Source organism: Mesorhizobium sp. M7A.F.Ca.ET.027.02.1.1 (assembly GCF_004022985.1).
Lineage (GTDB): Bacteria > Pseudomonadota > Alphaproteobacteria > Rhizobiales > Rhizobiaceae > Mesorhizobium.
Window position 1 is genome coordinate 1 of the sequence record NZ_RZOL01000005.1, and the last position, 54,069, is coordinate 54,069.

At 60.9% G+C, this 54,069-nt stretch carries 53 protein-coding genes and 1 pseudogene; 14 read left to right on the forward strand and 40 right to left on the reverse strand.

Features of this window, described 5'->3' with window-relative positions; translation table 11 throughout:
- Positions 1-158 precede the first annotated feature (158 nt).
- The 4 genes from EN749_RS01405 to EN749_RS01430 all read right to left on the reverse strand — a co-directional run bounded on the left by EN749_RS01405 (position 159) and on the right by EN749_RS01430 (position 2,622).
- Positions 159-392 (reverse strand): hypothetical protein, encoded by a 234-nt coding sequence (locus EN749_RS01405; RefSeq protein WP_127395630.1) that lies wholly within the window; start codon positions 390-392, stop codon positions 159-161.
- 484 nt (positions 393-876) lie between these two features.
- On the reverse strand, positions 877-1,077 hold the full coding sequence (locus EN749_RS01415; protein ID WP_127395631.1) for a hypothetical protein: 201 nt from the start codon (positions 1,075-1,077) through the stop codon (positions 877-879).
- 724 nt (positions 1,078-1,801) lie between these two features.
- Positions 1,802-2,293, reverse strand: a complete 492-nt coding sequence (locus tag EN749_RS38540; protein ID WP_245463550.1) for a hypothetical protein — start codon at positions 2,291-2,293, stop codon at positions 1,802-1,804.
- A gap of 83 nt (positions 2,294-2,376) precedes the next feature.
- Positions 2,377-2,622, reverse strand: a complete 246-nt coding sequence (locus EN749_RS01430) for a hypothetical protein (RefSeq protein WP_128362428.1) — start codon at positions 2,620-2,622, stop codon at positions 2,377-2,379.
- Between the two features lie 723 nt (positions 2,623-3,345).
- Between EN749_RS01430 and EN749_RS01440 the strand changes: the two genes are divergently transcribed.
- Positions 3,346-3,855, forward strand: a complete 510-nt coding sequence (locus EN749_RS01440) for a DUF892 family protein (protein WP_127395633.1) — start codon at positions 3,346-3,348, stop codon at positions 3,853-3,855.
- Between the two features lie 245 nt (positions 3,856-4,100).
- Here the strand turns inward: EN749_RS01440 and EN749_RS01445 are convergent, their stop codons facing one another.
- Both EN749_RS01445 and EN749_RS01450 read right to left on the reverse strand, forming a co-directional pair.
- On the reverse strand, positions 4,101-4,946 hold the full coding sequence (locus EN749_RS01445) for an SIR2 family protein (RefSeq protein WP_127266463.1): 846 nt from the start codon (positions 4,944-4,946) through the stop codon (positions 4,101-4,103).
- Between the two features lie 41 nt (positions 4,947-4,987).
- The gene (locus EN749_RS01450; RefSeq protein WP_127266462.1) at positions 4,988-5,296 is read right to left on the reverse strand and encodes a hypothetical protein; all 309 of its coding nucleotides are present in this window, start codon (positions 5,294-5,296) and stop codon (positions 4,988-4,990) included.
- A gap of 592 nt (positions 5,297-5,888) precedes the next feature.
- Between EN749_RS01450 and EN749_RS01455 the strand changes: the two genes are divergently transcribed.
- Both EN749_RS01455 and EN749_RS01460 read left to right on the forward strand, forming a co-directional pair.
- Positions 5,889-6,062 (forward strand): hypothetical protein, encoded by a 174-nt coding sequence (locus EN749_RS01455; RefSeq protein WP_127395634.1) that lies wholly within the window; start codon positions 5,889-5,891, stop codon positions 6,060-6,062.
- A 39-nt stretch (positions 6,063-6,101) separates the two neighbouring features.
- Positions 6,102-6,599, forward strand: coding sequence for a metallophosphoesterase family protein (locus EN749_RS01460; RefSeq protein ID WP_127266460.1), 498 nt, complete (start codon positions 6,102-6,104; stop codon positions 6,597-6,599).
- Between the two features lie 259 nt (positions 6,600-6,858).
- On the opposite strand, the gene EN749_RS01465 is transcribed toward EN749_RS01460, so the two are convergent.
- Complete coding sequence (locus tag EN749_RS01465) at positions 6,859-7,290, reverse strand: hypothetical protein (RefSeq protein WP_127807737.1); 432 nt, start codon at positions 7,288-7,290, stop codon at positions 6,859-6,861.
- A 285-nt stretch (positions 7,291-7,575) separates the two neighbouring features.
- Here EN749_RS01465 and EN749_RS01470 point away from each other — a divergent pair, with 285 nt between their 5' ends.
- The 3 genes from EN749_RS01470 to EN749_RS01480 all read left to right on the forward strand — a co-directional run bounded on the left by EN749_RS01470 (position 7,576) and on the right by EN749_RS01480 (position 9,722).
- On the forward strand, positions 7,576-8,613 hold the full coding sequence (locus EN749_RS01470) for a glycosyltransferase family 2 protein (protein ID WP_164873906.1): 1,038 nt from the start codon (positions 7,576-7,578) through the stop codon (positions 8,611-8,613).
- Between the two features lie 67 nt (positions 8,614-8,680).
- Positions 8,681-9,280: a class I SAM-dependent methyltransferase gene (locus tag EN749_RS01475; protein WP_348629334.1), complete on the forward strand. Its 600-nt coding sequence runs from the start codon at positions 8,681-8,683 to the stop codon at positions 9,278-9,280.
- Entirely contained in the window at positions 9,258-9,722 is a 465-nt protein-coding gene (locus EN749_RS01480) for a GtrA family protein (RefSeq protein ID WP_127396518.1), read from the forward strand. Before EN749_RS01475 ends, EN749_RS01480 begins: the two co-directional genes overlap by 23 nt.
- Before the next feature lie 4 nt (positions 9,723-9,726).
- On the opposite strand, the gene EN749_RS01485 is transcribed toward EN749_RS01480, so the two are convergent.
- The 4 genes from EN749_RS01485 to EN749_RS38545 all read right to left on the reverse strand — a co-directional run bounded on the left by EN749_RS01485 (position 9,727) and on the right by EN749_RS38545 (position 12,652).
- Positions 9,727-10,272: a hypothetical protein gene (locus tag EN749_RS01485; protein WP_245481777.1), complete on the reverse strand. Its 546-nt coding sequence runs from the start codon at positions 10,270-10,272 to the stop codon at positions 9,727-9,729.
- 64 nt (positions 10,273-10,336) lie between these two features.
- Positions 10,337-11,584 carry a hypothetical protein gene (locus tag EN749_RS01490; protein ID WP_127396516.1) on the reverse strand — a complete coding sequence of 416 codons (1,248 nt, stop codon included), beginning with the start codon at positions 11,582-11,584 and terminating at the stop codon, positions 10,337-10,339.
- Complete coding sequence (locus EN749_RS01495) at positions 11,581-11,868, reverse strand: hypothetical protein (protein WP_127396515.1); 288 nt, start codon at positions 11,866-11,868, stop codon at positions 11,581-11,583. The genes EN749_RS01490 and EN749_RS01495 overlap by 4 nt, the downstream gene beginning before the upstream one ends.
- 223 nt (positions 11,869-12,091) lie before the next feature.
- Positions 12,092-12,652: a hypothetical protein gene (locus tag EN749_RS38545; RefSeq protein ID WP_245491222.1), complete on the reverse strand. Its 561-nt coding sequence runs from the start codon at positions 12,650-12,652 to the stop codon at positions 12,092-12,094.
- Positions 12,653-13,225: 573 nt separating this feature from the next.
- Here EN749_RS38545 and EN749_RS01505 point away from each other — a divergent pair.
- Complete coding sequence (locus tag EN749_RS01505; RefSeq protein ID WP_189367292.1) at positions 13,226-14,377, forward strand: NAD-dependent epimerase/dehydratase family protein; 1,152 nt, start codon at positions 13,226-13,228, stop codon at positions 14,375-14,377.
- On the opposite strand, the gene EN749_RS01510 is transcribed toward EN749_RS01505, so the two are convergent.
- The 8 genes and pseudogenes from EN749_RS01510 to EN749_RS01545 all read right to left on the reverse strand — a co-directional run bounded on the left by EN749_RS01510 (position 14,275) and on the right by EN749_RS01545 (position 22,544).
- On the reverse strand, positions 14,275-14,787 hold the full coding sequence (locus EN749_RS01510) for an OmpA family protein (protein ID WP_127332134.1): 513 nt from the start codon (positions 14,785-14,787) through the stop codon (positions 14,275-14,277). The two genes, EN749_RS01505 and EN749_RS01510, sit on opposite strands and share 103 nt — an antisense overlap.
- Before the next feature lie 10 nt (positions 14,788-14,797).
- Complete coding sequence (locus EN749_RS01515) at positions 14,798-15,457, reverse strand: L,D-transpeptidase (protein WP_128362430.1); 660 nt, start codon at positions 15,455-15,457, stop codon at positions 14,798-14,800.
- A gap of 172 nt (positions 15,458-15,629) precedes the next feature.
- On the reverse strand, positions 15,630-16,133 hold the full coding sequence (locus EN749_RS01520) for a hypothetical protein (RefSeq protein WP_128362431.1): 504 nt from the start codon (positions 16,131-16,133) through the stop codon (positions 15,630-15,632).
- A gap of 275 nt (positions 16,134-16,408) precedes the next feature.
- Positions 16,409-16,507: pseudogene (locus tag EN749_RS38550) on the reverse strand (integrase); the annotation flags it as partial.
- A 241-nt stretch (positions 16,508-16,748) separates the two neighbouring features.
- Positions 16,749-18,710, reverse strand: a complete 1,962-nt coding sequence (locus tag EN749_RS01530; RefSeq protein WP_164895751.1) for an adenylate/guanylate cyclase domain-containing protein — start codon at positions 18,708-18,710, stop codon at positions 16,749-16,751.
- A gap of 87 nt (positions 18,711-18,797) precedes the next feature.
- Positions 18,798-19,523: a FecR domain-containing protein gene (locus tag EN749_RS01535; protein WP_164895750.1), complete on the reverse strand. Its 726-nt coding sequence runs from the start codon at positions 19,521-19,523 to the stop codon at positions 18,798-18,800.
- Positions 19,524-19,612: 89 nt separating this feature from the next.
- Positions 19,613-20,887, reverse strand: coding sequence for a tetratricopeptide repeat protein (locus tag EN749_RS01540; protein ID WP_127382816.1), 1,275 nt, complete (start codon positions 20,885-20,887; stop codon positions 19,613-19,615).
- 469 nt (positions 20,888-21,356) lie between these two features.
- Positions 21,357-22,544, reverse strand: a complete 1,188-nt coding sequence (locus EN749_RS01545; protein WP_128289575.1) for a magnesium transporter — start codon at positions 22,542-22,544, stop codon at positions 21,357-21,359.
- A gap of 797 nt (positions 22,545-23,341) precedes the next feature.
- Here EN749_RS01545 and EN749_RS01550 point away from each other — a divergent pair.
- Complete coding sequence (locus tag EN749_RS01550; protein WP_128362433.1) at positions 23,342-24,403, forward strand: aromatic ring-hydroxylating dioxygenase subunit alpha; 1,062 nt, start codon at positions 23,342-23,344, stop codon at positions 24,401-24,403.
- A 438-nt stretch (positions 24,404-24,841) separates the two neighbouring features.
- On the opposite strand, the gene EN749_RS01555 is transcribed toward EN749_RS01550, so the two are convergent.
- The 4 genes from EN749_RS01555 to EN749_RS01570 all read right to left on the reverse strand — a co-directional run bounded on the left by EN749_RS01555 (position 24,842) and on the right by EN749_RS01570 (position 27,317).
- Positions 24,842-25,750, reverse strand: coding sequence for a LysR family transcriptional regulator (locus EN749_RS01555; RefSeq protein ID WP_127396219.1), 909 nt, complete (start codon positions 25,748-25,750; stop codon positions 24,842-24,844).
- 15 nt (positions 25,751-25,765) lie between these two features.
- Complete coding sequence (locus EN749_RS01560; protein WP_127322615.1) at positions 25,766-25,948, reverse strand: hypothetical protein; 183 nt, start codon at positions 25,946-25,948, stop codon at positions 25,766-25,768.
- Positions 25,949-26,424: 476 nt separating this feature from the next.
- Positions 26,425-26,853 carry a hypothetical protein gene (locus EN749_RS01565; RefSeq protein ID WP_245466439.1) on the reverse strand — a complete coding sequence of 143 codons (429 nt, stop codon included), beginning with the start codon at positions 26,851-26,853 and terminating at the stop codon, positions 26,425-26,427.
- Between the two features lie 275 nt (positions 26,854-27,128).
- Entirely contained in the window at positions 27,129-27,317 is a 189-nt protein-coding gene (locus EN749_RS01570; RefSeq protein ID WP_127322616.1) for a hypothetical protein, read from the reverse strand.
- A gap of 437 nt (positions 27,318-27,754) precedes the next feature.
- On the opposite strand from EN749_RS01570, the gene EN749_RS01575 reads away from it, so the two are divergent.
- Positions 27,755-29,479 (forward strand): hypothetical protein, encoded by a 1,725-nt coding sequence (locus EN749_RS01575; RefSeq protein ID WP_128362434.1) that lies wholly within the window; start codon positions 27,755-27,757, stop codon positions 29,477-29,479.
- Positions 29,480-29,706: 227 nt separating this feature from the next.
- Here EN749_RS01575 and atzF read toward each other — a convergent pair whose 3' ends face one another.
- Genes atzF through EN749_RS01615 form a run of 8 tightly spaced genes read right to left on the reverse strand, consistent with a single transcriptional unit; the run spans position 29,707 to position 38,040 of the window.
- A complete protein-coding gene (atzF, locus tag EN749_RS01580) occupies positions 29,707-31,569 on the reverse strand; it encodes an allophanate hydrolase (protein ID WP_128362435.1) in 1,863 nt (620 codons plus the stop codon).
- The gene (locus tag EN749_RS01585) at positions 31,566-31,916 is read right to left on the reverse strand and encodes a cupin domain-containing protein (protein WP_127330529.1); all 351 of its coding nucleotides are present in this window, start codon (positions 31,914-31,916) and stop codon (positions 31,566-31,568) included. The genes atzF and EN749_RS01585 overlap by 4 nt, the downstream gene beginning before the upstream one ends.
- Positions 31,909-32,577, reverse strand: a complete 669-nt coding sequence (locus EN749_RS01590; protein WP_127330531.1) for an isochorismatase family cysteine hydrolase — start codon at positions 32,575-32,577, stop codon at positions 31,909-31,911. The genes EN749_RS01585 and EN749_RS01590 overlap by 8 nt, the downstream gene beginning before the upstream one ends.
- Entirely contained in the window at positions 32,577-34,100 is a 1,524-nt protein-coding gene (locus EN749_RS01595) for an ABC transporter ATP-binding protein (RefSeq protein WP_127321990.1), read from the reverse strand. Before EN749_RS01595 ends, EN749_RS01590 begins: the two co-directional genes overlap by 1 nt.
- A gap of 10 nt (positions 34,101-34,110) precedes the next feature.
- Entirely contained in the window at positions 34,111-34,812 is a 702-nt protein-coding gene (locus tag EN749_RS01600) for an isochorismatase family cysteine hydrolase (protein ID WP_127321989.1), read from the reverse strand.
- Positions 34,813-34,826: 14 nt separating this feature from the next.
- Positions 34,827-35,753 (reverse strand): ABC transporter permease, encoded by a 927-nt coding sequence (locus EN749_RS01605; protein WP_127321988.1) that lies wholly within the window; start codon positions 35,751-35,753, stop codon positions 34,827-34,829.
- The gene (locus tag EN749_RS01610) at positions 35,753-36,883 is read right to left on the reverse strand and encodes an ABC transporter permease (RefSeq protein WP_128362441.1); all 1,131 of its coding nucleotides are present in this window, start codon (positions 36,881-36,883) and stop codon (positions 35,753-35,755) included. Before EN749_RS01610 ends, EN749_RS01605 begins: the two co-directional genes overlap by 1 nt.
- 29 nt (positions 36,884-36,912) lie before the next feature.
- Positions 36,913-38,040: a BMP family ABC transporter substrate-binding protein gene (locus EN749_RS01615; protein WP_127395360.1), complete on the reverse strand. Its 1,128-nt coding sequence runs from the start codon at positions 38,038-38,040 to the stop codon at positions 36,913-36,915.
- Between the two features lie 288 nt (positions 38,041-38,328).
- Here EN749_RS01615 and EN749_RS01620 point away from each other — a divergent pair, with 288 nt between their 5' ends.
- Positions 38,329-39,003 carry a GntR family transcriptional regulator gene (locus EN749_RS01620; RefSeq protein WP_127323185.1) on the forward strand — a complete coding sequence of 225 codons (675 nt, stop codon included), beginning with the start codon at positions 38,329-38,331 and terminating at the stop codon, positions 39,001-39,003.
- A gap of 239 nt (positions 39,004-39,242) precedes the next feature.
- Complete coding sequence (locus EN749_RS01625; RefSeq protein WP_128362436.1) at positions 39,243-40,235, forward strand: IS481 family transposase; 993 nt, start codon at positions 39,243-39,245, stop codon at positions 40,233-40,235.
- Between the two features lie 172 nt (positions 40,236-40,407).
- On the opposite strand, the gene guaA is transcribed toward EN749_RS01625, so the two are convergent.
- From guaA to EN749_RS01650, 4 genes are all read right to left on the reverse strand, one after another.
- Entirely contained in the window at positions 40,408-41,970 is a 1,563-nt protein-coding gene (guaA, locus tag EN749_RS01630; protein WP_023809008.1) for a glutamine-hydrolyzing GMP synthase, read from the reverse strand.
- Positions 41,971-42,025: 55 nt separating this feature from the next.
- Positions 42,026-42,694: a 5'-methylthioadenosine/S-adenosylhomocysteine nucleosidase gene (locus EN749_RS01635; protein ID WP_128289552.1), complete on the reverse strand. Its 669-nt coding sequence runs from the start codon at positions 42,692-42,694 to the stop codon at positions 42,026-42,028.
- Positions 42,695-42,835: 141 nt separating this feature from the next.
- Positions 42,836-43,294 (reverse strand): PaaI family thioesterase, encoded by a 459-nt coding sequence (locus EN749_RS01640; protein WP_013530371.1) that lies wholly within the window; start codon positions 43,292-43,294, stop codon positions 42,836-42,838.
- Between the two features lie 126 nt (positions 43,295-43,420).
- Positions 43,421-44,710, reverse strand: a complete 1,290-nt coding sequence (locus EN749_RS01650; protein ID WP_128362437.1) for an RsmB/NOP family class I SAM-dependent RNA methyltransferase — start codon at positions 44,708-44,710, stop codon at positions 43,421-43,423.
- A 182-nt stretch (positions 44,711-44,892) separates the two neighbouring features.
- On the opposite strand from EN749_RS01650, the gene EN749_RS01655 reads away from it, so the two are divergent.
- A complete protein-coding gene (locus EN749_RS01655) occupies positions 44,893-45,570 on the forward strand; it encodes an MIP family channel protein (RefSeq protein ID WP_013530368.1) in 678 nt (225 codons plus the stop codon).
- Between the two features lie 336 nt (positions 45,571-45,906).
- Here the strand turns inward: EN749_RS01655 and EN749_RS01660 are convergent, their stop codons facing one another.
- Entirely contained in the window at positions 45,907-46,911 is a 1,005-nt protein-coding gene (locus EN749_RS01660) for an acyltransferase (RefSeq protein ID WP_128362438.1), read from the reverse strand.
- Between the two features lie 229 nt (positions 46,912-47,140).
- Between EN749_RS01660 and EN749_RS01665 the strand changes: the two genes are divergently transcribed.
- Complete coding sequence (locus tag EN749_RS01665; RefSeq protein ID WP_128362442.1) at positions 47,141-48,781, forward strand: sulfatase-like hydrolase/transferase; 1,641 nt, start codon at positions 47,141-47,143, stop codon at positions 48,779-48,781.
- A gap of 316 nt (positions 48,782-49,097) precedes the next feature.
- The gene (locus EN749_RS01670) at positions 49,098-49,466 is read left to right on the forward strand and encodes a LysR family transcriptional regulator (protein WP_128362439.1); all 369 of its coding nucleotides are present in this window, start codon (positions 49,098-49,100) and stop codon (positions 49,464-49,466) included.
- A gap of 22 nt (positions 49,467-49,488) precedes the next feature.
- Here the strand turns inward: EN749_RS01670 and EN749_RS01675 are convergent, their stop codons facing one another.
- The 4 genes from EN749_RS01675 to EN749_RS01690 all read right to left on the reverse strand — a co-directional run.
- Entirely contained in the window at positions 49,489-50,592 is a 1,104-nt protein-coding gene (locus EN749_RS01675; protein ID WP_128362440.1) for a calcium:proton antiporter, read from the reverse strand.
- A gap of 69 nt (positions 50,593-50,661) precedes the next feature.
- Positions 50,662-52,434, reverse strand: coding sequence for an AMP-binding protein (locus tag EN749_RS01680; RefSeq protein ID WP_127807758.1), 1,773 nt, complete (start codon positions 52,432-52,434; stop codon positions 50,662-50,664).
- A gap of 331 nt (positions 52,435-52,765) precedes the next feature.
- Positions 52,766-53,464, reverse strand: a complete 699-nt coding sequence (hisG, locus tag EN749_RS01685; protein WP_127272183.1) for an ATP phosphoribosyltransferase — start codon at positions 53,462-53,464, stop codon at positions 52,766-52,768.
- The coding region (locus tag EN749_RS01690) for an ATP phosphoribosyltransferase regulatory subunit (protein ID WP_189367297.1) at positions 53,461-54,069 on the reverse strand (609 nt) is incomplete at its 5' end. The genes hisG and EN749_RS01690, both read right to left, overlap by 4 nt.

The window sequence follows — 54,069 nt, forward strand, 5'->3', positions numbered from 1 at the left end:
GTGCTACTTTGCCAGCACGCTACGCTCGCAGCTCTGACGATGGCGAGGTGGCGGAGATGCAGAAGTCTCCGCGAGATCGTGCGGCATCGTACGCTGAAGACGCTCGCAAGTCGCCGTTGAACGCCGCGCCGTGGATCGTGGACTGACGGTAAGAAGGACTAGCCGACCGCCAAGACCGGCCTCTTTCGCAGCCGCGCCCGCATGATGACAAGCAGAACCGTTTCGTCTTTCATGCCACTCTGGAATAATTTTATAAGCTCGGCCGCAATCTGCTCGGCGTTGTAAGAGATCAGTTGAATCTCCGCTTCCTTGCAAAGCTTCTTGAGGACCGATTCCAGCAATCTCAACCCTTCAGGATAGATAGGTTGATCACCGGCGGTGTCGTAGGTCATGTACGCCCCTTTGACTCGACTTAATTCAAGGCCGCAGATGCTGGGCGGCAAGCCCATGCATGACTCGTTTCAGGCAAGAGGTCATTAACCTATGCAAGTTCGAACAGGGCGCCGGATTCACCAACTGCAGGGGGATGTACAACAAAGGGAGCATGTGCACGGATCGAGCTGGGCAAGTCGTGAAAGCCCCTGCCGCCAGGCCTGTTAAGTCCCGACGGTGTTCCTGCATGGTGCTGTAGGCGAGCGAGAGAGCCTAAAAGAATTCACTCACCTTACGGCTTCTCTTTTTGAGAGCCGGGATGGGTTCGCGATGCATTTGCGGCTGCGCCGGCGGTGACTTCACCGGATGCTGTGCAAGCCTTGCTTGTCTCAGCCGCGCCGTCTTCTCAGCGCGTTCGGCTCGTTCAGCGTCCAGCATCTCTTGGCTGATACGTTTGGCGCGGTCGTATCTTTCCTAGTCGTGATTGCGAGTCACGGACACCTCCTAGCCAGCAACAAAAATCCTGCGAACCTTTTTGGTGACACGCGGCTTGCGTTGGCTGGGACCGGGCGTGATGGCTTGTGCGAGGCGAGCCTCCTTCAACCGCGCCGTCTTGGCGGCGCGCTCAGCACGTTCCTTGTCGATAATGATTGCTGCAGCTGATGTGGTATTCTCGTTGCGACCGTCATCATTGATCCGCGGCATCTCAGTGCCTCGCCCCGATTCTTGTCGCCCATAGTGCCATTTTGCACCTGCGTCCCGCCCTGAACTGGTCTATTGCCGCTTTGAGTGAGAATTCGGTTGCATGTTCCGGTTTCTCGCCCGGCTGGTGGTTGTCGTTGGCAGCTTGTGTGATGGCCATCTTTGTTCTCCTACGAGGCCGAACTTCGATATGACACAAGTGTTCCAAGGCAACTCGCAAGCTGCAGGGCTATTTTCGATGTAGGGGCACGCGCGGATGCTCAGGCGCGTGATCGGAGCATTGTGTTGGAGGGCCGTAGCTGGAACTATGAGAGCGCAGATAGCGTGGTCGCCTGAACATGAACGGCGGCCTTCCCCCCCTCTCGCAAAAAGCTGTCAGCGCGATATTGTTACCAGGAGCAAAGGAGCCTGGTGTCGACGAGAACTTTTCTCGCGACGAGATCGTTCAGACTTTGCTGCAGCACAGGGCCCCCGCAAGCGCATCAGCTCGGTATTGTAGGGAATTCGGGCGTTAGGGCCGTTGAACCGCTACGGGTGTGTCAGTAGCAAACTTACAGACAGCCGCAGGTCCAAACGAGCAGCACCGTTCCAAGCGCATACGGGACCAGAAGCAAACCTATCGTCACCCAGAAAGCTGGCTCTGCCAAGGCGGCCATGTCCTTGCGAAACTGCTCCATAGGGCTACCCCGGCAACTTCGACAAACGAATAGAGCTAATCTGGTAAGGCCTACGGCCCGCTTTTGGCATCTTCGACCTCCAGCGCATCCATGAGGGCTGCCACGTCGGTGGGTTCGCCATCGGCGTCACCATGCACGCCAGTCCGGGCGTTCTTTAGCGCTTGCTCGATCGCATCTTCAATGTTTCCGAGCTCGTCCTCACGCACCTCGCGACCATAACCGGCCGCTTCGGCATCCTGCTCGAATTGCTGGACCAGCACGGCGAAGCTCACTTCCTCTTTGCCAGCAAGAGTGCCGACATTCTCCTGCAGCCAGGTTTCAAAAAACTCTTTGGTCGCGTTCATCGGATCACTCCTTCGCCGGATTAAGCGCGGCGGCGATCCGAAGTTCCGCAATGCCGTCACTTTCCCAATCAGCAAGGGGATATGCTCATGGTGGGCTTGGCTGATAATCCCGAAAATTCGTCTGCGCGGTGCTGGCTCCGTACCGGGAGCAAGGCCGCCGGATGAGTTCACGCCCACCGAGCGCTCGTCGATCCGCATGCTCTTCGATCGGTCTGCATGGAACTATTGCCCGCTCGGTTGCGCAAGGCTGCCCGGCGGTGGTTGTTCGCCTTCCCGCTATTCTATCCCGACATTCCGGATTGAATCACCTCATCGGCTGACAACCGGTCGGACATCGCTGCACTGTTGGTCTGGTCCATCCCGAACTGAGCGACCTGAATCATCATAGCCTTGGCCTTTGCAATGAGTTGGTCGTCGGGAAGAGTATGCCCGGCCTGCAGGGTGACTGTAATACACTCGCCTCCCTCTCCGCGGAAGTCCACGATCGGAGCCTGGTCTCGGCTGACGACAATTCCCATCATCTGCATAAGAACCTCCTTCGACTGCAGCGGGCAGCCGAAACTCAACCCAGCTCGGCCGTCTAATCCTTGACATAAGCCCCAGGCTGACGACCGCCTCTGGGCGCCTTGGCGTCTTTCGAATGCTCGGCCATCGCAGGGCCTGCTCCGGAGACTTTCTCTGCGGCCGGTGACGGTGTCGCCGGCTTAGACGAGGTCCTGCCGCCCGATTTTTCGGGGCGTGGTGATATGCCAGTTGAAGAATTGTCTGAAGAAGTCATGGCTCGTTTCCTTAGCTGCGAAACTTCCTTACCAACCTCCGAAATGCCCTGACGTTCCATTGCGATCCCTTCGTGAGATAAGATCTCCGCAGGTGAACATGCCTCGTCCCTGGACGCGCATCAGGTAGGGGTTGATTTCGCAAGCGAACGGTAAAATGCGAAGCCGCTCCGGCGAGATACAGCTTAGCCCTACATGGCAGCGCGGGCATCGGAATACGAGCCGAGGCGAAACAGAGGTCCATCCGTCGCCGAACCCGCGACAGGCAGCAGGTTCGGTCATTTCTGCAGAAATGCGTTTGCCAGCTTGGACACAGCGGCAGTGCCCGTACCGCGCTATTCTCTCCTGGTGCCGAGAGCCTGATTGCAGCGCCGACTGGGAAAAGCCTGCGACACAGGCTGACTCCGCAGGTCAAACTATGAGGAACAATATCTCCCTTTGAAAGTTCTGGCCGACCCATGAAGGAGATATGAAATGTCAGAATCGCGCGAATGGCTTGTCCAATGGCTCAGGGATGCTCACGCCATGGAAGAGCAGGCCGAGACCATGTTGAATGGGCAGTTGAACCGAATTGAGAACTATCCTGAGCTCAGCGAACGGATTCGCCAGCACGTCCAGGAGACCAGGCAGCAGGCTGCTCGGCTGAAAACCTGTCTCGACCGCATCGGACAAGGATCTTCCACACTGAAGGATGCCGGCGGCAAGCTGACGGCAATGGCGCAGTCGCTCAGCGGTGTCTTCGCCGGTGACGAAGTGATGAAAGGATCGCTTGCAAGCTACACGTTCGAGCACATGGAAATCGCCTCCTACACAATCCTTATCGCCGCTGCCAAATCGCTGGGTGAAGCAGAGGTCGCCCAGGTCTGCGAAGAGAACCTGCGTGAGGAAGTCGCAATGGCGGACTGGTTGAAAAGCCATATTCCAACGACAACCGAGCAGTTCCTGGCGCGGGCCGACTCGGAGAGTGAAAACGCCAAGCGTTGATCAGCCGGTAGCGTATCGCTAAACAAGCTCGCCCCTTGCGCCGAAGCTCGGCGCAAGGCGCATCGAGGTTGAGCCGTTACCGCTGAAAGGCACTTCAAAGTAGGCAGTGCGTGAGTAAGTTTCCGATTAGCTCTCCGTGCCGCGATAGTATCCTTGACGCCAATTGAACTTGAAATTCCGGACGGAATTCTCTGCCATGTGCCGCTCCTTGAGAGCCCGCCGAACTGCCCATCATACGGATGTTGCTATCGCCCACTTTTTGGCGACAGTTCCCCATCCCCAACCATCTCCGCCAGCCGGCTGAGGAAGTCCACCAAAGCAGCTTGCGGCTCGTCGATTTCGCCGACCACGACCGAAATGCCCCAACGTCCAAGCACGGCCTCCTCCACAGGGTTTCGGCTGGTCATGAAGATGAACGAGGGCGGGCGATCTTTCTCATAGCCGGACCGATGCCACGTCTGCCAGAGACGGTGCAGCAACAACCGAATGTTTGGGTCGGAAAGGCTATAGCCAATGAAGAGGATCGTGCTGCCGAGCGCATCCGAGCGAAAACGCACGTCCAGCGGAGAATTGAAGGAGAGACGATCGAGGTAGTCCGTTTCGGTGAGGACGAGGGACGAATCCTCGTCGAAATCACCATGGAACTTGACGATGTGGGTAATGCCTTGGCGGGCCTGCGCCACATCGCGTGCATTGGCCACTTTCACGTAGTCCCGACCGTATATCTCATAAGCCAGTTCCAGATTCCGATCATAGTTAGTTGTGTAGATGACAGGGAAGTCGAGCCTCACGATGAGACGATGCAACTCGGATTTCTCGATCCGGTCCTTGGGGACGGACCAGTTTCTGTCCATCCAACTGCGAAGTGGCCCGATGCTGCCATGCTTGATGCGATAGTACTCGGCCAGGGTTTGAAAACGATCGCGTCTCGTGGAAAATTCGTCGTCGACGCCGAGCTCCTTTGCCATTCGCTCTATCAGCTTCTCCCAGGAGGGTAATCCAACGCTGATCGAAACCCCTGCCCCAACAAACAGAATTGCGCTGCGATGCCGAATTGCGTTGGCGAGCGAATCTACAGGGTCATCGTTCATCACGTCTTTCGAGGCCACCCGCGCAGGTCGACCTTCCTCCCTCACATCTGGTCGTTATTAGGCTCCTTGGTGATCCCCACCTGCCTGGCCAGCTCGGAAAACGGTGGCACACTCGCTTCGAACTGCTCGGTGTTAGCCAGCCGCAAAAGCCGCAAAGGGAAACACACTGCGTCGCGGTTAGCCGGCGACATATCCTCGAAGAGGCGCTCATCAACCGTGAAGGAGGCTTCCGCGTTTTTCAACGCCGTGTCGATATCATCGACCGAGAGAAGGCCTCTGCGGACCAAGGCGTTATTGACGGCCGCGACCGCCATAAGCAAACCTTCCAATTGCAGGTTGGCGACGTTCATGGGCCATTGTCCTTCATACCATTGGGAGCCCGTCGATAGATAATCCTGCTCCGGAGGCCTTGTGCCGTGCCGGTGATGGAGTTGCCGGCTTGCTAGAGCGTTTCGGCTGCGCGGCGACGCCGGGATTGGCATCTGGTGGCGCCATGGCTTGAATCTCCGCTGGGCTGCTGGACAACTCTCCACATGCCTCGAGGTTCCGGATCGCCATGGCAACCTTGCAAAGGCATAGGCAAGGCTTCTCGCTGTCCTACCGTCGGGCGCACCAGGTGATCGCGGTTGGGTCTTCAGACTGCGATTCAAAAAGCGCGTTGCATGGTTCCTCCGCGAGCGCGAGCCGCCTTCGGCAGTAGATGCCTGCCGCGCCCGCTCGTAGCCAAAAGCAACCGCCGCAAAGCGTTCGGCAACTTTAGAGCTCCGACAGTGCCTCCCAGACGCGCCACATAGAAACGACCAAGCTGATGCCTGCTACAGGTCTCGGGATCTCGTTTATCGGCGACATCAGGCAGCGGCGCTCCGCAGGTCAGCAGATCCGATGGATGGGAACAACCCGGCACCGTGATGGTTCGGTGGCATCAAAAGGTGATAGAGAACGATGGGTGAAAAGCTTAAACAGCACACAGAAGCCACAGATCGTGAAAAGGCGATCGAAGCTCTCTACTTTGCGCGCAAGTGCGGCCTCACCAAGGAAGAGGCACTCAAGATGCTCAGGGAAGCCCAAATCAGGATCGATGATGGACCCAAAAGCCGCTCCGGCAACCGAACTTAAAAGCGTCCGTTGAGCGCTCATCTCAGCCAGCGGCGGCGCATGATCTTCTTCACCTCCGACACGCATTTCAACGATCCCCGCATTCTGCGGCTCGACCCCCGCCCCTTCAGTTCATTGGTGGCGCACGACCAGGCACTGACTGAACTTTGGAACGAGACTGTTGCTCCAAATGACGAGGTTTGGCACCTCGGCGACTTCGCCAAGGGATCGGCCGAGACAGTGTCTTCGCTGCTGTCCTGCCTCCACGGCACCAAACACCTGATCATCGGCAACAACGACGGCATGGTAACGCTCCGCGCTTCGGCTTGGGCTAGCGTGCAACACTACAAGGAGCTAACTGTCGAGGGCAGTTTCTTGGTTCTTTGCCACTACCCGTTCCGCACCTGGAACAAGATCGGCAAGAAATCGATAAACCTGCACGGCCATTCTCATGGCCGGCTGAAGCCAATGACGCGCCAGCACGACGTCGGCGTCGACGCCTGGGATTTTCGCCCAGTCACCTTTGCTGCCATACAGGCCAGGCGCCGCCGAGATTGAGGTTAGCGCAGCAGATGGCGAACGATCGATGTCTTCACGTGGTGATGCTAGCCGCAAACAGGATTCCAGAATCCTGCCCCTGGAGTATTGCAGCCATGCTGGAACGCACCGCGAGTAAAATGGGACCGAGGAGCGCCCCACCCATCTGCACAGCCGTGGGACAGGCGCCGACCCCCGTCGTCAACACGGCGCTCCACTGGCGCCCCAATCGTTCATCCACCTCGCTTGAAACGAGCTTCAATCGCCGTCCTTGGCGACCTCAGTGCCACACACTCTCTCTAAGCCACTTAAGAAACCTGTTCCCTCCGATTGCCCGGCGGACTCTAGCGGCAGCCCACTGCCCTCTGAACGTGGTTCCGACATGGCAACTGCAGACGATGTCATGCAACTCCCCGTCAGACAGTTCGAAGAAGCGCTTTGCTGCCCCATAGGTGTCATCCTTCAGGCCTAACGCACGCAGTAGCGGGTCCTCGAAGGCCACAGTAATTGGCGAGCCCTCACCGCGCGCTGCGTCGCGAGCTTCCCGCTTCAGATACTCAGTGCCGGTAAGCGCTGTCAGGCGTCGCTCGGGATGTTGTTCCAGCAACTCTGCCCAGCGCTCAATGCGCTGTTGCCGGGTCATGATCGGGTATGTCGACAGGGGTTCTACTTCTGCAATTGTCTGCAGTTGGCTTAAAGTTTGGTGTTCCATCGTCGGCTCCTTTGGTCGAAGTCCCTTCCCCTCAAAAATTATCGCGCGCCGACGCGCTGACAAGAGCTGGCAAGGCGGCCACTTGCCCGACAATGATTGCGAAACAGCGCATTGCTCCGCCGGCGCGCGAAACGATATCTCATCCCAAATCAGACCGAAGCCGTTCAGAACGAACAGCTCGCCACCCGCCTGCAACAACAAATTAAATTAGTAATGCCTTATGGAACTTTGAGGCTGGCGTTTCATTTGATCGGCATGGAGGCCTCTGTAATCCAAAGTGCCGGGATGAGAGCGAACGTGTCGCTGCGCTACTCGCTGGTTCTGCCGATATACAACGAGGAACAAGTGCTGCCTCGTCTGATCGAGCGGATCAGGTTGCTAATCCACCAGCTGGACGGTGAGACAGAGGCTATTTTCGTCGATGACGGAAGCAGCGATGGCAGCGTCACTTACCTTCGGCGTGTGGTCGCCGCCGAGCCTCGTTTTCGGCTAATCGAGCTTTCCCGCAATTTTGGGCACCAGATAGCAATCACAGCCGGTATGGACGCCGCCCAGGGGGATGCCGTCATCGTCATGGATGCCGATCTCCAAGACCCACCCGAGGTGGTTCTCGATCTGGTGGCGAAGTGGAAAGAAGGTTTCGAAATTGTCTATGCCCGGCGCGTCAAACGCGAGGGCGAATCCTGGTTCAAGCGCTTCACGGCAAGTCTCTTCTATCGCTTGCTGGAAAGGATGACGACCGTTGACATTCCGCGCGATGTTGGAGATTTCCGGTTGGTCGGTCCCAAAGCGCTGAGAACTTTTAGGCAGATGCCCGAACACGATCGCTTCGTCAGGGGCATGTTTGGCTGGATGGGATTCAAGCAGGCGTCGGTGCCTTTCGAGCGCCCGGCACGAACCCATGGCCAGACCAAATACCCATTCTGGAAGATGGTGCATCTTGCTGCGCACGCCATCGTCAGCTTCTCGGAGCAGCCGCTGCGCCTGGCGCTCTGGGGTGGCTTGGCCATTTCTGCGCTGGCCGTAGCCTTCGGTGCCTACGCCATCTACGCCTGGGCCTTTGAAACAGGCATTGTTGCCGGCTGGACATCCACCGTGATGATCGTGTCGCTCCTGTGCGGCATCAACCTCTTCATGACCGGCGTTGTCGGATTGTATGTCGGCAGCATCCACGCCGAAGTAAAACGGCGCCCGCTTTACGTGATCGATCGCCTCACCGGCTTCGACCGGCCGATGCCAGCCGTCCCGGGCAAGAGCCGCCGCTCGCCTCGAAAATCCCGGCTTGGAGTCCCGGCCAATGTCCGAACCCTTCGACAGCTATAGATTCAATTATGGTGAGACGGTCCAGGGATCGATCCGCTTTTCAGGGCTTAAGCACGACTTCTTTCTCATGGCGAAGGCCGAGTTGCTGCGACGCGTTGTGGTCGAGCGGGGGCTTCGTCATGCCGGCCCGGATTTGCGGGTGCTTGATGTCGGCTGCGGCGTAGGTGTGCTCCATCCCTATCTCAAAGGCGCCTTCGAGTGCCTGGAGGGCTGTGACATCTCGCAGGAATCCATCTTGCGTGCCAGCCAGGAGAATCCGAGCGTCACCTACACGGTCTGCACCACGCCGAACCTGCCATACGACAATGGCGTCTTCGATCTGGCCTTCGCCAGCTGCGTCGTCCATCATGTTCCGCCCGCTTCCTGGCTCGGGTTCGTTCGCGAGATGCGGCGCGTCGTACGCCCAGGCGGTGCCGCCTGCATCATCGAGCACAATCCCTATAATCCGCTGACGCGTCTGGCTGTGTTCCGGTGTCCCTTCGACCATGACGCGGTGCTGCTCAGCGCAGCCAAAACAGCGTCCCTCCTTCAAGAAGCAGGCTTCAGCAACATCCGATCCGAGCACTTCCTGCTGCTGCCGTCGGGCGGGCCCTTGGCCCGAAAAGTCGAGCGCGCGCTCGCCCCCCTGCCGCTGGGGGCACAGTATGCGTGTAGTGCGCATGCATGAGCATCGGCCTGCCGGCGACGACGCCCTGAAGCTACTGGCACGCTTCGGCCTGGTCGGCATCGCTGCCACACTTCTGTATGCCGCTTTGGTTGCTGTTTTTTCCAAATCGGAATGGCTCGGTTTAACGCCCATCCATGCCTCGCTTGGGGCATATGCCGCAGCCACCCTGTTTTCGTATCTGGCTCACAAATCCCTGACGTTCGTGTCGGGCCGATCGCATCGAACTGAAGCTCCGCGTTTTCTCCTGCTGGCGGCAACAGGCTTGGCCATTGCCTATGGGGCGCCGGCGTTGCTGACGGTAAAGCTGGGCTTGCCGCTCATCATTCCCGTGCTGATTACGTGCTTGCTTGTCCCCGGCATCAATTTCTTCGTGCTTGACCGGTGGGTTTTTGCCGGACGCATTCCCGGTCGGCACGGCAATCGCTCCCGCCAGAGGCAATAATGCTCTAAATGGCGTCCAGTCGAAACGACACCAATTTGATGGAGCGCTTATAAATGTCGCTGGCGGCCTGGCTGGGCGGGATCCCGTCAAGATAGTCAAAGGTCATTTCGAACGTGCTGGCGTCCGAAAAAGCTGCGTGCGGAATGACGAACGAGACGGTTATCGGTTGCTTGCCCGACAGTGTGACCTTATGCACGGACACGCCATGCACCGAGATTATCACCCTCTGCGTCATCTGTGGCGGACGAATGACAGCGGCCATTTGTAGCGTTGCCTTAAGGCCGTCGCGAAGTGGCGGTATCTGCAGGCGAAGCCGCGAGGTCTCGCCCAGCGAATGCGTGCCGTCGGCTACCGGCCCCGACCAGCCACAAACTTTCATGCCGGCTACCCGTTTGGCGCCATCGGACCGGAAGGACACTGTCTGGCCGAGTGAGTAGCTGCCAATGGCATCGCGGTTGAGGCATGTCGTCGTGCGGTCGATGTAATAGGCACGATAGTCGGCGTGGACATTCGGATGGAGGGCCAGCGCAAGGATGGCGAGTTCGGACACGGCCAGAACCGCGGCGAGCGCGTAAGCGCCAAGCGAGATAGCGCGTCCATGGGGGTTGAGGGTGTCAGACCAAAGCAAGGTAGCCCCCAATCCATGCCACCGTCATGAAATAGCAGGCGACCAGGAAGAGAACCAAAGCGGCCAGCCAGGTCAGTTTCGACGCCGACAACAGGACGGCCATCAACATTATCAGAGGCGCCAGCCCAATGACGTATCTGACCATGGAGGCCAGATTCGTTATCAATGGCACGAGAATGCAGATCGCGCAGAAGACCCCAGCGCCATATTGCTTGCGAGCCACCAGCACGACTGATAGCGCCAGCCCGATGATCGCTGCGAGCGCACTCCATTGCGGCGCCGTGGGCAGCCACCCGGTCTTGGGAAATGCTGAGAGTCCGTCCCATAGAAACAGGAGCGGGTTCCCAGCCACTCGTCCAAAGGCGCGTTGGACGTGCAGAAATGCAAAGCCGTCGCCGACAGTGACATACAAAAACAGGATGTAGGCAAACAAGCCGGCAGGCGAGATAAAGATAGCGACGAGCAGATCCGGTCGACCGAGCACCCAACGCGGAAAGGAGAGTGGTGAGCCGCCCCGTTCGCGATGCTGCTGGAACATTTGAATGACGGTCGCAAAGACGACGAGGACCCCAACGAGCCTCGTTGCCGAGAGGAGCGCTGACGAGATGCCAGCGACGGGATAGCTGGAACGTTTGAGTGCCAGGAAGACAATCGAGGTCAGGAGCACGAAAAGAGATTCGGAAAGGAAAGTTGTGAAGTGGAAGGATAACGGGCCGCTAAGCAGAAAAGCGCAGTACAGTACATAGGCCCGCATGTTCTTCTCCAGCAGCGGCCATGCCACCAGACACGCGGTGTAGCTGCATGCAATCGAAGTGATCGTCGCGACCAGTATCGTGGCGAAGGGGAAAATCGCCCGGATCACCGCTACCAGCATCGGATAGAATGGAAAGAAGCCCCATCGTCCGACGTTGCTTTGGTTTGGGATGGGAAAGCGCTCGTAGCCGCGTTCGGAAATATCCAGATACCAGTGGCAATCCCATCGGCAGAGCGCACGAGCATAAGACTCGAAGCCTGGTTCCGCCAACGTTGAAGCAACAGCGGCATAACGAATAGCAAGGCCAGTGAAACCGAACAGGAGCGGGACTGTCACGACCGCTGCCGCTACCATGTGGCGCTTGTTGATCGTCGGGCCGTAGTCGGGGAAAATCTCGAACTGCTCTGCGCCCTTCATCGACGGCGCATCGCCGGGGCTCTTGATGGCCGGGACGAGATTGTCAGTCCCGGATTTTCTCATCGCGGAGCACCGGCGCGGCGAGTTTCCACCCCCTGATGGGAGCCCGCTTCGACTGTGACCAAACCGCCGACCGTGGCCTTGCCAGCTTCATAATCGACCGCCGTGGCGTGGCCGATGAGGTTCAACTTGTCCGGCGCCTTTGCCTTCTTCGGCGTGTCGATCGAGAAGAGGAAGTTGTAGGTCGCAACGCTGACGCTGGCCCGACGGTCGTCGAGCAGTTCCAGATGGGTGACGCCTATCGTCACCTCGTGGCCAAAGCCGATGCCAGTCTGTTCCCGCACCATGTGAGGGATTCTGGAGCGCGGCTGGCGATCGTCAAGAGGTTGCTAATATTCGAGCGGCGAAGGGCAACAAATCTTTGGCCCTGCTTCTAAGCGAGCGTTTGGAGAATACCCGCGGTGCGTGGAAGGCGCCTTTGAAGCGCGTCGAGAACACGATAATCATGCATGCCTCGGCGGCCGGACGAGCTATTGCGCAGCCTTGACACCGGGATGGTCGCCCGACAAATCAAAGGTCCGCACCGAATGCTCCTTCTGTGCGACGTCGAATGCCCACGGGCGGAGGCGCAAAGACCGAGATCGCCTTTGCGTGGACCTTGAAATGAGCTGGTGTCGAGGTGACGATCTCACCATCGGTGTTGACCGGCATCGGCTTCTCCGTCTCGATGTCGAACTCGACGCACCTAGCCGTCCGAACCTCTCGCCAGGCGCCATGCGTTCCAGAACGGAAGGAGCGGAGCATCAGCGCCAGTTTCCAGAGGTTCGTCATTTCCAAGCTATAGAGATCGAGATGTCCGTCATCGATCTCGGCCGTCTCTTCCACCACGTTGCCGCCCCCGTAGTGACGACCGTTTCCCACCAAAAATTCCATAGCGTTGTTCGCCTGCGCCGCTGCATCTCCATCAACCCTGTGGGGGAAGTCTGCCAGCGCGATGACATAAAGAGCGGCTGCGAGAACGAGGACGCAGCCAACGGCAATCATCTTGGCGAGTGGGCGAGAAGTGCTGCAAGATGGCAAACGGAACGGTTCGCGCACAGCGAACACAATCACGATGGCGAGAATATGCATCGCCAACCGCTATTGCGGGAGCACCCGCCGGGTTCAAGTGAACGGAAACTTGCCCGATGACCAGGCATGCTAACGCTCCAACTACCCCGCTGGCACTAAGATTCATCGCCTGACGGGCGGCCGTGTTGTGTCGAGCAAAGCGCCTGCGCTTGCCATCCGCGGGCCCCCCAACGCCATCGTCACCCTCTCAAAAAGTCCGACTGCCCAGTTTGTCACCCCTTCGCCGGATACGCAAGAAGGCCGTTCGCCGCGCGATGACGCCACCATTCTCGAGGCGCAAAGCCTATCATGGCTCGAACCGAACTGTCGTTACGCGAAGGTCCGGAAAAAGCGATTGAGTGCGGGCATTTGAAGCGGTCCAAGCATTCCAGCCGCTTTGCGCCCGCGCGCGGTGCGATGATTCGGCGCGCCTGCATTTGATCAGCTTGAGGAAGTAGCGCCGGTCGGTTTGCTCTCAGATGGGGAGGAGGTGGACGTGGTTTGACCCACTCTGCATAGTCGTCGGGCAGCATGTCTTCCAGCTATATGAGACTGTACTTTTCCGGGGAGAGGACCAAGGTATCGGGAAAGGGCGTGGTCGGCTATCGAATCAGTGCTCAAACTGCGATGGAGATCCCGCAACTTCAGATGCCGATGATCAGACCTCTCAAACGTTCTACGCAATCCCAACAAGTGCTGGTTACGGGAGGTTCCGGCTTCCTCGGTATGTACTGTATTTTGCAGCTGCTCGATCTTGGATACCGGGTTAGATGCACTGTACGCTCGCTGACACGCGAACCAGAAGTTTGTCGTACACTCGAGCAGATGGGCGCATCATCAATTGGCGCTTCTCTTTCCTTCATCGAGGCAGATTTGAGTGCCGATCCCGGTTGGGATGATGCCGCCGCCGGTAGCTCCTACGTGCTACATGTCGCCTCTCCATTTTCCGTTGGACAAAAGGATGGCAATATTGACACCATCGGCATCGCCAGATCTGGCACACTACGAGGGTTGCGAGCAGCACATCAAGCGAAGGTTAAACGGCTGGTGATCACATCGTCATTCGTTACCATGAGTTACGCTCGCGAAATGGACACCGCTGAATTCACTGAGGCCGATTGGAGTGACTTGAGCATTCCCACTCTTACCGCCTACGTCAGATCGAAGACGTTAGCCGAAAAAGATGCCTGGGATTTTGTGAGGCGAAAAGGTGGGCCAGAGCTTACAGCAGTAAACCCGACGGTGATATTGGGGCCGGTCATGTGCCCCGACTATTCTCCGTCAATTTCACTCATCCAACGTATGCTGGACGGAAATCTGCCGTTAGCTCCGAAGCTTTCCTACGGGATCGTGGACGTCCGCGACGTCGCCGATCTACACATTCGCGCTATGACCGATCCTGCAGCAAATGGCGAGCGGTTCGTTGCAATAGCGGGTGAAACAATGAGCATATACGAGATAGCCCGGGTGCTCAGGTCGCGGCTGGGTGCTCATGGAGCAAAAGCGCCGCGATTTGAGATGCCAAACTGGGCGATGCGACTTCTCGCTTTGGTCAGTCCTGCGGCAAGTGCTATCGCCGGCATGTCTGCTTTACGGGGACAAAGCTGCCTACGGCCTCCGATGACAAGCAAAACTGCTGCCACCTACGACTCGTCCCTCTCATCGCGCAAATTAGACACAACGCGGCGGTTCTGCGACCTGCAGGCGGCGTCGGGGCAGTCGCGGACGAGCCTGTCCTTGCCGTAGCCCTTGGCCCACATGCGATTGCGGTCTATGCCGCCGGCGGCGAGGTAGTCCATCACCGCATCGGCGCGCTGCTGCGACAGCGCCGTTTCACTTGCGCCGGGATCGTCGGCGAAACCCTGCAGCTTGAGCAGCCAGCGCGGATGCTTTGCTAACCAGGCGATCTGGGTGTCGAGGGTGGCCTTGGCGACAGAATCGAGCGCAACCGAACCTTGCGTGAAATAGGTGCGGCGGCCGACATTGAGGATAAAATCCTCCTCGCTGCCCGGCTGCACGTTCTGGAAGCCGGCAATCTCGGCGTTGGTGACGTCTGGCGTGGAAGGGGCCAGCGTGTTGCTGGTCGAGCAGGATGCGACAAACACCAGCAGGCTGGCAGCGAGCAGCCGGCGCGTGTTTTCAATCATGCGGTTCATGAGGCGCCAATCATTCGACAGTTGTGGAAGCGGGCGCCTGGTCGGCGATGTGCGGCAGCACCTCCACCGCGGTGCCGATCGGGCACCGCTGGTAGAGGTCGATGATGTCTTCCGGGAACATGCGAATGCAGCCGCTGGAAGCGTCGGTGCCGATGCTCCATGGCTCCAGGGTGCCATGCAGGCGGTAGCCGATGTCGGCGCCGTCGCGGTACAGATAGAGCGCGCGCGGCCCGAGCGGATTGTTGGACGCGCCGCCTGCGACCATCGGCGGTAGGTCCGGCTTGCGCTTACGCATTTCGGGGGGCGGGACCCATTGCGGCCACAGCGCGCGGCGGTCGATCGTCGCGCGGCCGTACCATTTGAAGCCGTCCTTGCCTACGCCGACGCCGTAGCGGATGGCGGTCTTGTTTTCCATGATGAGGTAGAGGAAGTGGTGGCGGGTATCGACCACGACGGTGCCGACCGGCTCGCTGCTGAAATACTTCACGATCTGGCGATGCCATCTCTTGTCGATCTTGGCGAAGTTGGTCTTGCGATAGACAAAATTGTTGTCGCTGGCGTCACCGGCGAAAAAGGATTTTGCCGTCGCGGCTAGAACAATATTGCCGGTTGCACCGACCGCGACCAGCGCCAGGCCGCCGATGACGACTCCCCTGCGTGATAAAACCATCGGCAATCCCCCATGCCTTAAGTCTGGCAGACCATAGTCGAGAATGATTTCGCCTCAAAGTGGAAAATGCTGCAGCGGGCCGGATGCGACCCGAAGCCGGACCTTCGATACGCCTCGGATTCACGGGCCGAAGCCAATCCTTGCGACCTCGAGCCTCGAACCTGCCACGCATTCAGAAGCCGTATAAAGCGATGGCGATTCCGAAGACGATGACGACCAAAATGCCGATGAAGGTCGGTGCTGTTACGATGAAAGCTGCCGGGACCAGGTATAGGTTGCGCCAAGCTAGCGTTGCCGTAACGATCGCGATGATGGGGGAGACCACGAAATAGACCGGGGTACCCCAGTCGTCACCGCCAAAGTCGAGCCCTTGCTCAGCGACCGAAGGCAGCATCGAAAACCAGCCCAGCATGATGCTGCCGGCTAACGCCAGGTTAGTGCCGCGAAGATCGCCTCGAATAGCCAGCACAAAGGCCGCCATGGCCGCAATCGTCTGGAGCCCGCCTGTCATGGCCGCTGTCCATCCGGCCATCCCGGAGCCCGGGTTTGACACGCCCATGAACACATAGGCTACCAACGACAGACCCAGATACGCCTGCAGCGCCGCCGTTAGAAAGAGAAGCGGCCATACTGCCTTTTCCGCCGCTGATTTGTCTTGCTGCTCCCCGCTTGCCATGTTCTGGTCTCCAAATTCTGGGGCTGCCTCGCCTATCCTGCGGCCTGGTCGGAGCCTGTCTGAAGAAGCGGCTCTCTGCGGGGAGTTCTCACCCGGAGGAGGCGTTTTGCAACCTCACTCCCACGCGAGTCTGGTTCAAAGCGTCTTCAGCAACTATGTCCACATATGGGATCGCAGGAGTTCGCCTCAACGACCGAAACAAGGCGCTTAGCATACGCGGCTCCACTCGGAAATGGAGCCGCATCTGTAGGTTTCCGTAGCCTCAGCAGTTCCAGGCCGCGTCGCTCCAGCCATGCGAGAAGGCTGGAGCGTGGGTCGCTCATCAACTCGAACTGAACAGGTCGGCCGGTGTTCTGTTGGACGACCGCTGCGCGCCGGCAGACGGTTGATGAGCGTGGGGCCGCAAATAGAATGGCAGCTTTCAGGAATAGATGGACTACTTTCAGCTCCGGTATTTTGCGGCCGCCCAAATTGGCCTAATCCTGCAGGCGTGCGAGACGCCCGCCGTCAAAAACAACGGCTGCGCAGGCCGGATGCCGCCTGATGGCACCTAGGCCTCCCCAGCGGTCTTAGTTCACGATGCAGGACGGCACCACTGCGATCGGCTGAATCCGGTCAGCGTGTGCTTCGGGTTGGGGGCGCAACATCAGGCGGTGTCATTTGCTCGGATGGCGCCGAACCAACCACCGCGCCAGGGGCGCCAGATTGTTGGATCTCTACTTCGCGGCTCACACCTTGGTGAGCAGCTTGCATCTCCGGAACAGTGAAAACCGGCACCTCGCCCTTGAAACCCTGGAGCTCAAAGGCGCCCGCCTGGACGACCGGCATCGATGCTCCTGCCGCAAAGCCGGGTCCGAGCACCAGCTCGATGCCCAGCTTCTTGGTCGTGGACTCGAGACGTGCCACGCGGTTCACCGGGGAGCCGATTGCGGTGTAATCGAAGCGTCGTTCGGAGCCGAAATTGCCTACTGAGCAGATGCCGGTCTCGATGGCGACGCCGATTTCGATCGAGCGATGGCCATCCGCAGTGAAGGCGGCATCTTCGCGCTTCACCCGCTCGATCAGGGCAAGACCCGCGTCGAGCGCACGCTCGCGATGATCGGGTTGATCAAGCGGCGCGTTCCAGAAGGCCAGCACCGCATCGCCCATGAACTTGTCGATGGTGCCGTCGCGCTTGAGTATCTCATCGGTCGCAATACCAAGGAAATGGTTTACTACCTTGGCGATCTCATGGGTATCGAGCTGTTCGCTCATCGTCGTGAAGCCGCGTATGTCGCTGATCAGGATTGTGATCTCGCGCTTCTCGCCAGACAGGATTGCCTCGGTGTCCGAGCTTGCGAGGCGCTGCACCACGGAGGGCGACAGATATTGGGAGAACTGTCGCGCCAAGGTGGACCGGCGCTGCTCGCTGCGCCTGTAGAGGACATAGCCTTCGAAGCCCGCAACCATGATCGTTGCAAGCGCCGGCTGCAGCGGGTCATAGAGTGCACCCTGCATGCTGTACTCGAGAGCGCCGAACACAAACGGCGTGACGGCCAGCAGCGCCAGTGCGAGGGCGCCAAGCACGACACGCCCGGCGAGCACTCCGGACAGCCCGATGAAAACGACGGCACTGAGGAGAAACCAGAGCCGCTCGAGCATACGTGCGTGCGTTGGCTCGGCCAGGTGGCTCCCGGCAAGCATCTGGCCAACCGCATCGGCGTGGATGTCCACTCCTGATCGTGCTGGACTCCTTGGCGTGGGCAGGTACTGCGTCAGTCCCACAGCCGACAGGTCGACAATGGCGATGGCGTCGCGCAGCCGCGGATCGCCATGGCGCGAAAGGATAGTGCTGGCAGACAGGCGGGGCGCATCGGTGGCGGTTTGCCAGAGGCGGATGCTCCCCTCCGGCTCGAGCGGCACAATGGCCCCGGCCATCCTGAGTGCGTCGAACCCGGCTGCATTCATCCGGGCTATGTACCCGTCCTGTCCAGCGTAGAGGCGCAGGAGCTCGAGGGCGAAGGACGGCCACAGCTGCACGCCTTGAGCGGTGTTGCGAAGCCAGAGCAGCGGCACATGGCGCAGTACGCCGTCGGGATCGGGCAAGGTGCGAATTACGCCAAGGCCCGCGGCAGTGTTCGAGAATTCGGCAAGCGAGCCGGTCAAGCCGGTGAAGCCGGGAAGTGTATCGGGTACTTGCCCGACGATCGACCAGCCGGCTTTGGGTTCTGCTTCTGAAACTGTCGCCTCATTGCCTAGGCTGACGGCAAGCGCCGTTCGATTTTTGGCCAGCGCCGCTGCTAAGTGCTTGTCTCCGGCGATGCCTTCAGGCGAGTTGTCGGCCTCGGGGAGTACCAGCGCAAGCCCGACCACTGCCGCGCCGGATTCGGTGATGCCATCGACCAGATCGGCCAAGAGGCCACGATTCCAAGGCCATCGCCCATGTGCCTTGAGGCTGGCGTCATCTATCGAGACGACCACGACAGGATTGCTCGTCGTCTGGCGTGGGGCGAGAAACTGATAGAAGTCGTACGTCCGCTCACGCAGACGCGACAACGGTGCGTCAAAAGCCAAATGGCAAGCGAGCAGCAGGAGCACGACCACAAGGCCGGATATTTTGCGCCTGCCAGCTTGCCGCCAATCAGCCCAGGGACTACCGACCAAGCGGCTCATCGTGGGGCCAGTCTAATCGCAGTAGTAACAGCAACGCTCACCCTCACACTCGCCCCTCCGCCCCCCGCTGCCCGCAGGTGGCATTGGGCTGTCAGGGAATTCCAAGACCACTCCTGGCAATGCGCCGTCCGTGGACCCGCAGACTTCGAGCGAGCCGCCGAGTGCCGATGCACAAATTGCGCTTACGTCCAACCCAGGACCCGGCGCCCCTGGCAGGCCGGTGCCCGCTATCCGGTCAATACTGTCCAATATCGGGAAGGTGTCGATGCCACCGTAGCCGGTCAGCAGCTTGCCATCTTCCGACGTGCAGGCGTAGCCCGGGTTTGTGATGACCAGCCGTTTGCCATTGATCGTGCAGGTCATGCGGCCGGCGCGCAATATGCCGACAGTCTGGCCGGCTGCCACCAGCACTTCGATGATGCCGCCTCTCGCCCCGAGCACCATGTGCGGCGTCGCAACCTGCATGACGCCCCCTTTAGAAACTTGGCCGCCATAAAAACGTGCCAGGCCGCTGTTCATCCCGATATCGATCTTTCCGGAACCGGAGCCCGGATTGTAGACGAATTCATCGATTGTCAGGCTGGTGTTCGGACCAATCTTGGCGCTCGATTCATCCCGGAACACCAGCATTCCAAGACCGGTGGGGTCACTGCGCAACTGGTCGCCGAGTTCGACGCCAGCACCAACGTTCATTGTCCCACCGTTGTTGCGGACGATGTTGGTCTGATAGGCTGTCATCGACCCGACTGTCTCAGCGGCGGATGGTACCGTGAAAGCAAGGCAGGCGATAAAAAGAGCGATCTGACGGTACCTCATCGAGGCCTCTTTCAATTGAGCGTCAACGTATAGCTCATGAGCATTTCGAACGATTTTCGGTCGCGGTTGGCGATGGCGAAAGTGGTTTCTCGATAGGCGAGATCAACGCTGATCTTCTGGGCTTCCGTCAGCTGAAAATCGCTTTCCGAGGCAATGCGCCAGAAGTCGCTCTTAATATTTGTGCCGATGCCGACCGAGAGATCGGGAATGTCGCTGTGGCCGGCCGAGAAGGCGATCTGGTGTGACCATGCGAAAAGATCCGGTACGTTCATCAACAGGCCGCCATAGCGGACCTCGCCTGAGTAGCTGCGGCCGATTTCTCCAGATCCGGAAGCGAAGTCGTTCGAGCCGACAAAGCGCAGTCCGAGCGCCTGGCCATTGCGGAAGCGGTAGCTGCCGCCTGCCTCATAGAAGACCCTGCTGTCGGCGAAAATGCCTTGCGAGGCGCTTAGATCGATGTAGCCGCCACCGGCGAAGAGCGTCGTTTCGACCGTCGGTCGAACGAGGAAACGTCCACCAAGGCCAATGCCGGTTTCCTGAATATCGCTGTCGAAACGGTCTGTAACGGTAAACGCGGAGAGCAGCAGGCGAAGCGAATCGATCCCACTATTGGGCAGCCCCTTGTCCCAGGTAATCGCTGCGTTGCCGTGGACAAAAGTCTTATCGCTACCCGGAACCGACAGGTCTTCCGTGAAAAAACGCTCTGTCGCCGTCAACGACCCTGAAAGCACCAGCGCGTCGGCACTTGGCGTGCCGAGGTCCCACCGGACAAAGCCTTCCGCCCGCCCGTAGGGCGAGACGAAGCTTTCCTCGTCCTGCGCCCCGCCCGGCGCAAAATTGGTGAATGCGCTGAATACGCCGCCGGTCAGGGCGAGTTCCCAGGTGACGCCACGCAACGCACGATCGATCCGGCCGAGGAGGCGAACAGCTTCCTGCTGCTCACCCGCGGTCAGACCGCCGACTTCGATGCCGTACTGCACCTGCCGCCGGGCCAATTCATAGGAGCCGACATGATAGTACAACCGGCTGGCGGCAAGCCGGGCGCGCGCATCGCGGGGGTATTGGATCAGATACTGCTCGATTGAGGAGATCGCCTGATCGTATTGGCCCGCGTTGACCGCAACCGTGACGAATTGGGCGAGCGTTCCATTGTCGGCCGGACTGGCGATGCGGGCCGAAAACGCATCGTCATAGGCCGTAAAAAGACCTTGTGCGCCGGCCGGCAATACCCCGCTAAAAAGCAGCGCTGCGGCGAAGCCGAAAATCGTGCGAGACGAAGATTGCATGCAGAGAACCCACCCCGACCGGACTAGTGCGAAGGAATCGCATGACTACAAGAAAAAAGGCGACTGAACTGCCACCAGATCATGCGAGCCTCAGCAGCTGTTGCAGCTGCGCAACAAGCTAACAGGCTTATTCCTATTTTTGGCTGCGCTGGTCGCAAAAACGTCTGCTTGGAGTTGCTGGACGTAATTGAAGGATTCGGCACCAGTGGCAAACAACCAGATCCTGAGTGGCGGATCGCAAACCGACGAGGTTAATATTGCTTGCGCGATTCTGCGCGTGTTCTGGTCACTGAATAGGCTTCAAGGTCATCCACGGCCTATCCAAAGGTCTTCCGGCGCGTTGCGCAAGGGGTCAGAGAGCTGCCGGAGGGTGCTTCTCACGATGCGTGCGCGATGCGGCCTGGCTCTCGCAATTCGCTGAACGCGACGAGATCAGCTTGTTGCCCCAATTTCCCAGGAACGTACCTCGCTACAGCACGAGTATGGTGGCCAGCCCCAGCATCAGGCCCATGCCTACAATATCGGTCAAGGTGGTGAGGAAGATCGCCGAAGCGACCGCCGGGTCGGCGCCGACCCGGCGCAGGCCCAACGGGATCAGCACGCCGGAGATTCCAGACATGAGGCACGATCCGGACATAGCAAGCAGGATCACAAGTGCTAACATGGGCGCTTGGGCGGCCGACTCCGGTTGCCTCGAGGCGTAGAACCACATCGCCGCAGCCGCAAGAAGGCCGACAAGCAAGCCGTTGGCGATCCCGAGCGCGCCCTCTCTCACCACCAAGTGCAGCTTCGGTCGTTTGTCCACATCCCCCAGCGCAAGGCCACGCAGCGTCATAGCCAGTGCTTGGCAGCCCGTGTTTCCGCTCTGCCCGGCCAAGACCGGGAGGAATGCCGCCAGGGTGACGATCTTCTCGATGGTTCCTGTGAACGAACTGACCACGAATGCGGCCATGAAGGCCGTCAGGAGGTTCAACTGCAGCCACGGATGACGCTTTAAGAAGGCTGAAAACAGCGGCGTGAAAGAGCGCTCCTCCTTCTGGACACCTACCATCTGGCCAGACTGAGCGGAAATCTCAATGACTTGCTGCTCGAACAAGCGCCAGCCGCGAACCTGCCCGAGCAGCCGGTTCTCCGCGTCCACCACCGGATAGACAGGGTAGTGACGCCGTACCGCTGCCTTGCAGGCGTTGCTCAAAGAGAGACCGACATGAAGAGCGAACGGCTTGGGCAGCATGATCTGGTCGACAATGGCGTCCGGTTCGCTCAGCATCAGATCGCGCAGGACCACCAGGCCAACCAGTTTATTGCCCTCATCCGTGACGTAGAGATAAGTGAGTTCGGTCGGCACCTGGGCGCGTCTGACAGCTTCCACCGAGGCAGCAACCGTCGTCCCGACAGGAACGCTGGCGGAAATCGGGTCCATTACCTCGACAAGCGACTCGGGGATCGCGAAATCCTCGCCATCGTCAGGGGGCCTGATGGGCCGCATATGCGATGGCAAATGCTCGGCCACCTTGCGGGCGTGCCCCTCTGGCAACAGCTCTAGTGTGTCGCGGATGAACTCGGGAGACTCTCTGGCCAGCAATTCAGCTGCGTCGTCGGGTGCTCGGGCACGCAGTGTGCGCACCAACTTCTGAACGCCGGTCTCATCTTTCATTCGCTATAACCCCCAGTTGAAGGTCACATAATATGTTAAGTACCGGATCGCACCAATGTGGAAATACTCAGCTTCTTCCTGCCCCAGCAGTCCGCCTTGGCTCTCGAAGTTACTGCGGCCTAAAACGAGTTGACATACGCCGCCTGACGCATGCGTCGACCCGGCAGACGCCATCTCACCTGGGTGATCCGGACCGGTCCGGAATTCCTGCCTGAGCGATCAATGGCCGTCTTGGGAAATGCATGTGGGCAATGGCGGGTTGGAGAGTCTGATATCGTTGCGCATCGAGAGCCATGGCGCGGTCACTGTGATGTCTGCTTCTTGGAAGCGGCTGCTAATATCTCAATGACCGAGACGAAGCGCAAAGACGCCATTCGCAAAAGTCTGGTCAGACTGAATGTCTGAGATACGCTTAAGCCAACATCAGGATTCGGCGTGCCGAACGCTCCGCGGTAAGCTGCCGTTCTAGCTTGGCGTCCTCGGGCAAAGTTTCTCTCGTCAGCTCACGACTCCATCCCCCGTCGTTCGCGAGCGAACGGCACTATTCTGATACCCGCCGTCCACCAGGCGGACGACGAACTGGGCTCGAAGTCGACCTGGGACCTGTGCTGCGGTTAAGCATCCGACGTGATGATCGCGGTCGACAACTAGGTCGGCGAATTGGAAACGACCGCCACTCCAGCAAATCTGCTTTAGAGCAAAATTGCACGCCGGCTTACAGGCTGTGCGCAGCAGAGCCAATTCTCTTGCGATGCCGCCCCGCTTACGACAGGATTGCCGCAACTGGAGGTTAGCCTATGACGCCAGACCCCTTGCGGCCCGACCAGCTGCCACTCGACACTCCGCCTGTGCAATACCTGAACCTGGACCCGTCGCTTTATGTACGCGATGATATCTGGCAGCAGGAACGGTGCAGCATCTTCGCGCACACTTGGCAGTTCATGGGGCCTGTCGCCTCGGTCGCGACGTCCGGTCAATACCTTGCCATCGACATCGCCGGCACGCCGATCTTCGCCATCCGGGGCCGGGACGGGACCTTGCGCGGATTTAAGAACGTCTGCCGCCACCGGGGGGCGAAACTTCTGGCCGATGGCGCGGGCAAATGTGGGCTGATCGTTTGCCCCTATCACAAATGGTCCTTTGCCGACACCGGACGGCTGGTGCAGGCCCCATGGTATGGCAAGGATCCCGCGATCATCGCCGAAGACTGGCCGCTGGAGACGGTGCACTTGTCGGAATGGCGCGGGCTGCTCTTCGCGGCACTCGACCCGAAGGAAAGTCTTCTGGATCAACTTGGCTCTCTGCCCGACGAACTGGCGGACGAGCCGTTGGAGACCTATGTCGCCACCGATCAGGCCACCGTCAGCTTTACGGCGAACTGGAAGATCTACACCGACAATTTCGTCGAAGGCTACCACATCCCTGGCACACATCCCTCGTTCTACGCTGCCATCGACTTCGAAGCCTTCCAGACCACCGCCCATCCCGGTTATGTCCGGATGACCGCACCGCCGAAAGACGGTCTGTTCTATCGCGGCAAATGGCTTTGGATGTGGCCGAACTGGACGCTGTCGCTTTTCGATGGCGGCATGAACGTTAGCCGGATCAATCCGACCTCACCGCATCACACAGACCAGCATTACCATTTCTTCTTTGCCGATATCGCTGCAGAAACATCCGAGAGCATGGCGAAATCTGTGCAAGGCACTCTGGCCGTGGTACGCGAGGACTACGCCATCTGCGCCGATACGCATCGCAACTATGCCGCAGGGGCCTATAGCTCCGGCCCGCTCTCGGGGCGGCATGAGCGGGGAGTGCAGTATTTCCAGGAACGGGTCGCTGCGGCACTGGGGCTGTGAGCGCCCCTGGCGTCCTTGTCCGCCGGATAGCTCGGCGCCGGCACGAGAGCCCTCCGACCGGTCGAATAGGGCGGGCACGGTAAGACGAGTTACGAGCGTCGTGGCAATCGGAGCTCGCTCAATGCGGAGAGCAGATCGGCGCACGCGGCTTTGACGACCAAGTTTAGCGGGCTGGAGCTGATTGCCCCGATCGGCACCGATTCCGTGAGGCGCGGCTGCTGCTGCAACGCCTGCGTTAACCAGTCGCACGGCCGGCCGAGCACAGCTATCCGGTCATCTTCTGGCCCGGGCGATCAAGGTTTCGTGGTAAGCGACCAAGGACTTGGCATGAAGTCGCGTGCGATAGCGTGCCGGGAATAGGTCGTCCTTCGATTGCATTCATTTGATAGGATGCAAGATGCCCGGCACTGCTCTTGTTCTGACCCCTAATAGGCGCCATCACGAGACCTCATACTGCTGCGCCAGCGAAGCGGAAAGCTGGTCGGCGAAACGTGCAGCGGCCACCGGTAGGGTGCGGCCCTTGAGTTGGCCGACATAGAGCATGCCAGCGGGCACGTCGCGCAAGTCGAGCGGCCGGGAGATCATGTCACCGGTCATCGTCTGGTGGGATAGGCCAATCGGGAAATGGAAGGTGATGATATCCTCTGAGATAGCGTGGTTGCGCAGGAATTCGAAGCTGTCTGACTGAATCACCGGCTCCAGCTGCAGCGATGACGATTGCGCCCCGATGTCGAGCAGGTAGCGCACACCGTAACTTGATGTGGGAAGCGCGATTGGATAGTCGAGGCAAGCGCGCAAGCGCACCGTCTCGTGAGAAGCCAGCGGATGATGGGGCCGCATAACCGCATGCACCGGCTGGTGCACCCGTATTAGTGTCATGAAGGCAGCCAGCCGGGTTGGCTCGTAGACGATGGCAATGTCGGCCGTGTGATCGACCAAGGCACGCTCGGCCTCCTCCCGGTCGCGCAGGTGCACTCCGAAGGTCACATTCGGATGTTCCTTGCGGTAGAGTGAGATCTGCATCGGCAGATGGTAGGGCAATAGCGCCTGGCTGCAGGCGATCGCCACATGGCCGCGCCGGGCGCCAGCAAGGTCTGCAATCTGCGATTTCACGTGCTCCATATCGGATAACTGGTTGCGCATTTGCTGCACTAGAAGTTCGCCGGCGCTGGACAATCGCACGCCGTGAGGCAGTCGCTCGAAAATGGCAACGCCGAGTTCGGCCTCCATCGCCAATATACGCCGATTGAGCGCCGTCGAGGTTATGGCGAGCAATTCCGCGGCGGCGCGGATCGAACCGGTCTTGGCCACCACATCGATATAGTGAGCGGAGTTCAGGTAACGCATCGGCAGCCCCCGGCATCACCGCTGCAATTCTTGCAGCAGGCTGAACAAAACATAGCACAAGACAGCAGCGCCGTCATCGAGGATAATTAATCCTGTCGAAGAAGCATCTTCAAGCGACATTGATTTTTTAAAGACAATGAAAGATGGAATAATGTTTGTTCCACTTTCTTCAACTAATTCATCGATCGAATGGAGCAATCATGCGCCACATATCAATTGTAATATTAGCTTCTCTCGGTCTTGTCGCCCTTGCAAATGTATCGGCGATCGCCGTCGAACAATGTGGCGACGCGACCGCGTCATCTGGCCTGCCAGGTTATAATCATCAATGTGGTGTGACCTCTAAGGGCAGCATCGATGAAAGCGCTCTAGCGGACGTAGGCGAGCATAAAAGCTGCGGTTCGGATTGTGCGCAAGTCTACAGTCTTTGTAATACCAGCAGGGGTAGAGACTGTCGCCAAGAGTACAAAATCTGTTCTTGGAACTGCGTCTTTGGTGCGGCAATGACGATTCGCTAGTAAAGAAAACCCGACATTTGAAATTGCGCCGGAGTAGGGTACCAACCCGCATACGTGCGCTGGAGATATCGTAGGGCCACACCCTTACGCTGAGGCCCCGGCGCCTGGCCCCCATTGAGGTGGCTCCTTGTGTCAAACGCGCCAACACGTTTCGTTTCAAAGAAGGTTAGCAAGCAGGCGCGCGGCTGCACCATGGTAACTAACGCAGACCTGTTTAGCCATCGGTAGCGAACACCAAGCAGTAAGTTCGGCAACGAGAATGTCGTCGTTCCCATTCACCGGCGTGGTGCTAAGTTGTCCCTGCTTGTTCATCATGATCGCTACGGTTCCGTTTGCGCCATAACCGATAGCTGCCATCCTTTGAATGCGAGTGTCGTCCTCGACGCGAATATCGAACAGAACAGAGCCACCAGTCTTTTCCGCGACGTCAGCCACTCGATCGGCAAACGGCCGATTGATATTGGCGAAAGACTGCTCGAACAAAACCAGTTCAACATACTCCGCCTTCATTGCGTGAGAGTGCGCGGCATGACGCGCAGAACCAATAGGCCATGCACGTCTTATCCACACAAAAACGACCGCCACTGAGGGTGGCCTCTTCCACAGAAAACAACATAATCACCACCCAAACACCTTCGCGCGACAACGCGTTTAGGCCAGAGATGAGACGTCCTCTTCATTAGGCCTGGAACCACTGGTTTCAGCGCCAGGGTTTCTGTATTGCGGAAATTGTACCCTGAATCGGCTGCGACATCAGAGCTATCTGGTCCAGCCTCGTTCCCGAGGCCAGTTGGGGCGCAATCAGTCGCAGACAACCGTGGGCGAGATTTGGTTCGGTCAGCGCTGGAATGACGCTGCTGTCACTGTTCCCGCTTTAGAGGAAATGTGGCGTCGCCATCCTTCTCGCCTGATAAAACGCGCGGATTGGCGCTTGAGACACCGTCGTTCTTTCCGCCTTTGTGGTGCTCTTCTGATTGGCCTCGCGCGTCTGCTTCAAGCTCCTTGCCGGGGCGCTTGCCAACTTTCTTGTCGACCGATTTTTCCACCATCAGCCTCTCCTTTGTGAAGCAATGGCAACTCTTCGATCGGCCTGAGGTTCCGGGACAATCGGCCATCGGACCGCTGCCGCCCAAAGGCGATTTCGGTCTTCGCGTCCTCCGACCCTGGGCATTTCAGGTCGTGGCAAAGTTGGACTTCAACGGCCGACATGAGGCGCATTGGAGTCCGGCAGCTTTGGGGCCGTCTGCTGTCCTTCCGGTTTTGGGCGCGATGGGCTAGAAGGCTGGCGTTCCCCTTGCGACCCGAGTCGGTCATGTGATGTGGGCGCCAGAACCCCCAAAGGCGGACGGTCGACAGCCTTTGAGGTGAGCGTAACGAGATTCCGTCAACGGGTGGATGCCGAAAGACGGCACCGACCCGAGATCAGTAGCTTTATCATTTTTTGAATTCTGCGCGGTAAGTTCCGCGCATGTGGTTGAAGACTTACTTGATCATCACCGGCGTCGGCGCGTTCGTGGCGCTGACAATGCCATGGCTGGTCCTCATCGGCAGTTTCCTGATCATCCCGGGGCTCATCCTCGGGTGGATGCCAACGGCCTTCATGTATGGCATCGCTTTCGCGCTGTTCTGCTTGCTGCTCGGAAGTTTCCTTTCAGGCGTTCCTCTGAACGTCATGTCGGGCGCCGCGACGCTGGCACTGTTTTGGACCATCCCCCAGCCAGGCCTCACCTGGGCGAGGGGCATGCTGGCCAGCCTGGAGGAGCCGGACATTCAGTCGAACGCACCGATTGCGCTCAAGGGCGATATTCTCCTCGCCCGCCCGTTCGAGGGCCGTTGCGATGCATTGTGCGCTGCCTTGCTCAAGACCCCGGGCGTAACTTCGGTCCGCGTCCAGACCCTTCGCGGTCAATCCTATACCTATCGCGTCGTGCCGGACTCGACGCCCGGCAAACGAAGCACCGTCATCGGGCATGGCCTGCTGGAAGAGCGCCGCTACGATGCCTCCGATCCGCTCGCCCCTCAGCGCGCGCTGGAAGCCGAATGGAACCTGATGATGTCAGAGGGCAAGGCGCTGCTGCAAAGCGACGACGCCCCCGAACCCGACTTCACCATCGCTATCGAGGACGGCCCTGCCGCGCTCGACTCCAAGCCCCGATCGGGACGGGTGGATTGGTCGCTCGAACCCTCCGCACCCCACCGCAAGGCGCTCACCATCACCGACGCCGGTGAACAGGTGCTGCTGCGGCAGTCGATCCTGTCGATCTTTGCCCCGGCGGCGCCGTTGCTGATCGGGACTTCGGGCGGGATCGAGAACTTCCGGTTCGGTTGGGCGCGTCTGCGGCTCGGTGACGGAAGGATGTACGCCGAGGTTCCGGTCAACCGGCTGCTGCTCGACCACACCAGCGTTTCGCGCGGCGTGAATATGGAAGCGGCGAAAGCGAGAACGCGCGAGGAACTTGCCAGAGCGCTCGACGATCCGCGTAAGCCGGTGAGCGGTCCCGTGTTCGCGCTCGCCAATCAATGGATGGACTCGTTCCGCGCGAACGACCAGCCGCTCGGCGAAAGCGACCGGCGCCTGCTGGTTCGCGTCTTGGAGGACCCACGGGTGCGATCCCCAGACGGGCTGTGGGCGATCATCAAACAGGTCGATGGCGACTCCGCCGATCTGCGGCGGCTCGCCGCCCGCCGCTACCTCGCGGCCACCGACAAGAAGGAGGCGCGCCACTGGATCAATGCCCTGGCCGGCCTCCCTGTGGGTGCATACACCGATCCTCTGCCCGAAGAGCGCGCGATTCTCGCAGATCCGGAGGTCAGCCGCTTTGCCACCGGCCTGATCAAGCGCCAGGGGGACCGCGGCGTCGATGCCGCGCCCGACCTGTTGCGGCTGCTGCGCGAGTACTCCGTCTACGATCCGGGCAAGTATGGTTTCAGCGACCTGACCGCGGCTACCGATGCCGTGCGAAGCGGCTTTCGCCGCATTGGCCCTGCGGCCTTTTTCGCGCGGCCTGGGATCGAGCAGCTCTTGGCTTCGCCGGGTCTGAAGTACCGCTACAAGACGCTCGGCCAGGAAGAATGGGACACGCTGCTGGTCGTCCTCGGGAAGCCTGTCGAAACGCTTACCAAGCCGGAAAACCGAAGTGGAACCGACGCGAGGTACCGCGAGCGCGTCGCTCAACGGGCCGCCAAGCCTTACGACCCACGCCGGGATTGATCGCCGAAACGGGACGAAGAATCTTCGCGGGCAGAGCTAGCCGCTTCGTCCTACCGGTCTTTCCGATATTCCATGGTGCGCGACCGTGTGTGGCGGGATCAAATCGAGTAACCCATCGTGTTGCTCCTCGGTTTTGATTGGGCACTCGAGAAACGAGAGGTGAAGGCAGAAGCGGGGCCGATAGCGAAACGGCAGCTTCCGGCTTCGCGATCAAGGATATCACAAGTTTAACCGCCGCGGGCGGTGTCGCCACCTGCTCTTGCCTCCGCATATTCCGTTGACGAAGTGTTCAAGCGGGAACGATCTGACAGAAAGCGGCGCCAGCCCCCAAATGACGAGATATCAAAAGCGCCTAGCAAGCCCACGGATTCCACTAGAAAACCTTTGGCGGTGCTGCCATCATCAAGCTCTATATTGCCAATGCCCAGGGGCGACGGGATGGCGGCCACAAAGTGGCCGAATGCGTCGGCAGGTAGCCGCCAAACCTCTACCTCGATCGCAGTGCCGCCGTTTTCAACACGGACCAGTCCCGGCTTGGGCGTGGTCTGGCCCGCGAGCTCATATAGCTTGTATGAAGATGCCGTCCTCATTGCCCGGCAGAACCGGGCACCAGCCTCCTTGAGATGGCCATTGAGCGGCATTCCCGAGAGGTGAGCGCCGACCACCACCAACTCGATAGTGCCATCTTCGACTGATGCGCCGACAGGCTGCGCGCTCGGCTGCCGCCAGCCAGTCGCGCCGAGGGTGGGACTGCTCGCGGCATGGAGATCGCGCGCGACGGATGCTACAAGGCCGTCCGCTCCGGCGGCCGCAAGCAGCGTCACGCTCATCGGCAGCCCGTCGTCGCGCTTGCCGGTCGGCACGGCGATGCCGCACATGTCCAGAAGATTGACGAAATTGGTGTAGGTGCCGAGCCGGCTGTTGGTCTCGACCGGATCGGTGAGCACGGTAGCAGTGGTATAGTGCGTTGGGGCGGTCGGCACGCAGAACAGGTCGACCGAGGCGATGACCGGGGCGAGCTTCGCCTTGTAGGCCTGCAAGGCGTAGAGGCCGCGGAAGGCGTCTGCCGCCGACAGGTTACTGGCGCCGCCGATGATCTTGCGCGTCACCGGATGCAAGGCGGCTTCGTTGGCTTCCATGAAACCGCGGATCGCCGCATAGCGCTCGGCCACCCAGGCACCCTCATAGAGTAGGTTGGCGGTGGCGTAGAAATCGCCGAAGGGGATTTCGACCAGCCGGCAGCCAAGCCGCGACAGAATGGCAAGCGAAGCTTCGAAACCAGTCTGCATGGCCGTATCGCCGAAGAATTTGAGCTCCGCTTTTACAGGCACGCCGACGGTCAGCACCGGTTGGCGCGCGGCGAGCGGCTGGACGGCGATGTCACGCGAATAAGGATCGGCAGCGTCGCGCGCGGCGGCAACGGAGAACACCCTATACGCATCATCGACGGTCAGCGCGAACACCGAGACGCAATCGAGCGTGCGGCAGGCCGGCACGACGCCGGCGGCCGACAACGCGCCGACCGTCGGCTTCAGCCCGACGATGTTGTTGAGGCCGGCCGGAATGCGGCCGGAGCCGGCGGTGTCGGTGCCAAGCGCGAAGGAGACGATGCCGCGCGCCGTCGCCACCGCCGACCCCGAGGAGGAGCCGCCTGGCACAAGCGCCTCGTCGATGGCATTGCGCGGGATCGGCCAGGGCGTGCGCACGCCGACTAGGCCGGTGGCGAACTGGTCGAGATTAGTCTTGCCGACGACCAGCGCACCGGCCGCTTTCAGCCGCGCCACAACGGTGGCGTCTTTCTCGGGCCAATAGGTGTATTCGGCGCAGGCGGCCGTCGTGGGCATGCCGGCGACGTCGATGTTGTCCTTGACGGCGAAGGGAATGCCCCAGAGCGGCTTTGTCGCCGGGTCGAACGGACCGAGTGCCGCGGCCTGGGCTAGGAAATCCGCCTTGGCGGCGAGATGGATGAAGATGCCCGGGTCGTCGGCCGCTTCGATGCGGGTAAAGATCGTCGCGATCACATCGCCAACGGCGAGGCCTCCCCGATAGGCTGCGTGAAGGCTCGCTATGTCGAAATGGATATCGCTCATTTCGTCTCCTCCAGAATGATCACCGGCAGGTCCCACTGGATCAGCACGACGCAACCGTCCTTCGTCCACACCGAATGCTCGGTGCCGACCGGGTTCAGGATGACGCTGCCGGCGGGATAGTCGCCGTTCTCGTCGCTCTGGGTGCCTTCCAGCACGACGATGGTTTCCAGCCCGACATGTCGGTGTCGCGGCACGCTGGCGCCGGACCGGTATTTCAGGATCGCGACCGACGGCTCGACCGGCCCGCCCTTCAGCAGCCAGTGCACGCTGATGCCGTCGCGGAAATATTCGAACGCGAGATCGCGCCAGCCGCCGTCGAGCAGGCCGGCAAAGGCAAAATTAGGCATTGGCAATTCCCTCGAGCACCTGGTCGGTCGTTGCCGTCCAGCCGACGATGGCGCTCTGCGCCCGGATCATGGCTAGCGCCGCCGCCTTGAATTCGGGAAAATAGCTTTCCGTCGCGTCTTCGGCGAGCAGGCACTCATAGCCGCGATCATTGGCCTCGCGCATCGTCGTCTGCACGCAGACCTCGGTGGTGACGCCGGCGAAAACCAGCTGCTGTGCGCCGAGCCGCTTCAGCTCGCCACCGAAGCTGGTCGCGTAGAAGGCGCCCTTGCCGGGCTTTTCGATGACGATCTCGCCCGGCAGCGGCGCAAGCTCGTCGAGGATTGCGGTGCCCGGCTCGCCGACGATCAGCACGCGGCCCATCGGCCCGACATCGCCGATGCGGATCGCCGGATTGCCGCGATTGCGCTTGGCCGGCGGCAGGTCCGACAGGTCGGCGCGGTGGCACTCCATGGTGTGGATCACCGGCAGGCCGGCGGCGCGAAAACCTTCGATCAGTTTCTTCACCGTCGGCACGATCGCGGCCACCCGGCTGACGTCGTTGCCAAGGCTGGCGCCGAAGCCGCCGGGCTCGGCGAAATCGCGCTGCATGTCGATGACGACCAGCGCCATCGTCTGCGGCTTGAAGGAGAAGGCGAACGGCTGCGCATCAATCTCCGCCATCAGTGATGTCCCGCCATATGCTCGCCGATGGTCTGCACGCTCGCTTGCGCGATCGGCGTCTCGTAGACCAGCGCGCCGTCCGACATGACGAAAATGCGGTCGGACAGTTCCAAAAGCTCGTCGAGGTCCTCCGACATCAGCAGCACTGCCGCACCCGCATTGCGCGCCTTCATGATGCGGGCGCGGATTTCGGCCACCGCCGAGAAGTCGAGGCCGAAGCACGGGTTGGAGACGATCAGCAGGTCGACCTCGCCGGTCAGTTCGCGCGCCAGCACGGCGCGCTGCACATTGCCGCCCGACAGCGAGGCGATGGGCGAGGATAGCGAGGCGGTCTTGACCTTGAACTGCTCGACCAGCTTGGCGCTGAACGCGCGTATGGCGCTGGCGCTGATCCAGTTCACCGGCCTGCCGTTGCCGTCGATATCGAAGGTGCGGAAGGAGATGTTCTCGGCCACCGTCATTTTTGGCGCGCAGGCATTCTTCAGCGGCTCTTCCGGGATGAGCCGCACATTGAGCGCGCGCGCCTCGGCCCGCGTCGCCGCATAGGCGGAGCCGCGTACCAGCACCTCGCCACCGTCGCGCGGCCGCTGGCCGGCCAGGACCTCGAGGAATTCCTTCTGGCCATTGCCGGAAATGCCGGCGATGCCGACGATCTCGCCCGAACGCACGCCGAGATTCTCGATGCGGATCGACTTCAGCCCGGTGCGGTCCGGCGCCTTCAGCGATTTGACCTTGAGCACGATCTCGGCATCGGGTTTCGGCGCCGCGCGACTGTCGAGCGCGGCGATCGGCTGGTCGCCGATCATCATCGCCGCCATCGCCTTGTGGTCGAGGTCGGCGACGCGGCCGGTTCCCGTCAGCCTGCCCTTGCGCAGCACGCTGACATCGTCGGCGAAGGCGGTGACCTCATGGAATTTGTGCGAAATCATCAGCACGGTGAGGTCGCCGGCCTTGGTCATGTCGCGCACCAGCCCCAGCACCTCCTGCGCCTCACCGGGCGTCAGCACCGAGGTTGGCTCGTCCAGCACTAGAAAGCTGCGGCCAAGATAGAGCTGCTTGATGATTTCGAGCTTCTGCTTTTCGCCGGCGGCGAGTTCCGCCACCTTAACGTCGAGCGGCAGCTTGAACGGCATGCGCTCCATGAACACGGCAAGGTCGGCTCGTTCCCTACGCCAATCGATAATGCCCGGAACCTTCTCGCGCGAGATGACGAGGTTTTCCGCACCGGTCAGCGACGGCACCAGCGTAAAATGCTGATAGACCATACCGAGCCCGAGCGCCGAGGCGTCGCGCGGACTAGCGATCGCCACCTCGCGGCCATCGACCAGCAGGTCGCCTGATGTCGGGTGATAAAAACCCATCATGCATTTGACCAGCGTCGACTTGCCGGCGCCGTTCTCGCCGAGCAGCGCGTGGAAGGAGCCCGCCGGCACCTTCACCGACACGGCATCCAGCGCCGTGAAGGCGCCGAAGCGCATGGTCATGCCGATGGTCTCGACGCCGACCGCTTTCCTGTCATTCATCGCGGCCTCCTCATGGCAACTGCGCGACAAGCGCCTTGGAATTCGACACCGTGCCGAAGACGCCGCCCTGCATCTTGATCATCTTGATCGCCGCCAGATGGTTGTCGTAGTCGGTCGCCCCGCAGCAATCCTCCAGCATCATGCATTCATAGCCGCGGTCGTTGGCCTCGCGCATGGTGGTGTGCACGCAGACATCCGTGGTGATGCCGGTCAGCACGATGTTCTCGATGCCGCGCTGATTGAGGATGAGCTCCAGGTCGGTGGCGCAGAACGAGCCCTTGCCGGGCTTATCGATGATCGGCTCGCCCTCGGTCGGGTAAAGGTCGGGGATGATGTCCCAGCCCGGCTCGCCGCGCACCAGGATGCGCCCGCACGGGCCAGGGTCGCCGATGCCGGCATTGATGCGGCGCGAGCGCCAGCGCTTGTTGGCCGGCAGGTCGGCGAGATCGGGCCTGTGCCCCTCGCGCGTGTGGATGATGGTGTAGCCCTTGGCTCGCATCGTCGACAGCACCAACTTGATCGGCTCGATCGGTGCGCGCACCAGCGACAGATCGTAGCCCATATGGTCGACATAGCCGCCCGGCCCGCAGAAATCGGTCTGCATGTCGATGATGATCAGCGCCGTGTTGTCGGGCCGCAGGTCGCCATTGTAGGGCCAAGGATAAGGCTCGGCGTCGATCGTATGCTGAGTGACTTCGGCTCTGGCGTTCATCGGCAAAACTCCAGTCATTTGGTGATCGACAATTCGCCCGGCGCGCCCGCAAGCGTTCGTGTCGGCGACGAGGTGGCGATCATGATGATGAGGGTGAGGATGTAGGGAGCGGCGTAGAACATGTAGTAGCCCTGCGTGACGCCGACCGATTGAAGCGCCGGGCCGAGAGCTCCCGCCCCGCCGAACAAAAGCGCTGCAGCAAAGCAGCCGAGCGGGTTCCAGCGCGCGAAGATGACCAGCGCCACCGCCATCAGGCCCTGGCCCGACGAGATGCGTTCGGTCCAGCTGCCGGGATAGTAGAGCGACAGGTAGGCGCCGCCGATGCCGGCCAGCGCGCCACCGACACCGGTGGCGAGCAGCCGCACCGTATCGGGGTTGAGGCCCATGGCGCGTGCCGCGTCCGAACTGTCCCCGACGACGCGCACGATGAGGCCGGCGCGGGTGTTGCGGAACGCCCACCACAGGATGACCGACAGCACCGCGCCGATCAGGAACAGCACGTTGACGTCGAGTGCGGCTTGCACCTGCGGAATGTCGGACCAGCCGCCGAAGGGAATGGCCGGCAGATTGGGCGCCTTCGGCTTGATAAACGGCTTGCCGAAGAAGAAGGCGAGACCCGAGCCGAACAGCATCAGCGCGATGCCGACGGCGATGTCGTTGACTTTCGGGAATCTGCAGATCCAGCCATGGAACAGGCCGAAGCACAGGCCGGCGAAGGCGGCGGCGATGAGGCCGAGCCATGGCGAGCCCGTCATCACCGCCACCGCATAGGCGGTCATCGCACCGAAGACCAGCGTGCCTTCGAGCCCCAGATTGATGCGACCCGAACGCTCGGTGATCGCCTCGCCCAGCGAGACGAAGATGAAGGGCGTCGACACGCGGATGGCGCCGCCGAGCACGGCCAGCGGCACGCCCCAGAGGCCGATCTCGGTCGCGTCCATCAGGCGGCTCCCTTCACGAGATCGGGTCTTTTCCAAAGATCGGGATTGAAGGCCTTGAAGCGGCCGTAGAGGGTTTCGCTGAACAGGATGACGATGAAGATCATGCCTTGCAGCACCAGCACCGTGGCGTCGGGCAGGTCCATGCGGCGCTGTATCAGCCCGCCCGAGGCGTCGATGCCGCCAAGCAAGATGGCGAACGGAATGATGGCCAGCGGATTGTGGCGGGCCAGGAAGGCGACAAGGATGCCGGTGTAACCATAGCCGGCGGAAAGCGAGGCGTTGGCGCTCCCCTGCACGGCGGCGACCTCCAGCATGCCGGCAAGCCCGGCAAAGCCGCCAGCGAGCGCCGTGAAGCCGACGATCAGCGGCCCGACGGCCAGCCCCTGTACCTGTGCTGCCCGCACATTGCCGCCGGCGATGCGCGCGGCAAAACCCCAGCGGGTCTTTTCGATGAGCAACCAGGAGAGGGTGCAGGCGACGACACCGACAACCAGCCCCCAATGCACGTCCATGCCCGGAATGTTGCCGATGCGGTAGATGTCCGCCAGCGGCTGCGTCGACGGCTTGTTGAGCGAGGCCGGGTCGCGCAACGGCCCTTCCACCAGCTGGTTCATCAGCGCGATGGCGATGTAGGCCATCAGCAGGCTGGAAATGGTTTCGTTGACGGCCCGGTAATGGCGCAGCGCGCCGACGGCACCGATCCAGATGCCGCCGGCGGCCATGCCCGCCACGCCCATGGCAAGAATGACGATTGACGATGGCCCGCCGCTGAGCGCAGTGCCGGCTGCCGCAGCGGCGACGCCGCCGAGCACGATCGCACCCTCGCCGCCGATGACGACGAGGCCGAGCCGGGCCGGCAGGGCCACGCAGAGCGCGGCCAGCAGCAGGGGAGCGGCGCGCGACAGCGAGTTCTGGACCGAGAACCAGGAGCCGAAGCCGCCGCGCCACATGGTCTGGTAGAGCAGGATCGGCGACTTGCCGACGAGCACAATGAACAGGCTGAACAGCGCCATGCCGACGATCAGCGCCGCGAGCGGAATGACCAAAGCCTCCGCCCGCCGCGCAATCCATTCCACCGCCGCCGAATAGGCCTTGGCGCTGAAGAGTGCCGGCATGCCGGCCCCTGTCATCGTGTCCGTCATCGCCCCACCCCCTCAGATCAGGCGGTCGAACCGACGACGCCCTCGACCAGATAATCCATGCTTTCGAGCTCGATCGCGGTCTCCGGGAATGCTTGGCTCGCGGTGGCGACGACAGCCCCCTTGTTGCTCTTCAGCGGTCCCTTGATGACGGCGAAGCCGCCGTTCATCATTTCGGCCAGCGTGGCGTCGAACTGCTTGCGCGCCGGCTCGCCGACGGCGGGACCGAGCGGGCTCATCTTGACGAAGCCGTCGGCCAGGCCACCGCGCGTGAAGTTGGGCAGTGGCGTGCCGGCGACGAGGTCGTCGACGAACATCTTGTAGACCTTGGCCCAGTTCCACTCGGCCCCGGTGAGGTATTTTTCCGGCGCCAGCGGGCTCTGGTTGGCGTGATAGCCGCACACGAAGGCCCCACGGCCGGCGGTCGTCTCGACCACCACTTTCGGGCTATCGACATGGCAGCTAATAACGTCGGCGCCCTGGTCGACCAGTGCGTTGGTGGCTTCCGCTTCCTTGACCGCCAGCGACCATTCGCCGGTGAAAATGACTTGGCAAGTGATGGTCGGATCAACCGAGCGCGCGCCGAGCAGGAAGGAATTGATGTTGAGCAGCACCTGCGGGATCGGCTTGGCGGCGACGAAGCCGAGCTTCTTCGTCTTGGAAGTGTGGCCGGCGACAACGCCGTTGAGATACTGGCCCATACCGATATAGCCGAAATAGGAGCCGGCATTCATCGGGTGCTTGGCCTTGTCCCACATGCCACCGCAATGGCGGAACTGCACGTCGGGGAATTTCGTGCACATGGCCAGCATGTGGGGGTCGAAATAGCCGAACGAGGTCGGGAAGATCAGCGAGGCGCCGTCGAGATTGATCATCGATTCCATCGTCTTCTGGACGTCGACCGTCTCCGGCACGTTCTCCTCCTCGACGATGGAGATGCCCTCGATACCCTTCAACGCCGCCGCCCCTTCGGCATGCGCCTGGTTGTAGCCGTAGTCGTCCTTCGGCCCGACATAGATGAAGCCGACGGTGGCGGCAGCGGCAAAGGCCCTGCTGATGGGGAAGGCAGCGGACGCAAGCCCGAGTGCGGCTCCAGCGGCGGAGGTCTTGAGTAGCTCGCGGCGGTTAAGCGTGAATCTCGCGGTCATTGTGAATGCTCCCCTGTAGGACCCTTTCCGGGCCGGTTAACATGCCGTCAACAAAGTGCATGCAATCGCCATGCCAGTTTCTTTGGCGAAATTAATGAATGGAATCAGTCGTACATTTAAAAGAGCCTGCTTATGTAGCGGGCAATTGCATGCACTTCTTGCCTTGAAAACAGCCAATTTGACAGGCAGATTAAAATAGAGGCATACAGGGGTATGTTGAGTCGATGGGCCGCTGCGTCGACCCTCCACAAGAAGACGGGCGGAGGAGATTTGTCGGGGAAGCGCAACTTGATCAGGTCGGGCAAGACCGTGGATCAGATGGTGAGGGCGATCGGGGACCGGATCGTCACCGGCTACCTACGCCCCGGCGAAAAGCTCGACGAGACCTCCCTCGCCGCCCGCTTCGACGTATCACGCACCCCGGTCAGGGAGGCGCTCGGCCACCTCAGCGCCATGGGGCTGGTCGAAAGGCGGCCCAACCGGGGTGCTATCGTGGCTGTCGTGACGCAAGAGCATCTCGCCTCGATGTTCGAGAGCATGGCCGAACTGGAGGCGATCTGCGCGCGCTTCTCGGCCGAGCGCATGACCAGTGCCGAGCGCCGCTCGCTCGAGATCGAGCATCAGGCTTCGGCGCGGATGGTGCAACTGGGCGCCGAGGAGGACTACGAGTATTTCAATACCGAGTTCCACACCCGGCTCTATCGTGGTGCCCACAACCCGCATATCCACGATCTCACCGTGATGACCCGCAGCCGGTTGGCACCCTTCCGGCGCGCTCAGTTCATGCTGCCCGGACGGTTGGCCAAATCCTGGCAGGAACACGAGCTAATCGTCACCGCAATCATGCGCGGAGACGGCGCTGCTGCGGGCAAGGCCGCCAGGGATCATGTCTCTATCGTCAGCGAGGCGAGCGCGGTGTTCGCGGCTGATGGCGGCAAGCCAGTTCGGCGGGACGTGGCCTGAAAATTCCGAACATCCCGAATCTCGGGACGATGTCTGCTTCCAGGCGGCGCACAGTATCGCGCAACGGCTGATATGAGGCGCTACGCTGCTCGGCAGCAAGGCTTTGAAGCAGCATGGTCAACCAGACCGATATACGTGCCCCAGTTGGTATTCTACGTCGAGGCGTGAGCGATGAGGGACTAGATGTTTGATCCCAGATTTTGATGGGCATCCTTGTCCTCCGAATCAAGGGATGCGCTATGGGCCAGGTTCTTCATGGGAGCGCCACGACGACAGAGGCGGTCCGTCGAGCGATACAGCATAGTCAAGAGAGCCTGAGGGCGCTGGCGAAGCGCTACGGGGTCAACCAAAAGACTGTTGCCAAATGGCGGGAACGGACCTCGGTGGCAGATTTGCCGACCGGTCCGAGAGAGCCTAGATCGACAGTGCTCTTGCCCGAGGAGGAGGCCGTCATAGTCGCCTTCCGGCGCTACACTCTGTTGCCACTCGATGACTGCCTCTATGCCTTACAACCGACGATCCCACACCTGACGCGCTCATCACTGCATCGCTGCCTGCAGCGCCACGGCATCAGCCGCCTGCCGGACGTAGAAGGCGACAAGCCGGCGAAGAAGAAGTTCAAGAGCTATCCGATCGGCTACTTCCACATCGACGTCGCCGAGGTGCGCACAGAACAGGGCAAGCTGCACATCTTCGTCGCTATCGACCGCACCTCGAAATTCGCCTTCGTCGAACTGCATGAGAAGGCCACCACCGCCATATCGAGAGACTTCCTACTGCGCCTGATCGCGGCCGTGCCCTACAAGGTCCACACTGTCCTCACCGACAACGGTATCCAGTTCACGACGCCCGGCGCCGGCGGTTCGGCCGTGCCATTGATCAAGGAGGCCATCGCAAACGGCGAACGCTTCTGGGCCCATGCCTTCGAATACGCTTGCGCCACGAACGACATCGAGCACCGAACGACCAAGGCAAGGCATCCGTGGACCAACGGCCAGGTCGAGAGGATGAACCGGACTATCAAGGATGCAACCGTCAGGCGTTTCTATTACGAGAGCCACGACCAACTCCGCCAGCACCTTGCCGACTTCATCTCGGCCTACAACTTCGGTCGCAGGCTCAAGACCCTCAAAGGCCTTACGCCCTACGAGTTCATCTGCAAGGCGTGGGCGTCACAACCGGAACGCTTCAAACTCGATCCGCTCCAGCAAATGCCGGGACTAAACAGCTAGAGCACTCCCGCCCTCTAAAGCGATTTTACATCATCCGGAAACTGGGCGCAGATCGAACCACCGAGGCAGAAACGGAGAACGCCAGCTCTGCGGAGTAAGGTACGGACTGCAACAACATTGCGCGACGGCGAAATTCGCCGCCGAAACTACGCTATTGCCGCCGTTTGTACCCTCACTCCCACTCGATTGTTCCCGGCGGCTTCGACGTCACGTCGTAGACGACACGGTTGATGCCGCGGACTTCGTTGATGATGCGGGTGGCGGCGGCGCCGAGGAAGGCCATGTCGTAGTGGTAGAAATCCGCCGTCATGCCGTCGACCGAGGTGACGGCACGCAGCGCGCAGACGAACTCGTAGGTGCGGCCGTCGCCCATCACGCCGACCGTCTGCACCGGCAGCAGCACGGCAAAGGCCTGCCAGATGGCGTCGTACAGGCCGGCCTTGCGGATCTCGTCGAGATAGATGGCATCGGCCTCGCGCAGGATCTCCAGCTTTTCGCGGGTGATCCCGCCTGGGCAGCGGATGGCGAGGCCTGGGCCGGGGAATGGATGGCGGCCGATAAAGCTTTCGGGCAGGCCGAGCTCCTTGCCGAGCGCCCTCACCTCGTCCTTGAACAGTTCGCGCAGCGGCTCGACCAGCTGCATGTTCATGCGCGCGGGCAGGCCGCCGACATTGTGGTGTGACTTGATCGTCACCGACGGGCCGCCGGTGAAGGAGACGCTTTCAATGACGTCGGGATAGAGCGTGCCTTGCGCCAGGAATTCGGCGCCGCCGAGTTTCTTGGCCTCTTCCTCGAACACCTCGATGAACAGCCGGCCGATGGTCTTGCGTTTTTTCTCCGGGTCCGACTCGCCCTCGAGGGCGTCGATGAAACGGTCCGACGCGTTCACCAGAATGAGCGGCAAATTGTAGTGCTCGCGGAACATCGCCACCACGCCCGCGGCCTCGTCCTTGCGCATCAGGCCGTGGTCGACAAGGATGCAGGTCAGCTGGTCGCCGACCGCTTCGTGGATCAACAGCGCCGCAACGGAAGAATCGACGCCGCCCGACAGCGCGCAGATGACCTTGCCCTTGCCGACCTGCTTGCGGATCGTCTCGACCGCGTGCTCGCGGTAGGCGCGCATGGTCCAGTCGCCCTCGATGCCGGCGATGTTGTGGACGAAATTCCTGAGCAGCCGGGCGCCGTCGGGCGTATGCACCACCTCGGGATGGAACATGATGCCGTACATCTTGCGCTCGATGTTGCCGAAGATGGCGAAGGGCGAGCCCTCGGACTTGCCGAACACTTCGAAGCCCTTGGGCAAGGAGATGACGCGGTCGCCATGGCTCATCCACACCTGGTGGCGCTGGCCGGGCGCCCACAGGCCCTCGAACAGCGGGCTGTCCTTTTGGATCTCGACGAAGGCGCGGCCGAACTCGCGATGGTCGGAGCTTTCGGCGACGCCGCCCATCTGCACGCACATGGCCATCTGGCCGTAACAGATGCCAAGCACCGGCACGCCGGAATCGAAGACGATCTGCGGCGCGCGCGGGCTGCCGATATCGCCGGTCGAAGCCGGACCGCCGGACAGAATGACGGCCTTCGGATTGATACGCTTGAATGCCGCTTCGGCCGACTGGAACGGCACGATCTCGGAAAACACGCCGGCCTCGCGGATGCGGCGGGCGATGAGCTGGGTGAACTGGCTGCCGAAATCGACAATCAGGACGGTGTCGGGATGATTGGCTGTTTTCATGGCGAGCGTTTAGAGAAAGAAACGAGTCGACGCAATGGGTTGCGTGGCCCGACTTTCAGGCTGGTCTGGCATCTTCATGGGATGGTCCCGTCCGGAGGGCGCCGTCGCCGATCGCCCGTTCGAGCCGCATGACGGCGTCCGCCAGCTTCTCGTCGATGACTTCAAGATATTCGGTCCAGTCGCCGACATGCCTGAGATCCGCCGCCCCGTCGGAAATGCCGCGCAGACCGATCAGCGGAATGTCGAACAACTGGCAGGCGCGCAGGCAGGCGAAGGTCTCCATGTCGACCATGTCGGCGGCAACAGCATCATAGGCCGCGCCAGTGATGATCGCGCCGCCGGTCGACAGGGTCGCCTGCTTGATGTCCGGTATCTTGAAGGGCAATGGCACGGTTACCGGCAGGTCGAGGAAGGGGGTGGCGCCCTTCTCGAAGCCGAGCGGCGAAGCGTCGATGTCACGGTAGCTGACCGAAACCGCCTGGTAGATTTCCGTCTGCTGCAGCGTCCGGCTGCCGGCTGAACCGAGCGAAACAACGAGATCCGGCAGTGCTTTTTGCGATTTCAGCCAGGAGAGTTCAGCACCCAGCCTGACGCCGGCCTCGACCGGACCGACACCGGTCATCAGCGGCGTGAACAGCTGCTTGAGGTGCGGGCCGTATTCGGCCTGCGCCGCCATGACGAAGAGGACGTCCTTGCCCGACAGGCGGGAGATTTTATCGGCCATGATGATTTATTCCTCTCCGCCCGATCATCTGCTTATCTGCACCGCCGCTCGCCGGGACCCGCTGCCTCCGGCAGCTCCCGGCGTTCGTGGCCTTTCATCGTGCCACCGGCACGATGAATTCGCCTGCGGCGAACCGGCCACTCACCCTTCAATCCCATCGCGGCCAACCACCGTCATCATGGTGCCGGTCATGGTGGCGATCAGCTTGGCCTCGCCGTCGGCGGCAAAGGCGTAGGCCTGGCCGTCGGCGACGATGATGGTGCGGCCTGGCTTGGTCACCGAGCCGCGGAACAGGAAGCGCTCGCCCCTGCCCGGCGCCAGGAGGTTGACCTTGAACTCGATGGTCAGCACGCCGGAGTTTTCCGGCATCAGCGAAAAGGCGGCATAGCCGCAGGCCGAGTCCAGCGCCGTCGAAATGACACCGGCATGGAGGAAGCCGTGCTGCTGGGTCAATGCCGCCGAATAGGGCATCTCGATCTCGATGATACCCGGCGTCACCAGCGTCAGTTCGGCGCCGATCGTGGCCATCGCCTTCTGACGCGCGAAGGAGGTCCTGACGCGATCCTCATAGTCCGGGGCGGGTACGATCTTTGCTGCCATTGCCGCTGCCTTCCTTTACGCGGATAAGCTTATTGCAGAGGCAGGGACGGCAGGCAAATGCTTTTGCTGCACTGCACAATCGACCTGGCCTGCCGGCCGGCGCCACGCATCCGTCAGGAATAGGATTCAGGCCGATCTGCGTAACGCACAGAGATAAAACCCATCGGTGCCGCTGAGCGCCGGCGACAGCGAGATGTCGCCTCTGGCGCCGATGCGTGCGGCTGCCTCATGGCCGGGAAAACGGCTGTCCCAGAGCTGGCGGTGGTCGACGGGAACAAAGCCGCCGTTACGGTCCCGAAAGGCCGCGATCTGCTCACCGTTTTCCTCATCAAACACCGAGCAGGTGATGTAGACCAGCAGGCCGCCTGGTTTGACATAGGCTTTGGCCGCATCGAGGATCGCCGACTGCTCGCCCTTGCGTGCATCGAGCTGCCTTTGCGTCAGCCGCCATTTGGCATCGGGACGGCGCCGCCAGGTGCCGCTGCCGGTGCAAGGCGCGTCGACCAGCACGATGTCCATGTGGTTGCCGAGCGGCGCGAGTTCGGCCGGCTTGGTGACGATCTGGACATTGCGGTTTTCAGAGCGGCGGATGCGGTCGAAGATGGGCGCCAGCCGTGCTTTTTCGGCATCATGGGCAAAGATCTGGCCGCGATTTTCCATCGAAGCCGACAGTGCCAGCGTCTTGCCGCCGGCGCCGGCGCAAAAATCCAGCACCTGCATGCCGGCTTCGGCCCCGGCAAGGGCGGCCGCGATCTGCGAGCCTTCGTCCTGGACCTCGAACCAGCCCTTCTGGAAAGCCGGCTCGGCCTGCACGTTCGGGTGCCGGCCGTCGCCGTCGATCGGCGGGATGCGGATGCCGTGTGGCGCGATTGCCGAGGGTTTCGCGCCGGTTCCCGTCAGTTCGGCCAGCACCTTGTCGCGGTTGGCCTGCAGGGTGTTGACCCTGAGGTCGAGCGGCGGGCGCGTTGCCAGCGCGGCGCCCTCGTCGGCCCAGGTCGAGCCAAAGGCTCGCTCGAAAAGCGGCGCGCACCAGTCCGGAACATCCGCCCGCACCGCGGCCGGCGCATCGTCAAGCCGGCGTTCGGCGATGGCCTGAAGCTCGGCGGCGGTCAGCAGCGGCGGTGCGAACTTGTCGCCATCGAGCGCCTCGTTGAGCGATTGTGCCGTCTGGCGCCATTCGAGCAGCAGCGCGCCGAAGCCGATGGCGCGCGGCGTGTCCTGCCCCAGCAGCCAGCCGGCGGAACGCTTGTGGCGCAAGGCGTCATAGACGATGTTGCCGATCGCCGCACGGTCGCCGCCGCCGGCGAAGCGATGCGACAGGCCCCAATCCTTCAGCGCGTCCGCCACCGGCCGGTGGCGTCGGCCGATGTCTTCCAGCACTTCGATGGCCGCAGCCAGCCGTCCGCCCAGTCGCATGGTCTTGTTCCGTCACGCAGAAAAATATTCCGGCCCTGCTCTAGAGCGCGCAACCGGCGCGCACAAGCAGGTCGGCCCGCACAACCGCTCTGCTTTCCAACTTTTCTGGTTGCGAATACTCTTCCGGTTGTGATTCGCGGCGCGCAAAAGGTGGACCGGCGGATCGACACGAGGAGAGGGCAATGAAGACTTATCTGGCGGAAGTTCTAGGCACATTTCTATTGGTGTTCATCGGTACGGCTTCTGTGGTGACGGGCGGCTTCGGCGGCGCGCTGCCGCTCGGCCAGGAAGGCATCGGTCTGGCGTTCGGCATCGGCCTCATCGCGGCGGCTTATGCGATCGGCCCCATTTCGGGCGCGCATCTCAATCCGGCGGTGACGCTCGGCGTCTTCCTTGCCGGCCGGCTGCCGGCCAAGGACGTGATCCCCTACTGGATCGCGCAGGTCATCGGCGGCGTCCTTGCTTCGCTGGCGTTGTGGATCATCGTTTCCGGCCAGGTTGGCGGACACACCACCGGCTTCGGCGCCAATGGCTGGGATGTGACGAAATGGGGTGTCAGCTCGGCATTCCTGTGGGAAGTGATCGGCACCTTCACCTTCGTCACCGTGATCCTTGGCGTCACGGCTGAAAAGCACTCGACGGCGTTCGCCGGACTGGTCATCGGCCTGACGCTGGCAGGATTGCACTTCGCCATCATCCCGGTGACCGGCACGTCGCTCAACCCGGCCCGCTCGATCGGCCCGGCGCTGTTTTCGGGAACCGCGGCGATCGGCCAGCTCTGGCTGTTCATCGTTGCACCGCTGATCGGCGGCGCGATTGCCGGCGTCGTCGCCAAGGCGCGCATCTTCGAGAAGGACTGAGCTCTTTGGAAGGCTGAATATGAAAAGGCGCGGGCCATGGCCCGCGCCTTCGTGCTTGGCATAATGGCACCGCCAAGTCTTCTATTCCCCAATGACGACTTAAATAGGCTCGGCCTTAGATGGCAACTTTGTGCAGCATCGCTGACGTTGCGACCAGCTTTGCCATTTCCTGAAACCGGCCATTGTGCCACAGATTGATTGGGACCGTAGACGGGCGCTGAGCTTGCTCGGATGCTCGGTTGCAGTCGTGTATGTGCTGTTCCGTGATCGCGGAAGTGAAGCTCCGGATTTTCAGGTGTTGAAGCCGCATTTGCGTAGGGCGACGGATAAGCCGGATTAGACCATTGCGAAGCGATTTCGCCGCCATGACTGAAACGGCTTTTCGACGAAGGTCCAAGACAGTGCGGCGATCGCAAGCGAAAGTACAAGCGTCACGACAAGGACCATGCGCCAGTCGTTGGTGTACATCAACGCCGCTCTGGAAATCGGATAGTGCCATAGATAGACCGAATACGAGATGATGCCGATATAGACGATCGGCCTCCATGCAAAAGCACGGGCTATCATCGTTTCATTGTTGAGCAGTGACACGACGAGGCCGGCCGACGCCATGTCGATAAGCGGTTGCAGATAGGCGGTCGATACAGGCTCTTGTGTTGCCACGAACGCAAGAACCACAAGCGCACCCAAAGACGACAGCCCTACGATATTGGCGTGCCGACCCTTGAGGCTGATGCCCGAAACAGACACTAATGCGCCCAACAGCAGACCAGAGAGCCGAGTGTCGAAACGGAAAGCAGTCATCTCGAACTCGGTGTAGTGATAAGCATTGCCCAGCCGCCAAAGCGTTGCCACGACGAACGCTATCGCAAGCGCCTTGATCCTTGACCTTTGGGCGAGCTTTGCCAGCCCCAGCACCGCCATCGGCCAGATCAGGTAGAAATGCTCCTCGACCGCAAGCGACCATGTGTGACCAAGCAGGGGAATGACGCCATGGAGCGCACTTACATAGTCCGCGAGATACAGAATCGAGATAGCGACGATCAGCCCAATAGGGACGTCCGGCCAGAATAGCGGCCCGATTATCAGGGCTGCGGCAAGCAACATAACAAGGGGCGGCATCAGCCTAACTGAGCGGCGCAGCAGAAACGCTCCGATCGCGATGGTGCCCGTACCGTCGGCCTCTCGCATCAAGAGCGACGTGATCAAAAATCCGCTCAAGACAAAGAAGATGTCAACGCCGATGAAGCCGCCAGGCATCCATGGGCTCTGGGAGTGATGCACGACAACCAGCATCGCGGCGAGTGCCCTGACGCCGTCTAAAGCCGGATTTCGTATCACTCAAGCATTACTCCCGCCAAGAAGACTTTAATCCTACCTTAGAACATCACGGCGGACCAGCCTTCTATGGCTGTCCGGCACCCTAAAAGGCAGGTTGCTTTCGCCCTACGACATTAGCTTTTTCTAACTTAACAGATCGTTCAATGAGGAAAAATTTTCTGCATCTCCTTAGTATAGTTTTAAATGGTTCTCGATATTCACTTCGGACATCACCGTTCGAGTGCAAGGCATGCGCGGAATTCCTGCGGTTTCTTCCAGGCCAATCGCATCATTGGTTAGCGCCGCGACGGTGGGCTCGCTCACCTGGCTCGTATCGCTAATCAATCTCTCGGAGAAAAGGCTGCTTGTCATCCTTGGCCTTTGCGCTCTGTGGGCGCTTCTGTTGCTGGATTGTCAGCAAGGCGCCAAGACAGATCAGCCAAGACGCAGGTGGTTCAGCATCTATCTATCGCTCATCCCCTGCTTCCTGTTTCTTTTCTATGTCTATCTTGAAAGCGTTTTCGGCTATTTCGATTGGGCCGCGATGTTCATGCATGTCGGTGCCGGGGTTCTTACCCCCGGCGTCGTTCTTGAATGTTTGATGAACACCGGAAACACGATACTGGTCATCTTGGTCGTGCTTCTCGGTCTCGGCGCGCTAAAGGCGCGCGGCACACTGACAAGGAGATTAGACGTCGCCCTGATGGCGTTCTTCCTGGCGGCAAACCCGATGCTGACGCGCCCGATCGCGGCGGCGGTCCATCTCAACCCGCTGCATGATTTCCTGTCCAAGCACTTCGTCGATATTACCTCGTTGACGAAACCGGCCGCGGGGGCGTCCGTGACCGCCGTGCCGAAGAACCTCATACATATCTTCATCGAGAGCGCCGAACGCACCTACATGAACGAGGCGACGTTTGGCGATGTCATGGGTCCGCTGCTCGAGTTCGACAGGCGTAGCCTCTCAGCGACCAACATGGTGCAGCTGGCCTACACCAACAATTCCATCGCGGGCATGGTCGCCGCGAATTGTGGAACGCCGCTGCTGATGTCGTATTTCACAACCCGCGAGTATCTGGAGGAGAATTCGCAGTTCCTGCCAGGCTTGACCTGCTTGGGCGACGTCCTGAAGTCGCGGGGCTATCGGCAGAGCTTCGTTTCCGGTTGGCCACTCGGCTTCACCGGTCAGGGGGCATTCTATGCCACCCATGGCTACTCATCGCTTTTTGGGGGATCGGAAGTCGTCGCTGCCGTCGCCGGGTCTGGCAGCACTTTTGGCGCCAGCGACGCCCAGGTTCTGGATATGAGTTTCGACATTTTGCGGCGCGCGCAGCGAGACGGCAAACCGATCGCGCTGACGATCGCCGTCAGTGGTGGGCACGCGATGGACGGCTATCTGACGGACAAATGCATCGGCAAGACCGGACTTTCTCCGCAAGCCCCCAATATTCTCCATGCCGTCAAATGCACGAACATGCTCATCGCGGACTTCATTCACAAAGCCGAGGCAGAAGGGCTGATGGCGAATACCGTTCTGGTGCTGCAAAGCGATCACCTCAGCGCGCCGAGCACGGTGACGGATCAGTTGAACAGGTTTGAAAGACGCAACTTTTTCTCCCTGTCGGGCGATGGCATTCGCCCCCGCACATATACCGGACTTTCGAGCGTGGTCGATATATTCCCGACTATTTTGGACGCTCTAGGCGTGCCGCTCCCGAATGGCAAGGCTGCATTTGGCGTCTCGCTGCTCGGGGATCGACCGACAATGGTCCAAGCGCTTGGGCAGTCCCAATTCGATGACGCGATCTATGCCGACGATGTTCTCGTCAGATCATTCTGGCAACTGAAGCCGGCACGGACGGCTGCGGCGTCCGAGGCTGAACCTCGCTAATGCGAAGCACATGCCGGCTGAGCACTCGACATCGGTTCGCCTCTTAGTGCTCCCCGTATTGAAACCGGACGTTCCACGATGTGCATCCAGCCGTCGGCATCATCCCCTCGCGGGTCTTGTTGTCGTCAAGGCTACCCGGACCAGCCGTCCCGATTGCCGTCACCTCAGTAACCTGACCGGGCGGGAAAGGAACTTCGAAGCCATTGCAGGATTGACTGGAGCCGCATGTCCTTCAGTCTCCGGAACCGTGCTAGAGATTGCTACCGATTGAATAGCGCCTGCTGTTTCGAGGTCCCCCTGCTGGTTCGAGGTCCCATTGACAAAACGGCTATCGGATTTCGACATTGGCTTGCCGCTGACACTCGACGCGCTGTTGAAGCACCAGAACGTCACCCATGCGGCGTCGAGATTGAACATTACCCAATCGGCCTTGTCGGCCCGCCTGACGCGTCTGCGTCAATTGCTGAACTACCCCCTCTTCACAACGGCGGCGTCTGGACGGGGAATGATCCCGACGCCTCACGCTCCTAGGAACTTCAGCGGCTTGCCGGTCACCGTCACCGGCAATTCGGCGCGGAAGCGGAAACGTCATCTCAGGCAAAGGGCGGTCGTCTGCAGCTCGCTGTCGGCTTCCAGGCTGATGAACCCAAGCAGTCCGTTGGCGGCTGCCTCGTGCCGCATCTAATTACCAGCCTGGGCCAAAGTTTTCATGGTACAAATATAAGAAATATATATGTAAGAAATACCACGATATGGACAGCGCCCGTCAAGAATGTTGTTCTTTCAGTGCTAAAACTCACATTGCATATGAAGAGCGCTAAAATCAAAAGCACTGTGTCAGTCGCTGGAAGCCCCAGGGTTAACCCTCTTCCCGTCAGCAGGCTGGCGGCTGCGACCGCCGGTATGGTCAAACCAATTGTGGCGCAAGCAGAACCCATCGCGACATTCAAACCGCGTTGCAGCTCATTGTTGAGTGAAGCGCGCACCGCCGAAATGGCCTCCGGCATCAACACCAGCCCGGCGATCATTGCCCCCACAATGCTGTCTGCCTGGGTCACCTGGTAGGCAACGAGCGTATCTTCGACGCTTGCCGCGACCTGCTCGGCGAGCATGACAATTCCGATCAGGCCGGCCATCAGCAACAGAGCGCTGGCAGAGATGTTCTCGTGAGGGGCAGTCCGCAGCGAAACGCCCTGGGCCTTCCCTTCGATAAAGTCTTCCCGGTGGCGGACGGTCTGCGCGAACACGAAGCTTGCATAAAGCAGCACCGAGAGGACGCTGACGAAACCAAGTTGGGCCGCCGAAAACGTGCCGGGATCCGTGGTCTGGGTGTAGGTCGGCAAAATAAGCGTCATGATGGTCAGTGCGATCAGAACCGCCAGATAGGCGCTGGTCCCCTGCCGCACGATGGCCTGCTTGCGATGACGCCAGCCGCCAAGCGCGAGACACGTGCCGACGACGCCGGTGGATGCAATCATCACCGTTGAAAAGACGGACTCACGTGCAAGCGTCGGGTTGTTCTCTCCATGCAGCATCATGGAAACGATGATCGACACCTCGATTGCCGTGACGGCAAAAGTCAGCACCAATGTGCCGTAGGGCTCTCCTACACGCCGAGCCACCGCCTCGGCGTGCTCGAGCACCACGAAAATGGTGGTGAACATAATCGCACTCGAAAGCGCTCCGACGAGTATCCTGGCGCTCAGCGAACCTTCGTCTGCCGACAGCCCGCCGGCTCTGACGGCGACAGCCATCACCAAGGCGGCCAGCGGCATCGCATACGAAGTCACCGAACGTCCGAAACCGCTCATGCAAGCCCCTGCGCGCTGCTGCGAACCGTGGCTGCATTCGCGCACCGACAGATCGAAGCGTTCACCCGTTCACGCCGTCTTCTGCGTCACCAACCCCAGCTCCTCCACCATCGCCTCGCGCATCAAAAACTTCTGCGGCTTGCCGGTCACCGTCATCGGCAATTCGGTGCGAAAGCGTATGTGGCGCGGGATCTTGTAGTGGGCGATCTGGCCGGCGCAGAAGTTCTTGACCTCCTGCTCGGTGGCAATCTGGCCGGGCTTGAGTACGATCCAGGCGCACAGCTCCTCGCCATATTTGGCGTCGGGAATGCCGAACACCTGCACCTCCTTGACCTTTGGATGGCGGTAGAGGAATTCCTCCACCTCCCTGGGATAGACGTTCTCGCCGCCGCGGATGACCATGTCCTTGACCCGGCCGACGATGTTGCAATAGCCCTCGGCGTCGATGGTGGCGAGGTCGCCGGTGTGCATCCAGCCGTCGCTGTCGACCGCCTCGCGGGTCTTGTCGTCGTCGTCCCAGTAACCGTTCATCACCGAATAACCGCGCGTGCAAAGCTCACCCGGTACGCCGACCGCAACGGTAGCGCCATCGGCATCGACCGCCTTGACCTCGACATGGGGGTGAATGCGCCCGACGGTCGAGACGCGCTTTTCCAAGGGGTCGTCGACGCCGCTCTGGAACGACACCGGGCTGGTCTCGGTCATGCCGTAGGCGATGGTCACCTGTTCCATATGCATCAGCGACACCACCTTCTTCATCACCTCGATCGGGCATGGCGAGCCGGCCATGATGCCGGTGCGCAGGCTGGAGAGATCGAAGGCGGAAAAATCCGGATGATCCAACAGGGCGACGAACATGGTCGGCACGCCGTAGAGCCCGGTGCAGCGTTCCTGAGCCACTGCCTTCAGCGTGGCGCCGGCGTCGAACCCTTCTCCCGGGAAAACCATGGTGGCGCCTTTCGAGACGCAACCCATCGTGCCCATCGACATGCCGAAGCAGTGGTAAAGCGGCACCGGGATGCACAGCCGGTCGTCGACGGTCAGCTTGATCGCCGAAGTGACGAAATTGCCGTTGTTGATGATGTTGTTGTGGGTCAGCGTCGCGCCCTTGGGGGCTCCCGTGGTGCCTGAGGTGAACTGGATGTTGATGGCCTCGCCCGGCTTCAGCTTCTCCGAGATGCGGTCGAGGCTGTCATGCTCGTCACGCCCGGCCATGGCCAGCACGTCGCCGAAATTGAACATGCCGGGCGAATTCTCATCACCCATGCGGATGACGATCTTCAACGCCGGCAGTTTTTGCGCCTTGAGCTTGCCCGGCGTGGCCTTCGCGATCTCGGGTGCCAGCGTCTCGATCATGCCGAGATAGTCTGACGTCTTGAACTTGGCAGCGGTGACCAGCGCCTTGCAGCCGACCTTGTTCAGCGCATAGTCGAGCTCGGTCAACCGATAGGCGGGGTTGATGTTGACCAGGATCAGGCCGATGCGGGCGGTGGCGAACTGCGTCACCAGCCATTCCCAGCGGTTGGGCGACCAGATGCCGACGCGATCGCCCTTTGCCAACCCCAGTGCCAGGAAGCCGGCAGCCAGCGCGTCCACCGTGTCCGACAGTTCGCTCCAGGTGAAGCGCTTGTCCTGATCGACGAAGACAGCGGCGTCGAGCGTGCCGTATTTGCTGACGGTGTCGGAAAACAGCGCGGGGATGGTCTTGTCGAGCAGCGGCACGCTGCGTTCTCCAGAGACATGCGCCCTGTTGTCGACGGGTGCGACGAAGACACCGCCAGCGCGCGCTCCGGGTCCACGCAAATTGCTGGCGTTCTTCAGCTCGTCGAGATTGACCGGCATCGCTCTCTCCTCCCGGGACTAAGTGCCTCGCGCTGAAACAGAATCATGCGACGCGTTCTAGGTCCTTGCTTTTATGCATGTCGTTCTCCCAAAACCGAGATCACTTTGGGCGACATGCATTAGCCGAGCCTATCAGCCTGCCGGAGTGGAGGAAATCCCGCCGATAGTCGAGGCAGGGCAACGATCCGGTCAACGATGCTCCGGAGCTTCGCGTTGGCTGACGAAGCGCGCCAAAACGAAAAAACCCGCCTGGGCGGCGGGTCACCGGCGCAAATCAGCACCATGGGCAAAAATGTAGCATAGCTGCCCTCACCGGTCAAGGAAATAATTCCTATCCGACCGCAGCCGCCATCTTCGCCGCGATGTCGCGCAGGACCGCTTCATCGGCCGCCGCCCGTGTCTTCTTCGACGCCACCAGACAGGCCTGCGAGCGCAGGACGAGGCCGTCGCCCAGCACCTTGAGATGATTGGCGCGCAGCGTCGAGCCGGTGGTTGTGATGTCGACGATGACATCGGCCAGACCGGCCGCCGGCGCGCCTTCGGTAGCGCCGAGGCTTTCGACGATGCGATAGACCTGGATGCCGTGCTTCTGCGAGAAGAATTGCTGGGTCAGCCGCCAGTATTTGGTGGCAATGCGCAGCCGCCGGCCATGGCGCTGGCGGAAATCGGCGGCGACGTCGTCGAGATCGGCCATGGTGTCGACGTCGAGCCAGATGTCCGGCACAGCCACCACCACATCGGCATTGCCGAAGCCGAGACGGGCGACGATTTCGGCGCGGCTTTCCCAATCGGCGAGGTTTTCACGCACCAGATCCTCGCCGGTGATGCCGAGATCGACGGCGCCCTGGCCGATCTCGCCTGATATTTCGGAAGCCGACAGGAACACCACTTCGACATCATCCAGACCCTCGACGCGGGCGTGGTATTTGCGCTCGTCGCCGGGCAGGCTGACGGCGAGGCCGGCTTTGGCCAGTACTTCCAGCGCCTGTTCTTTCAGTCGGCCTTTCGACGGGATTGCCAGCGTGATCATGGGGCCGTCTCCCGCAATGCCTCGATGCGATCGAGCCAGACAGAAAAGCCGACGCCGGGGATAGGCGTCTTCGCGCCAAGCAAGGTCAGCAGTCGGTCATAGCGGCCGCCGCCGACCAGCGGCCTGTCGCCATTGTCGGCCGCGATTTCGAAAACCAGGCCGGTGTAGTAATCGAGCGGGCGACCGAAGGCGGCGTCATAGCGGATTTTTTCGGCCGGCAAGCCATGCGCTTCGATCGCCTTGGCGCGGGCAGCGAACTTTTCCAGCGCAACATCGAGCGACAGCCCGGCGCCGGTGGCGAAGGTCTCCAGTGCCTGGGCCGCGCTATTGAGCGGCACGTCGATCGCCAGAAAATCCTTCAGCGCGGAAAAGGCCTCGCTCGACAACCGAACGCTGCGCAACTCGGCTTTCTCGATCAGCCGCCGGGCAATGTCGGACGGCGCGCGTCCGGCGGACGCCGACAGGCCCGCCTCTTCCATGCCGCTGGCGATATGGGCGGAAAGACCGTCCAGATCACCGTCGAGGACGAGGGCGGCGACTGGACCGGAGAGCTGGCTGTTGCGCGGCGGGTTGGCGAGATCGGCGAGAGCCGCCTCAAGCATCGG

What these genes read in the sequence shown, in the direction of transcription:
- EN749_RS01445 (WP_127266463.1), bottom strand. Translation starts at nt 4,946, where the DNA reads ATGAACGATGACCCTGTAGATTCGCTCGCCAACGCAATTCGGCATCGC.
- EN749_RS01515 (WP_128362430.1), bottom strand. Translation starts at nt 15,457, where the DNA reads ATGGTTTTATCACGCAGGGGAGTCGTCATCGGCGGCCTGGCGCTGGTC.
- EN749_RS01465 (WP_127807737.1), bottom strand. Translation starts at nt 7,290, where the DNA reads ATGGAACACCAAACTTTAAGCCAACTGCAGACAATTGCAGAAGTAGAA.
- EN749_RS01495 (WP_127396515.1), bottom strand. Translation starts at nt 11,868, where the DNA reads ATGGTGCGGGAACAGACTGGCATCGGCTTTGGCCACGAGGTGACGATA.
- atzF (WP_128362435.1), bottom strand. Translation starts at nt 31,569, where the DNA reads ATGAGCGATATCCATTTCGACATAGCGAGCCTTCACGCAGCCTATCGG.
- EN749_RS01590 (WP_127330531.1), bottom strand. Translation starts at nt 32,577, where the DNA reads ATGGCGGAGATTGATGCGCAGCCGTTCGCCTTCTCCTTCAAGCCGCAG.
- EN749_RS01540 (WP_127382816.1), bottom strand. Translation starts at nt 20,887, where the DNA reads ATGCAATCTTCGTCTCGCACGATTTTCGGCTTCGCCGCAGCGCTGCTT.
- EN749_RS01475 (WP_348629334.1), top strand. Translation starts at nt 8,681, where the DNA reads ATGGCGAAGGCCGAGTTGCTGCGACGCGTTGTGGTCGAGCGGGGGCTT.
- EN749_RS01585 (WP_127330529.1), bottom strand. Translation starts at nt 31,916, where the DNA reads ATGCCTAATTTTGCCTTTGCCGGCCTGCTCGACGGCGGCTGGCGCGAT.
- EN749_RS01470 (WP_164873906.1), top strand. Translation starts at nt 7,576, where the DNA reads ATGAGAGCGAACGTGTCGCTGCGCTACTCGCTGGTTCTGCCGATATAC.
- EN749_RS01480 (WP_127396518.1), top strand. Translation starts at nt 9,258, where the DNA reads ATGCGTGTAGTGCGCATGCATGAGCATCGGCCTGCCGGCGACGACGCC.
- EN749_RS01440 (WP_127395633.1), top strand. Translation starts at nt 3,346, where the DNA reads ATGTCAGAATCGCGCGAATGGCTTGTCCAATGGCTCAGGGATGCTCAC.
- EN749_RS01570 (WP_127322616.1), bottom strand. Translation starts at nt 27,317, where the DNA reads ATGGTGGAAAAATCGGTCGACAAGAAAGTTGGCAAGCGCCCCGGCAAG.
- EN749_RS01595 (WP_127321990.1), bottom strand. Translation starts at nt 34,100, where the DNA reads ATGAATGACAGGAAAGCGGTCGGCGTCGAGACCATCGGCATGACCATG.
- EN749_RS01545 (WP_128289575.1), bottom strand. Translation starts at nt 22,544, where the DNA reads ATGAAAGATGAGACCGGCGTTCAGAAGTTGGTGCGCACACTGCGTGCC.
- EN749_RS01430 (WP_128362428.1), bottom strand. Translation starts at nt 2,622, where the DNA reads ATGCAGATGATGGGAATTGTCGTCAGCCGAGACCAGGCTCCGATCGTG.
- EN749_RS01405 (WP_127395630.1), bottom strand. Translation starts at nt 392, where the DNA reads ATGACCTACGACACCGCCGGTGATCAACCTATCTATCCTGAAGGGTTG.
- EN749_RS01460 (WP_127266460.1), top strand. Translation starts at nt 6,102, where the DNA reads ATGATCTTCTTCACCTCCGACACGCATTTCAACGATCCCCGCATTCTG.
- EN749_RS01625 (WP_128362436.1), top strand. Translation starts at nt 39,243, where the DNA reads ATGGGCCAGGTTCTTCATGGGAGCGCCACGACGACAGAGGCGGTCCGT.
- EN749_RS01610 (WP_128362441.1), bottom strand. Translation starts at nt 36,883, where the DNA reads ATGACAGGGGCCGGCATGCCGGCACTCTTCAGCGCCAAGGCCTATTCG.
- EN749_RS01550 (WP_128362433.1), top strand. Translation starts at nt 23,342, where the DNA reads ATGACGCCAGACCCCTTGCGGCCCGACCAGCTGCCACTCGACACTCCG.
- EN749_RS01555 (WP_127396219.1), bottom strand. Translation starts at nt 25,750, where the DNA reads ATGCGTTACCTGAACTCCGCTCACTATATCGATGTGGTGGCCAAGACC.
- EN749_RS01510 (WP_127332134.1), bottom strand. Translation starts at nt 14,787, where the DNA reads ATGAACCGCATGATTGAAAACACGCGCCGGCTGCTCGCTGCCAGCCTG.
- EN749_RS01680 (WP_127807758.1), bottom strand. Translation starts at nt 52,434, where the DNA reads ATGCCGGTCAATCTCGACGAGCTGAAGAACGCCAGCAATTTGCGTGGA.
- EN749_RS01615 (WP_127395360.1), bottom strand. Translation starts at nt 38,040, where the DNA reads ATGACCGCGAGATTCACGCTTAACCGCCGCGAGCTACTCAAGACCTCC.
- EN749_RS38540 (WP_245463550.1), bottom strand. Translation starts at nt 2,293, where the DNA reads ATGCGGATCGACGAGCGCTCGGTGGGCGTGAACTCATCCGGCGGCCTT.
- hisG (WP_127272183.1), bottom strand. Translation starts at nt 53,464, where the DNA reads ATGATCACGCTGGCAATCCCGTCGAAAGGCCGACTGAAAGAACAGGCG.
- EN749_RS01490 (WP_127396516.1), bottom strand. Translation starts at nt 11,584, where the DNA reads ATGAGAAAATCCGGGACTGACAATCTCGTCCCGGCCATCAAGAGCCCC.
- EN749_RS01455 (WP_127395634.1), top strand. Translation starts at nt 5,889, where the DNA reads ATGGGTGAAAAGCTTAAACAGCACACAGAAGCCACAGATCGTGAAAAG.
- EN749_RS01535 (WP_164895750.1), bottom strand. Translation starts at nt 19,523, where the DNA reads ATGACAGCCTATCAGACCAACATCGTCCGCAACAACGGTGGGACAATG.
- EN749_RS01605 (WP_127321988.1), bottom strand. Translation starts at nt 35,753, where the DNA reads ATGGACGCGACCGAGATCGGCCTCTGGGGCGTGCCGCTGGCCGTGCTC.
- EN749_RS01450 (WP_127266462.1), bottom strand. Translation starts at nt 5,296, where the DNA reads ATGAACGTCGCCAACCTGCAATTGGAAGGTTTGCTTATGGCGGTCGCG.
- EN749_RS01415 (WP_127395631.1), bottom strand. Translation starts at nt 1,077, where the DNA reads ATGCCGCGGATCAATGATGACGGTCGCAACGAGAATACCACATCAGCT.
- EN749_RS38545 (WP_245491222.1), bottom strand. Translation starts at nt 12,652, where the DNA reads ATGCATATTCTCGCCATCGTGATTGTGTTCGCTGTGCGCGAACCGTTC.
- EN749_RS01650 (WP_128362437.1), bottom strand. Translation starts at nt 44,710, where the DNA reads ATGCGACTGGGCGGACGGCTGGCTGCGGCCATCGAAGTGCTGGAAGAC.
- EN749_RS01635 (WP_128289552.1), bottom strand. Translation starts at nt 42,694, where the DNA reads ATGGCCGATAAAATCTCCCGCCTGTCGGGCAAGGACGTCCTCTTCGTC.
- EN749_RS01640 (WP_013530371.1), bottom strand. Translation starts at nt 43,294, where the DNA reads ATGGCAGCAAAGATCGTACCCGCCCCGGACTATGAGGATCGCGTCAGG.
- EN749_RS01665 (WP_128362442.1), top strand. Translation starts at nt 47,141, where the DNA reads ATGCGCGGAATTCCTGCGGTTTCTTCCAGGCCAATCGCATCATTGGTT.
- EN749_RS01655 (WP_013530368.1), top strand. Translation starts at nt 44,893, where the DNA reads ATGAAGACTTATCTGGCGGAAGTTCTAGGCACATTTCTATTGGTGTTC.
- EN749_RS01675 (WP_128362440.1), bottom strand. Translation starts at nt 50,592, where the DNA reads ATGAGCGGTTTCGGACGTTCGGTGACTTCGTATGCGATGCCGCTGGCC.
- EN749_RS01520 (WP_128362431.1), bottom strand. Translation starts at nt 16,133, where the DNA reads ATGGCAAGCGGGGAGCAGCAAGACAAATCAGCGGCGGAAAAGGCAGTA.
- EN749_RS01600 (WP_127321989.1), bottom strand. Translation starts at nt 34,812, where the DNA reads ATGAACGCCAGAGCCGAAGTCACTCAGCATACGATCGACGCCGAGCCT.
- guaA (WP_023809008.1), bottom strand. Translation starts at nt 41,970, where the DNA reads ATGAAAACAGCCAATCATCCCGACACCGTCCTGATTGTCGATTTCGGC.